Here is a 57,062-nt window from a genome sequence, read left to right as displayed (position 1 = left end):
GGCGCGATCCACCTGCTGGTGGTGCCGGGGACGCCGGTGACCTACGAGTTCGATCCCAGCCGGCCGGAGAGTCGGGTGGCGCGGTTCGTCGTCGACGATGCGCTGCAGCGCGCGGCGGGCCGCGCGCCGGCGGTGCCGGTGGCCGACCGCCTGGTCACGGTGCCGGGATCGCGGTACATCGACTGGGTGGTGCCGGGCCTGCTCGGCATGAACATCATGGGCACCGGCATGTGGAGCGTCGGGTTCTCGGTCGTGCAGGCACGCGTGCGCAAGCTGCTCAAGCGACTGGTGGCGACCCCGATGCGTCGCCGCGACTACCTGCTGTCGCACATGGCCTCGCGGCTGATCTTCCTGGTGCTGGAGGTCGGCGCGCTGCTCGGGTTCGCCGTGCTCGTCTTCGGTGTGCCCGTGCACGGCTCGTGGCTGCTGCTGATGGCCTTGTGCCTGCTCGGCGCGCTGACCTTCTCGGGGCTCGGCCTGCTCGTCGCGAGCCGCTCGCAGACGGTGGAGGGCGTGTCGGGGCTGATGAACCTCGTGATGGTCCCGATGTGGGTGTTCTCCGGCGTCTTCTTCGCCTCGGAGAATTTCCCGGCGGTGATGCAGCCGGCCATCGCCCTGCTGCCGCTGACGGCGCTGAACCAGGCGCTGCGCGGCGTGATGATCGACGGCAGCGGCCTGGCGGCGCTGGTCCCGCAGGTCGCCGTGCTCGGGACCTGGATGGTGGCCAGCTTCGCCGCGGCGCTCCGCCTCTTCCGCTGGCGCTAGTCGAAGCGCCTTCCCTGCAATGCAGGCCCGCGGCCGGCAGTCGCCCCGGGCCACCAGAACCACAGGAGTGTGCATGACCCCAGAACAGGCCACGTTCCTTGCCACACAGTTTGCCGACCTGATGACCCGCGAGGCCCGCACGACGGCGAAGGTGCTGCGCGCGGTGCCCGACAGCGGCCGGGACTACCGCCCCGATCCGCGCTCGCGGTCGGCGTGGGAACTGGCCACGCACATCGCCCAGAGCGACGTGTGGTTCCTCGACTGCATCATCGCCGGCGCGTTCGCCTCGGACGGGGCCAAGGGCAAGGCGCTGCTCGACTCGTTTGCCACCATCGCGGACGTGGTCGCGTTCCACGAGCGGGAGGTGCCGGCGCGACTGGCCGCGGTCCGCGCGATGTCGGGCGAGGCGCTGGCCGCCTCGGTGAGCTTCTTCGGGATGATCGAGGCGCCCAACGCCACGTACCTGGGCCTGGCCAACAACCACGGCATCCACCACCGTGGGCAACTGGCGGCGTACCTGCGCGCCATGGGGTCGACGGTGCCGGCCCTCTACGGCGAGAGCGCCGACGAGAAGATGTGAGGGGCGGCGCCGGCCGGGGGCGCCGGCCCGCTGCTAGACTGGGAGACGTGCGCCTGTAGCTCAGTCGGTAGAGCAGCGGCCTTTTAAGCCGTTGGTCGTGGGTTCGAGTCCCACCGGGCGCACCACGCGCGCCGCGCGTGGTGCGCGCCGGCCGGCCTCAGGCGCTCGGCTCCGCCTTCGGCTCGCCTCGCGCTCGAGTCCCACCGGGCGCGGTGTGTAGAGCGACAGTGATATTGACCCCCTCGCGACACTAAATCTGACCCCCTCGGGAGGAGGACAGATGGAGCGAGCTGAGCGGGGTTTGGTACCTCTCGACCAGGAGGTCCTGGTGCTCGAGGGGGAGGTGGTGGCCTCGATCCGCGCGCTGGCGGCGCGCGGGGTCGGGAGCAAGCGGATTGCGGCGACGCTGGGCGTGGCACGCAATACGGTGAAGCGGTACCTGCGGACGGCCGTCCCAGCGGGCGTGCAGGTGCGGCCCCAGGCGCGGTGCTTGAGCGAGGCGGCCCGCGCCGAGGCGCGCCGGCTCTACGAGGGCGTCGCGGAGGGTAATGCGGTGGTGGCGCATCGGCTGCTCGCCGAGCAGGGCGTGGCCGTCAGCGTGCGGACGGTCGAGCGCGCGGTGCGCGATCTGCGGCGGGCCCGCCGCGTGGCGGAGGTCGCGACCGTGCGCGTCGAGACCGCGCCTGGCGAGCAGCTGCAGGTCGACTTCGGACAGAAACGCGTCGAGATCGCCGGCACCGCGGTACGCCTCCACCTGCTCGTCGCCGTGTTGAGTTACTCGCGGCGGATCTTTGTCAAAGCGTTCCTGCACGAGCGCCAGGATGAGTGGCGCGAGGGATTGGCCGCGGCGTTCCAGCACTTCGGCGGCGTCACCCGCACCGTGCTGGGCGATAACGCGCGGGCCCTGGTCAGCGGGCGCGACGTCGCGACCAGCACCGTGCACTTTCATCCGGCCGACCTGGCCTTCTGCCGCGACTGGGATGTGCAGCCACGGGCGTGTGCGCCCTATCGCGCACGCACGAAAGGCAAGACGGAGTCGGGCGTCAAATACGTCAAGCGAAACGCCCTCGCCGGTCTGACGTTCGCGTCGCTCGAGACGCATCTGGCGACGTGGATGGCGCTGGCCGATCAGCGGATCCACGGCACGACCCATGAGGCGCCGGCCGTACGGTTTTCGCGTGACGAGCAGCCGGCGCTGCGTCCGCTGCCCCTGCGCGCCCTGCCGCGGCGCGAGCAGCGGGTGCGGCGACGCGTTGCCGCCGATGCGTTGGTCGACATCGACACGGTGCGCTACAGCGTGCCGCATCCGTTGGTGCGCGAGCACGTCGAAGTCGCGATCGGCGACGACACCGTGCGCATCTATCACGGCGGCCAGCTGGTCGCCACGCATCGGCGGTCGTTCGGGCCGCACACCTGCGTCATCGACCCGGCCCACTGGGCTGGGCTCTGGCGGACCACCGTGTCCACGCGGCAGGAGGCGGTCGTCGCGGCGCCGCTGGCGTCGCTCGGGCGCTCCCTGCAGGATTACGCGGTCCTGATCGGGGGACCGGCATGAGCGTCGTGACGCAGGCGCGTGTCGTCGAGCATCTGCAGCGGTTGCGCCTCGGATACCTGGCCGAGCGGCTCGACGCCGCGTTGGCCGAGGCGGCCCGGAGCGAGCCCACGTACCTCGACTTCCTCGACCAGCTGTTGCAGCAGGAGACGGCGGCCAAGCAGCGCAAGCGCATCGCGATGGGTATTCAGATCGCGCACTTCCCGACGGTCAAGACGCTCGACGACTTCGACTTCAAGTTCCAGGCGTCGATCGATCAGCGGCTCGTGCGCGAGCTGGCGACCGGCCGGTTCATCAGCCAGGCGGAGAATGTGTTGATCTTCGGCCCGCCCGGCGTCGGCAAGACGCACCTCGCGATTGGTCTGGGCCGCGCAGCCGTCGAGAGCGGACATTCGGTACTGTTCACCAGTGCTACCGCCCTGATCGGCGCGCTGGCCAAGAGCGAGACCGAGGGGCAGTTGGCCGAGCGGCTCACGTTCTACAGCAAGCCCAAGCTGCTGATCATCGACGAGCTGGGCTACCTGCCCTTCGAGCGCCGCAGCGCACACCTGTTCTTCCAGCTCGTGGCCCGGCGCTACGAGCGCGGCGGCACGCTGATCACCACCAACCAGCTGGTGACGCAGTGGGGCACGGTCTTTGGCGACGAGGTGCTGGCCGCAGCGATCCTCGACCGCCTCCTGCATCACAGCTACACGCTGATGGTCCAGGGCGAGAGCTATCGGTTGCGGCAGAAGAAGAAGGCGGGGCTGCTCGGCCAGAGCAGTCGACGCGAGGCGTGACCGCGCCCGCCGTGGAGCCCGTCGTGCTCGGCGGGGCACAGACCGCCCCGCCTCCGCGCGCCGGGCCCCACGGCGGAGACCGGCACACACCCAAGCTGGATCAACAGAAGGAGGGGGTCACTTTTGTTGTCGGCAGGGGGTCAATTCCTCCTGTCGCTTGACACGGTGGTGAGCGTGCTGTCGTGCCTTGGGCCGTCGCCTTCGGCTCGGCCCGATCGGCTCGACGCGTTGGCGCGGCGCGCATTGTGACGTCACACTGACCGGGGTGCAGGAAGCGTGGCGGGATGCGTGGGGCCATTGGCGGGGTGCGTGTCGCCTGCGGCTCGGCCCGATCCGCTCGCGCGTCGGCGCGGCGCGCATTGTGACGTCACACTGACCGGGGTGCAGGGAGCGTGGCGTGGTGCGTGGGGCTGTCGCCTTCGGCTCGGCCCGATCGGCTCGACGCGTTGGCGCGGCGCGCATTGTGACGTCACACTACCGGGGTGCAGGGAGCGTGGCGGGGTGCGTGGGGCCGTCGCCTGCGGCTCGGCCCGATCCGCTCGCGCGTCGGCGCGGCGCGCATTGTGACGTCACACTACCGGGGTGCAGGGAGCGTGGCGTGGTGCCTGGGGCCGTCGCCTGCGGCTCGGCCCGTTCGGCTCGAACGCCGCGGGTGCGCCGCGGAGCGGCCTCGCGGCCTCGCAGCATTCATCAGCGCGCCGGCGCGCTCGACCACAGGCGATAGGCGGCAGTCATGGCCACCGCGGCGGTGACCAGCGGCAGGGCTCGACTGAGGTCGGAGAGGGCGGCGCCCGTGTACGCGCTGTGGCGCAGCGGCACCCGCGAGCGCGCGCCCGTGGCGACGTGAGGTCCGGCCGGGACGTCGAGGTTCCCGTCGCGCAGGTCGTCGGCCGGGGCGCCTTGCTGGGCGCGGAACATGAGACGGCGCATCCACGCGTCGGTGAGGCGTGGTGCCAGCGCCCCCGACAGCGTGATCGCGCGTCCCACGCCGCCCACCGTGATCTCCCGCACCGGGCGTTCGGCGCAGCGAAGGATGGCGCGGGCCACGACGTCGGCGCTGTAGAGCGGCGGCGGGGCCTCCACGTCGAAGGCCATGTAGTTGCGCGCATGGTCGAAGAACGGCGTGTCGATCGCCGATGGCTTCACCAGGCAGACGGCAATCGGCAGGCCGGCCTCGGTCACCTCGAGTCGCAGCGCGTCGGAGAACGCCCGCACCGCGTGTTTCGACGCGCTGTAGGCCCCCTGCAGTGGCAACGCCAGGTCCGAGGCGATGCTGCCGACGTTGACGATGACGCCGCCGCGGGCGCCGAAGTGCCTGACCGCCGCGCGACACCCGTGCACCACGCCCCACACGTTCACGTCGAACAGGCGCCGCTGATCCTCGAGCGGGACATCGGTCACCCGGCCGTACACCGAGACGCCCGCGTTGTTCACCCAGGTGTGCACCTGCCCGAACGCCGCCTCTGCCGCCTTCATCACCTGCATGACCTGGTCCGCGTCGGCGACGTCGGCGACGCAGCCGAGGGCGACGCGCCGACCTGTGGCGTATCGGTCGAGCTCACCGACGACGCGATCGAGCGCGTCGCGGTCGCGACCGACGAGCACGACACGCGCACCTCGCCGCGCCGCCAGACGCGCCGTGGCCAGCCCGATGCCGCTCGTGGCGCCGGTGATGACCAGCACCTGATCCTTCAAGGCAATCCGCTTCATGGCCCCCGACGTTTGCAAGCACGGCGCCAATCGTCGCGCGCCGCTCGAGCCCGACCGCCATGTTTCGCTCTTGGCCATCCCGTCGATCCCCGAGCCGCGATCCCCGATTCCCGATACACTGCACCCATCGTGGCGTCCCTCAAGCTGGCCAACCTGTGGCGCGTCATCAGCGACGTCGATCTCGAGCGGATCCGCGCCTCGGCCCGCACGCCCTTCGAATTGCTCGTCGTCGCCGAGGACGAGGCTCTGGGGCAGCGCGTTCGGGCCGGGCTCGCCGCCGTGCCGGGCGGGCACGTGCACACCTACGTGGTTGTCGTGCATCCCGACACGTTGCGTCATCGACCCACGACGCCGCTGGCCGTCGTGCTGGCCTCGGCCATGCCCGACCTGTCGCTGGCGATGAAGGGGGCCGACGAGCAGTGCATTCGGTCGCGCTGGCCGAGGATCACAGTGGTCGTCGGCACCGAGGAGCCCGCCGCTGCAGCCAGGAGGCTCGGCGAAGAGGCGCGGGTCGCCGTGACCGATCCCCTCAATCCCCCTCGAGGCCTGCTCACGGCCATCGTCGGGCTCGTCGAGGGTGATGCCCGCCTGGCGGTGGCGGCAGCGCTCCCGGCCTTCCGTCCCATCGTCGCCGAGCGCATCGTCGACGAGACCGCGAAGGCCAACGCGTCGTTCGCGGTCACCACCGGGCTGGCCGAGACCATCCCGGTCCTCACTGCGCCACTGAACCTCGGCGACATGGTGGTGCTGACCAAGAACCAGCTGATCATGGGCTACAAGATTGCGCTGGCCGCCGGCCGCAACGACGAGCCGCGGGCGATGATGGCCGAGATTCTGGGTGTGATCGGTGGAGGCTTCCTGTTCCGGCAGGTCGCCCGCCAGTTGGTCGGGCTGATCCCGGTGGCCGGGCTCGTCCCGAAGGTCGCCATCGCGTATGCCGGCACCTACGCGATGGGCCGCGCCCTGACGGCATGGGCGCTGGCAGGCGTCGAGGTGACGCCAGAGTCGCTGTCGCGGTACACCGCGGAGGGTCTGGAACGCGGCCGGGGACTCGCGCAACAACTGCTGGAGCAGGTGAAGTCGTCCATGCCAGCGGCGCCGCGGAGTTGGGGCAGGCTCCGTGGCTGGTTGCCCATGCGGCAGCGCCGTGGCACCCCGACGGACAGGCAGGCCTGATCCCATGCGCATGGCCGTGATCGTCAATCCGGCGGCGGGCACGGCCGACGACCGCGCTCCCGTGGAGGAACTGCGGGCCAGGCTGACGGGGGCCGGGCACTCCGCCGAGTGGCTGGAGACGACCGGGCCGGGCCAGGCGCGTCGCCTCGCCGCCTCGGCCTCGACCGGCTGCGACGCCGTGATCGCGGCGGGGGGTGATGGCACCCTCAACGAAGTGGTCAACGGCCTGGCCGATGCGGACGCCCTCGGCAGGGTCGCCGTGGCGGTGCTGCCCATCGGCACCGGCAACGACTTCGCGCGCAGCCTGGGCGTGGAGGCGCCGACTGCCGCGCTCGACGCCATCGTGTCGGGCGCCACGCGTGCCATCGACCTGGCGATGCTGGGCGATCGCGCCTTCCTGAACGCCTCTGCCGGCGGCTTCACGGCGGAGACCTCGGCACACGTGAACAGCGCGTTGAAGCAGGCGGTCGGGCGCGCTGCGTATCTGGTTGGCGGCGTGCGCGCGTTCCTCGAGCACGAGCCGGTCCCCGCCCGCGTCGAGGCCGACGGGCGCGTGATCGAGGACGACCTCCGCCTGTTCGCGGTGTGCAACGGTGCGTGGATCGGCGGCGGACACCAGCTCGCGCCGACGGCACGGCCCGACGACGGCGTGATGGAGGTCTGCCTGGTGCGCGCGCGGTCGGCGCTCGACTTCATCGCGCTGCTGCCGCGCCTGTCGGTGGGCACGCACGTGGACGACGAGGACGTCGCCTACTTCAGGGCCCGGGCCGTCACCTGCTCGTTCGGGCGCCCCATCAAGGTCAACACCGACGGCGAGGTCCTCGAGGCGTCGCAGTGTGCTTACACGTTGAGGCCGGGCGCGGTGCGCTTCCTCTGCCCGGCGCCCGGCGCCTAGTACTCCCAGGCGAACCCGCCGCGCACCTCGGTGCCGGGCCCGACCACCTGTCCGACCAGCCGCAGCGAGTGCCCGAGGCCCACCGCCACGCGTCCGCCACCCTTCCAGGCATTCTCCTCGCGGTAGCGGATGTGCTCGACCATCGGGCCCGCCTCCACGCGTCCGAACCGCCGGCTCACGTGGATGCCGTCGAGCGCGCCCGCGTACTTGACGACGGTTTCCATTTCCTCCGTCGCCGACGCGTCCTCGGACCCGGCCACCGGTTGCTGGTACTCGCCGAGTGACTGGACCCAGACGCCCTGGGAGATCCAGTGCTCATCCTCGTACACCCAGCGCGCCGTGATCATCGGCCCCGGCTCGTTCTCGCGGCCGAAGCCCCAGGCCACGCCGGGAATGACGCGGAGCCCGCCGACGCGGAGCTCCCAGCCGAGGCCGGCCACCCCGATGTCGTTGCCTTCGACCCCGAAGTACCGGATCTCGGCGCGGAGCGGCGACCCGAGTCTCAGGCTCGCGCCACCCGACTGGAAGATGCTCGACCCCGCGAGCTCCACCTCGATCCGCGGCGAGTGATGGTCCTCGTGGCCCTCGGCGTGCTCGGCCAGCGTCGCGGACTGATGGCCCTCGTGGACCGGTGGCTCCTGTGCAGCGGCGGGCAGGGTCCAGCCACTGATCACGAGCAGCGCGGCGAGTGTTGTCGGTAGCGATCGAATCGACACGCCAACCACTATTGCACCGGCCGACCGGTGGCGACTGCTCGACCTAGGGCCAGCCGGAATGGAAACGGATTTGCTGGCCACGGAGGTGCGGGCCGGGAGGGCCCTGAGTTGGCGATAAAATGGTCGGTCGTGAGTTCCACCCCGGACGGTGGCAAGCCCGCCGAGCCCTCCCGCGTCGGCCAGTACCGCATCGAGCAGCGCCTGGGCGCCGGTGGCATGGGGGCGGTGTATCGCGCGTTCGACGAGTCGCTGCAGCGGCCCGTCGCCATCAAGCGCCTGCTGCCGACGATGGCCGACCAGTCACGCAGCCTCCGGTTCCGCCGCGAGGCCCGCATGGCCGCGCGCCTCAATCATCCAGCCATCGTCCACATCTACGAGATCGTCGAGACGGCCGACGGCGACTGGATCGTCATGGAACTGGTCGAGGGCAAGACCCTCGACCGGTTGCTCCGTGAAGGGCGCATGGACATCGGCCGGGCCGTGCGGGTGGCGCGCGAGATCGCCGAGGGGTTGTCCGAGGCGCACGCGCAGGGCATCGTCCACCGCGACCTGAAAGCGACCAACGTGATGGTCACCGCGGCCGGTCGCGTGAAGATCCTCGATTTCGGCCTCGCCAAGGCGTGGCAGGGCGACGTCGACCAGGAGATTTCGACCCCGGGCACGGTGGTCGGCACGTGTCACGCGATGTCGCCGGAGCAGGCGCAGGGCCTGACGGTGGACCACCGGTCCGACCTGTTCTCTCTGGGCTCGCTGCTCTACGAGTTGCTGACCGGGATGTCGCCGTTCCACGCGGCCACGCCCACCGAGACGCTGGCGCGGATCTGCGCGTACGAGCCGGATCCGGTCGCCTCGCTCGAACCGGCGATTCCGCCGGCGCTCGCCGAGCTCACCCACCGTCTCCTGAGCAAGTCGGCGGCGCAGCGACCGCAGGGCAGCTGGGAGGTGGCCGCGGCGCTCGAGCGCATCGAACGGGCCGGCGGCCTCGACAAGGGCGCGCGTCGCGCCGTCGCGCCGGCGGCGACGGAGGTGTTCACGCAGGTCGAGGGCGCCACGCCGCCGCCGAGCGCGCGTCCCTCGCCACCGCCGCTGACGAGCACGGAACGCCGGCAGATGACGGTCCTCTGCTGCGAGCTGGCCGATGCGGCCAGCCCGGGCACCGAGCCCGGCGAGGCCTTCGATCCCGAGAGCCTGTACGAGCTGATGATGCAGCTGCGCCCCCTGGCGCTGCAGGCCGTGCAGCGGTACGACGGCACCCTCGGCACCGCCATGGGGCACCGGTTGCTGGTGTACTTCGGTTATCCGCAGGCGCACGAGGACGACGCGTGGCGGGCCGTGCGCACGGGGCTCGACCTGGTTGGGGAAGTGGAGGCACAGCTGGCCGCCGTCCCCGGCCTCGGGCGGGTGGTGCCGGCCCTGCGTGTCGGCATCCACACCGGCACGGCGGTCGTCACGACGAGCCCCGGGGCACCGGAACCCGTGGTCCTCGGAGCAACGCTGGACGTCGCGTTGCGCCTGCTCGCCTCGGCGGCGCCCGGCGCCGTGGTCGTGAGCGGCGCCACCCGATCGCTGGTGCACCGCGGCGTGGTGGCCGAACCGTTGCCGTCGCTGGCCCACGGATCGGGGTCAGGGGTCGGCATCGCCGCCTGGCGGATGCGCGACGGCCAGGACGGCGGCGACGACGCGGTGTTCGACCTGTCGCCGATCGTCGGCCGCGAGCGCGAGCTCGCGCTGCTCGAGGCACGCTGGCAGGACGCCCGGGCCGGTCACGGTCACGCTGTGCTGATCACCGGCGAGCCCGGCATCGGCAAGTCCAGGCTGCTGCGCGCCACGCGCGAACGACTCGATGCCGCGCAGGGCAACGCGCCCCTGCGCTGGATGGCCACGCACGGCACCCCCTACACGCAGAACACGCCGATGCACGCCGTGGTGCAGTGGCTGCAGCGCCTGCTCGCGACCGCGCCCGGCCCGACGCCGGCGGCGCGGCTGGTCGGGCTGCTGGACGACCACGGCCTGGGCGAGGCCGTGCCGCTCGTGGCGGGCCTCCTCGGGATCGCGGTACCACCCGACCGGCCGCTGCGTGCGATGCCGCCGGAGCGGCAGCGCGAGGAGACGCTCGACGCGCTCGTGGCGCTGGTGCTGGAGATGGCGCAGCGCGAGCCGCTGGTGCTGCTGATCGAGGATCTGCACTGGCTCGACGCGACGACGCTGGCGTGGCTGGACCGCCTGATCGATCAGGCGCAGTCGGCGCCGCTGCTGCTCGTGATGACGCTGCGGCCCAACACGCTCGAGGTGCCGTGGGCGGCGAGGGCGCAGGTGACGCAGGTCACGCTCGGCGCGCTCGCGCAGGAGGAGGTCGAGCGCCTGATCCGGGCGCTGGTCGGCGACGGCGCGCTGCTGCCGCAGGTGCAGGCGCAGATCGTGGCGCGCACCGACGGTGTCCCGCTGTTCGTGGAGGAACTCACGCGGTCGGTGATGGAAGGGGGCACCTCGTCGCACGACTCGGCGGAATGGCGCGAGTTGCCGGCGACATTGCGCGAGTCGCTCACGACGCGCCTGGCGCGGCTGGGGCCGGCCAAGGAAGTCGCGCAACTGGCCTCGGTCATCGGCCGGGCGTTCACGCTGCCGTTGTTGTCGGCGGTATCGGCGCATCCGCCGGACCAGCTCGAGCGCGAACTGCGGCAACTGGTGCAGTCGGGACTCGTGCACCGGCGCGGCTTCGGGGTGGCGGCCCGCTACGCCTTCAAGCACGCGCTCGTGCGCGACGCCGCCTACGACTCGCTGCTGCGCCGGGAGCGGCAGCAGATTCACCTCCGCATCGCCGCCGCGCTCGAGGAACTGCAGCGCACCAACGGCGAGGAGGCATCGCACGAGTTGCTCGCGCACCACTACATGTCGGCCGAGCGCTTCGCGCCGGCCTTCGAGCACTGGCTGGCGGCCGGGCAGTCGGCGATGGGTCGCTACGCCCACGCCGAGGCCATCGGCCACCTGCGGCAGGCCCTCACCGCGTTGGCGGCGCTACCGCCGACGGCGGAACGCGACCGCAAGGAGATCGGCGCGCGTGGCGCGCTGGTACTGTCGCTCGGCATGGTGCACGGCCTGGGCTCGCCCGAGGTCGAGGCCACGCAGGAGCGCCTGCTCGCGCTGGTCACGCAGGTCGGCGACGTGCCGCATGAACTGGCGTTCGGCCTGTGGAACTTCTACGCGAGCCGCGGCAAGCTCCGGCGCGCCCGCGAGCTGGCGCAGCAGCGCCTCGAGTACGGCGTGGCGCACGGCGACGGCGACGCGCGGCTCCTCGGCCTGTACACCAGCGCGGCGGCGGACCTCTTCCTGGGGCATTTCGCGCAGGCACGCGACAACTTCGAGACGCTGCTGTCGCTCTACCCGCCCGACGGCCTTGCCACCCGCGCGATTGCCTACGACATCGGCGCCGTCGCACGGTCGTTGCTGGCCGACGTCCGCTGGCTGCTCGGCGAGCCGGCACGGGCGATCCAGGCGGCGGAAGACGCCCTGCTGGAGGCGCGGCAGCGATCGCCGTTCACCGAGTCGGTCGCACTGGTCAACCGCATGGCGATGGCCCTGTCCATGGAGGACGCGGCCGGATCGGCGACCGCCACCGAGGCGCTCATCGCGCTCAGCACCGAGCACGGCTACCAGTACTGGACCGTGTTCTGGCAGATCAGCCGGGCGGTGCAGGCGCTCCGCGGTCCCGAGCCGCCGGCCGACGTCGATGCCGCCATCGAGCAGGGCGCCACCGCGATCGCCATCATGCGGAACGCCTACGCCAGCTCCCTGCAGTGCAGCCGCTACCTCGCCTGGATGGCCGACGCGAGCCTCCGGCAGGGGCGGGTCGAGCGGGCAAGGGCCTTCCTGTCCGAGGCGTTCGCGGTCACCGAGGACGAGGGCGAGCGCTACTGGGAGGCCGAACTGCACCGACTCGACGGACGCGTGCGCGCGGCCGAGGGCCGCGACACGGCGGCGTGTGTCGAGGCCTGCCAGCGGGCGATCGAGGTGGCGCGCGCGCAGCGGGCCCGGACGTTCGAACTGCGGGCCGCCATCGACCTGGCACGCCTGCTCGGCGCCGACGGGCGCTCGGCAGAGGCGGCCGCCCTGCTGCGGCCGCTCGTCGACGCGTGGGGAGAGGCTGGCGGCGCCGACGTCGTGGCCGCCCAGGCCCTGGTCTGAACCCTCAGTTCACGCCGGGACGGCGCTCACCGCCGCCGGTACGACCCCCGCCGCCAGTCGGCGTTCCTTCTGCTTGTACAGGTACAGGAACACGCCGTCGACGACGGCCGACGTGCAGCCGATCGTCAGCAGGAACCAGTCGTCGGGGAAGTGGATGAAGAAGAACACCACGACGAGCGCCGAGCCCGCGGCGCGCAGCCAGTTGGCGTTCCAGGAGAAGTTCTCGAGGGTCGGCTGCCGCAGCATCAGCGGCACGTAGAGGAACGAGATCGACAGCTGGATCAGGTAGGCCGACCGTCCGCCGACCGAGTTGTCGAGGCCCTGGTGGTGCAGGAAGTAGGTGGCCGCTCCCGCGGCCACGGCGATGGCCAGGCACATCGGGATGAACACGCTGCGCGGCGTCAGCTGCGGCACCGTCAGCTGCTTGGCGCCGAGGAAGAGCACGCCGTAACTGAAGATCAGGCCGGCATCGAGGAAGAACCACACGTAGTTGGCGCCCTGGAACAGCATGCCCAGGTCGTTCTGCGCCAGGAAGCTCCACACGAACTCCCACGCGACGTCGCAACAACCGGCGAAGACCGGCATCTCGACATACTTCAGGACGAAGATGTTGCGGATGTAGATCGCGTAGGCGATCACCCACAGCAGGCAGCCCATGCCGTAGAAGAACAGCTCGGTGCCGGTGTAGTCCTGCCAGTTGATCCAGACGATGGCGGTCATCGGGTCCCTTCCGTGGTGGTGAGGCCAGCGCTCCGCGGCTGGCGCTATCTGAACGCTGAGCCCTGCAGGTCGAACCGATCGAAGGGCACGGAGAACTCGACCTCGCCGCGGCGGTCGACCTCCACCATGCCCTGCAACACGAGTTGGGCGAGGTGTGCGGCGAAGGCGTCGTGGTGGCCGGTCCACTGTCCCGCGCGCAGGACCCACGTCAGGATCGCCTTCAGCAGCCGGTGGCCGTGCAGCGGCCCGAAGCCGACACGGGCGAGTTCCTCGGGCGACATCAGCTCGGTCATGCACAAGTGCGGAGCGAACCCGAGGCCGCACAGGCGAGCCACCGGCGGCAGCAGCCGCTCCATCATCGCGAGGTTGTCCTCGGCCAGCGTGACGCCGTAGGGGTTGGCCTCGGGCGCGGTGTTGTTGCGCGCCACGTAGGCGGCGTAGAACTCCGCCGCCTCGGTGAGCGTGGCCGGCACGAGGCTGTCGTCGTGCGGGTCGCCCGGCGGGTGGATCCCCATCAGCACGGCGAACACCCGCCACAGGTAGTACAGGTCCTCCGCCTCCTGGTCGGCCAGCGGCAGGCCGAGGCGTCGGATGCCGACCACCAGCAGGTACGAGAACGCCATGATCGTGGCGAGCATGTCCTCGTGGTTGACCGGCACGCCGTAGCTGGCGCGGAAGTGCGGGCGATACTGGTCGGCCAGGACCCGGATGCCCGCGTGCAGCAGCCGCAGCTTCTTGGCCGTCACGATGGCGCTGCCGCCGTCGAGGAACGCGCGGTGGTCGGAGACGTTGACCAGCAGTTGCACGACGCCCATCAGCCGCTCGTACGGGTGCCGTTCGAGGTTGCGCGAGATCGACAGGATGTGCGTCAGGCACGGCGCCGCGTAGCCGCGCGGCAGGCTCGACGCGAGGAGCACCACCACCGACGGGAGGGCGTTCTTCAGGAACGCGCTGGAGCCGTGCTGCAGCCGCGACGGCTGCACCCAGGGCGGCAGGCCGCCGGCATCGCGCATGAACGCGTGCAGCGCTTCGGGCGCGTCGGCGGGCAGGGGGGTGGCATTGCCCTGCAGGTGCCGGAAGGCGCGCCCTACCGCGCCCGCGCCGCCTTCGTCGCGCAGCCGGGCGACCGCGGCGTCGGCCAGCGGGTCGCCGGCCTGGCGCAGGCCGTCGAGGAACGTCCGGTCGGACCACTTGGACATGCGTCTGCCAATCCCTTCGGAGGTCAGGGCGGGATTGTATGTCAGGTCGGGGTGGCGCGCATGGTGATCGCGTAAGGCCTCGCCCACGCGACCGATCGGGTCAGGGGACCTGTGCGAGGGCGCGCAGCCGCGTCGCAAGCCTGTGCCTGGACGGAACTCCGCCCGGGTAGACCCGTCAGGTCGGCGGTTGACCGGCCGGGGGCGGAGGCATGTCGAACAGGTCGTGCCCATCCACCAGGATCGTCGGCGTGGGGTAGCCGCGACGCGGGTCCTGCGCGTCGAGCCTGGTGGTGTCGACCTCCTCGTAGCCGCCGACGAGGGCGGCATCGGCGAGGGCGGCGCCGAGTCGCGCCCGCAGCGGCACGGTGTCGGCGCACCCGGGGCGCGTCAGGAGGATCACGGTCGGCGGCATGCGTGACGGGTGACAGGGCGCCTACGGCATGTACTGGCCGCCGTTGACCTCGACGACCTGGCCGGTCACGTAGCCCGAGGCCTGATCGGACGCCAGGTACAGGAACGTGCCGGCGCATTCCTCGGCCGTGCCGAGGCGGCCGACCGGGATGCTGGCGCGCATCGCCTCGAGCTGCGCGGGCGTCGAGTAGCGCTCGTGGAACGGCGTGGTCACCACGCCGGGCGACACGGCGTTGACCCTGATGTTGTCGGGCGCGAGCTCGCGCGCCCACCCGTGCGTGACCGTCGAGATGAAGCCCTTGGCGCCGGCGTACAGCACGGCGCCGCCGGCCCCACCGGTGCGTGCGGCAATCGAGGTCACGTTGATGATGTTGCCGCGCCCCTGCGCACGCATGATCGGCACGACCTCGTGCACCAGCATCACGACCTGCGTGACGTTGAGGGCGAGGACCTGCTGCAGGTGCGCCGCGGTGTACTCGGCGATGCCGCGCCGCCCGAGCATCCCGCCGGCGTTGTTGACGAGCACGTCGATGCGGCCGTAGCGGGCCATCGTCTCGGCGACGATGCGCGGCACGGCGTCGGTGCCGCCGAGGTCGCCCTGCGTGAGCAGCACCGGCGCGCCGAGGGACTCTGCGTCCTGCGCGACCCTGCGGGCGGCGTCCTCGCTGGCGTTGTAGTGAAGGGCCAGCCGGCTGCCGGCGCGCGCGAAGGCGAGCGCGGCCGCGGCGCCGATGCCGGTCGATGCGCCGGTGATCAGGACGACGCGATCACGCAGGTCGGTCACGAAGGTCTCCATCGGCTCGCGATCCTAGCAGGCGGCGGGTCAGGCGTGCAGCGGCGGCACCCAGCCGGCCAGGCTCCGGCTGATGTACGCATCGTCTGAGGCCAGGATGGCGTCGATGCTGCCGTCGAAGGTGATCACGCCACCGTCGAGGACGAGGAAGGTCACCTCCTTGGCGCTGCGGTGCGGCGCGGCGACGATCGCCATGCCGCCGGGCGTCGCGACGGCTTCGTGGCCGGCGAGGTAGAAGGCATCCTCCAGCTGGTGGGTGACGAGGATCATCGTGACGTGCTCGACGTCGCGGAGCGCGAGGATGGCGGCATCGACGGTCTTGGCCGTAATCGGGTCGAGGCCCGAGGTGGGTTCGTCGAGGAGGAGCAGGCGCGGCTGGGCGGCCATGGCCCGCGCCACGGCGACGCGGCGGCGCTGGCCGCCCGAGAGCTCCGCCGGGCTACGGTCGATGAACTCCCGCAAGCCAGTGGCGGTCAGCATCGCGTCGACGCGCGCCTGGATCTCCGCCGCCGGCATCCGATGTTCGTCCTCGAGCTTGAAGCCGACGTTCTCGCCGACGGTGAGGGAGTCGAACAGGGCGCCTTCCTGGAACAGCATGCCGATGTCGTCGCGCACCGTCATGAGCCGGCGCTCGGGCATGTCGTCGATGCGCACGCCATGGATGCGAATCACGCCGGAATCGGGGCGGACGAGGCCGAGAATCAGCTTCAGGATGAGGGACTTGCCACCCCCGCTCGGCCCCATGAGGATGGCCATGTGGCCGTCGGGGATCGAGAAGCTCACGTCGCGGAGGACCTCGACGTCGTCGAACGCGAGTGCCACGTGCTCGAACGCGACGGCAGGCGTCTCGTTCGTCGGTGCGTCCATGGGGACACCCCCTCTGGAAGCACTATACGCCTGTGCTGGCCAGGCGCCACGCGACGGGTGCCTCGGGACGCGGTCGGTGATGGCCGACACCGCGAATCGACTCGTGCGGCACTTCAGGATGCCGGCGCGGATCTGGTTGCACCTGTAGCAACGGACGTCCAGTCGAGATTCGGGCATGCCAGGTTCGGGGTAGAGTGCGCGTCATGGCGAAGAAGACGACCAAGCGCGCATCCACCAAGCGCACGCTCATCGATACCGGCCGGGACAAGCGGCTGGTCAAGCGCAGCGCCGAGGGCACCTTCAAGGAGTCGGACGACCTGGGGCAGTCGTTGGCGGCGGACCGGCGGCGGGTGGCGAAGAAAGCCGTCAAGCCCGGATACGGCGATCAGGGCGATCAGCCGCGGGTCACCAAGCGGGCCGCGAAGAAGCGGTAAGCGCGCTACTTCGCGCGCAAGTCGCGGAACTCGTCGTCGGTGGTGAGCGTGAACCAGCCGACGGACGTCTGTAGAGAGCCCGGGGTGATCACGCTCCGGGGGACTCGCGAGCGCATCGCCAACCCCTGTGGGGCGGCCATGTCACGCCTGTCGTCGGAATGATCCGTCACTCGTGTGACAGGAGCGGCCCGAAGGGAGTTGGCGTCCCCAGCGGGATTCGAACCCGCGTTTCAGCCTTGAAAGGGCCGCGTCCTGGGCCTCTGGACGATGGGGACGGAGGGGGTGCTGCTGAGGGCACGGGCCCGGGAGGGCCGGCCGACCCCCAAGGGTACCACAGGCGAGGTACCCTGCCTCGGTGACGTCCCGGCCCACACACCTGCGCCTCGCCCTCGCGCAACTGCGCATCGTGCCCGGCGAGCGTGAAGCGACACTCGCCCGCGCACTCGCGCGCATCGACGAGGCCGCCGCGGCCGGCGCCGACCTCGTCCTGCTCCCTGAGGCATTGCCTCTCGGCTGGATGGCGCCCGATTCGGCCCGCCTCGCCGACGCCATCCCCGACGGCCCGACCTGCGCCGCCTTCCGCGCCGCCGCGCGCCGCGCCGGCGTCTGGGTCTGCTCTGGCATCGTCGAGCGGGCCGAGGCCGCTGTCTACAACGCGGCCGTGCTCATCGACGACACCGGCGTCGTTCGCCTGCACCATCGCAAGATCAACGAGCTCGACATCGCCGCCGGCACCTACGCCCGCGGCGACCGCCTCGGCGTGACCGAGTCACCGTGGGGACGCCTCGGCCTGCTGATCTGCGCCGACGCCTTCGCCGAGGGCGAGGTGATCAGCCGCACGCTGGCCCGCATGGGCGCGCGCCTCCTGCTGTCGCCGTGCGCGTGGGCCGTGCCGCCCGACCACGACAACGCCGCGACGCCGTACGGCGAGCTGTGGCGTCGGTGCTACGGCGCGGTCGCGCGCGACGAGCATGTGTGGGTCGCCGGGGCGAGCAACGTCGGGCCGATCACCGCAGGGGCGTGGGCGGGGCACGCGTGCATCGGCTGCTCCCTGGTCGTCGCGCCGAGCGGGACGTCGGTGCTGCAGGGACCCTACGGGGCCGACGCGGACGCCCTGCTGCTGGTCGACGTGGCGATCGACTGAGGCGGGGCCGGCGGCTGTCTGTCGGCCACGCTGTGCGCGGCGGGCGGCGCGGGCGTTCTAGGGGCATGTCCCTTCGCGAACGTGCGCGCGCCGTGCTGCTGGCCGACCAACCCATCGCACACGAACTCCTCGCCATGGCGGGGCGGAACGAGCGACCCGTGCCGGCTGCCCGCATCGGCGTGAGCATGGCGTCGGTGCGCACCTTCGTCGAGGGCGAGCCCGGCTGGCCGGCGGAAGCCCGCAACGCGGAGGAACTCGACGGCCAGATCCAGGTGGAGGCGGTCGTGGTGGCGCATGGCCGCCCTGCGATGCTCGTCCAGCGCAATCGCATCCAGCTGCCGGAATCGCCGGAGTTGCGTCGCCGGCTCGAGGCCACGCGGGCGCGGTTCGAGTCACGGCTGGCCAGCGTCGGGCGCATCGAGCTGACCGGCCATCCGCGCCTGCACCAGGCGGGCACGGCATGGATCGTCGCCGAGCACCTGGTGGTGACCAACGCGCACGTCGCCGAGGAGTTCACGGCGCGCGAGCAGACCCACCTCGTGTTCCGGCGGGCCTTCGGGCAGGACACCATGGCGGCCCGCGTCGACCTGCGGGAGGAGTACGTGGCCGACGGGGCGACCGAGGAGTTCGAGGTCGGCGTCGATCAGGTGCTCTACCTGGCCGACCTGGCCGATGCGCAGGCGCCGGACCTCGCGCTGCTCAGGCTCTCGCCCGGTTCCGGCGCGCTGCCCCCGCCCATCCCGTTCGCCGACGTGCCCCTCGACTGGGGCCGCGACGTCGCCGTGGTCGGCTATCCGGCGGAAGACCCGCTCGGCACGCCCAGCGCCGACGTCGCCCGGCGGCTGTTCGGCGGCATCTACGGCGTCAAGCGTTTCTCACCCGGGCGCATCTCGGCGATGCCGACGGGCGCGTGGGCCTTCTCCCACGACGCGACGACCCTCGGAGGCAGTTCGGGATCGGCCGTGCTCGATCTCGAGACCGGCGGCGCGCTCGGCGTCCACTTCTCCGGCACCCTCGAGCGCGCCAACTACGCGGTGCGCGGCGGCTACGTGCTCGATGCCATCACGGCGATCCGGCCGATGGTGACGGTGCCGGCCACGCCGCCGCCGTCCCCCGAGGTGCCAGCCGAGCCGCCCGTCGTCCATCCCGCGATCGCCGGCTACGAGACGCGCGACGGCTACCGCGACGACTTCCTGGGCGCGGCCGTGCCCACCGCGCCGCTGCCGACCATCGTGCAGGACGCCGACGTCCTCGAAGTGGAGTGGCAGGGCCGACCATGGCGGGAGATTCCGTACCGGCACTTCTCGGTGGTGATGAGCCGCGCCCGCCGGCTCTGTTACGTCAGCGCCGTCAACATCGACGGCGCCCGCAGCGTGCCCCATCTCCGTCGGCGGGACTGGCGCCTCGATCCGCGCATCCCGGAGGCCCGGCAGCTCGAGGGACCGGTGTACGGCAACGCGCCGCGTTTCAGCCGCGGCCACATGACGCGCCGCGAGGACCCGGCCTGGGGCGAGACGCGCGCCGAGGCCGAGGAGGGCAATGCCGACTCCATGCACCTGGCCAACGCCGTGCCGCAGATGCAACCCTTCAACGCCGGCATCTGGCTCGGGCTCGAGGATTACGCGCTCCAGAACGCCCGCGAGGACGACCAGAAGATCTCGGTCTTCACCGGCCCCGTGCTGCGCGACGACGACCCGGTGTTCGAGGGCGTGGCGGTGCCGGTCGAGTGCTGGAAGGTGATCGTCTTCGTGCACGACGAGACGCAGCGCCTCAGCGTGTCGGGGTACCTCCTGTCGCAGCGCGGGTTCCTGCCGCACCGCGAGGCGGTGTTCGGCGCCTACGAGACCTTCCAGGTGCCGCTGACGACGATCGAGCAGCGCGCTGGCCTGCGGTTCGGCCCGCTCACGGCCCTCGACGTCCACGCGCACGCCCCCGAGGCCACGGTGCGTCCGCTCCTGTCGCCCGACGACATCCGCTGGCGGTGACCGGCCCCGGCGCTCAGCGCGAGGCGCGCTCCGCGATGAACTGCGCCACGATGGCGTCGGCGTCGGCATCGTCGACCAGGCCGAGACGCAGCGCCCGGGTGACGTCGAAGGCGCCCGGCCACGATCGCATCATCCGGGCTACCGCCTCATCGTGCGTCAGGGCCACCCGTGCCCGCACCGCCGGGCCAGCCGCCCGTTCGAGCGCGTCGAGCAGGTCGGCGGGCGTCACCGTGAGGCCCGGCAGGTTCAGCGTCCGAACCGCGCCGATGGCATCGCCGGCGACCGCGCCCATCGCCGCGAGGTTGGCCGTCGTCGTCGCCGGCGAGGCCACCCACATCCGCGTGTCGAGCGGGACCGGACACGCCGAGTCGACGCCGGCGAGTGGCTCGCGGACGATGCCGCTCACGAAACTCGACATGGCGGAGTTGGGCGCGCCCGGGCGCACGGCGACGGTCGGCACCCGCACGGCCACGCCGTCGACGATCCCGCGGCGCGTCGCCTCGAGCAGCAGCAGTTCCGCGATCGCCTTGGTGACGCCGTAGGTCGTCGCCGGACGCAACACGAAGTCGTCCGGGACCACGTCGGGCAGCGGGCCGCCGAACACGGCAATCGTGCTCGCGAAGACGAACCGCGGCGGGCGCGGCAGGGCACGGCACATGTCGAGCAGGGCCCGCATGCCGCCGACGTTGACCTCCTCGGCCAGCGCCGGCTCCGCCTCCGACTGTCCGCTCAGCACCGCCGCCATGTGCCAGATCGTCGTCAGGGCGGGATCGGCCAGCGTGGCCAGGAAGCCGGGGTCGGTCACGCTGCCCACGCACGACGTGACGCGCGGGTCGGCGAGCGGGCTGGCGACGCGATCGACGCACAGGACGCGGTCCGGGACCGGGTGAGCCGTGCCGCCGCCGAGCAGGGCCGTGATCAGTCGCGAACCGAGGAACCCGGCGCCGCCGGTGACGAGGACGGTCATGGACGTAGGCTCTCCGCGCGCCGCTCCGGACGCGCCGGCTCATGCTACCGTTCGCGGCGTGATGGCACCAGCACGCATCGCCCTGGTGACGGGCGCGGGTAGTGGGATCGGGCAGGCCGTCTCGGTCGGCCTGCTCCGCGATGGATGGCACGTGGCACTGGTCGGTCGACGCGCCACCGCGCTCGAGGAGACGGCCGCGCTGGCCGAGGGGGCCGCCGGGCGTGCCCGGGTCCTGCCGGCCGACGTCACCGATCCGGCCGCGGTGCGTCGCGTGTTCGGTGCGGTGCGTGAGGCCTGGGGGCGACTCGACCTGCTGTTCAACAACGCGGGGGTGTCGGCGCCGGCCGTGCCGCTCGAAGACCTCACGGTGGAGCAGTGGCGGGCCGTGGTCGAGGTCAACCTCACCGGCGTGTTCCTGTGCACGCAGGAAGCGGTGCGGCTGATGAAGGCGCAATCGCCGCGCGGCGGCCGCATCATCAACAACGGGTCCATCTCGGCGCACGTCCCGCGCCCCCACTCCGCTCCGTACGCCGCCACCAAGCACGCGGTCACCGGGCTGACCCGGGCGACGGCGCTCGAGGGTCGCGCGTTCGACATCGCCTGCGGGCAAATCGACATCGGCAATGCCGCGACCGACATGGCGCGCGGCTATGCCAAGGGCGTGTTGCAGCCCAATGGCAGCCTGGCCGTCGAGCCCCTGCTCGACGTGCAGCACGTGGTCGACGCCGTGCGCTACATGGCCGGGCTGCCGGTGACCGCCAATGTGCCGTTTCTCACGGTAATGGCCACCGGGATGCCCTACATGGGGCGGGGCTGAGCGCCCGCCGGCGGCCGTCCGGCAGAACTTACGCGCCGGTCGCGTAAGGTCTGCAGACACGGGCCCGCGCGCCGCGTCGAGTCACATTGTCGTCATTGCCGTACGGGCGCGGCACAGGTCTTGCCACTCTGCAAGGACGATCGGCGCCTTCGTCCCGGGCGCCGCTCGGACTCCCTCCATGCCATTCTTCTCGAGCCTCTTCCAGGCGTGTGCGCGGTCGTGTGTCAACGACACGGTCGCCCGTTGCGCCAGCGTTCTCCTCCTCCTGTGGTGCGTCGGAAGCGCGCCCGGCTTCGCGCAGGGCGTCAAGCTCAGCTGGGATCCACCGACGACCGGGTCAGACGTCTCCTACGTGCTGCAGTACGGAACCGTGCCGGGCATCTACCCGAACTCGGTGCCCGTGAGCTTCGGTGTCACCTCGCACCAGGTCGCCGACCTCGCCCCGGGCACCTACTACTTCGTCGTGCGAGCGATCGACAGGCGCGGGGTGTCGAGCACCTTCTCGAACGCCATTCGCGTCGACCTCGGCGACCCCTCGCCGCCGCCCCCGCCACCACCCCCGCCGCCGCCCACCGAGGAACCCGTCGACCCGCCGCCCGATCCCGGCTCGGAACCGCCGCCATCGACGCGGACGACCCTCACCGTCTCGACGGCGCAGGAACTCCAGGACGCGCTGCGCACCGCGCCGTCGTCGAGCACGGTCCTGCTCGAGCCCGGGACGTACGCGCTGGCCGAGCCCCTCGCCGTGGCCGGCGTCGACGACCTCGAGATTCGTGGCCGCACCGGCCGGCGCGAGGACGTGACCCTGCTGGCGCCAGACGGGTGGGATCAACCGTTGCTGTCGGTGACCCGGTCGGACAGCTTCAGGGTGGCCGACCTGACCATCGACGCAGGCACCGGCCTGGCGTTCCGCTTCGGCGACGAGGTCCACCGGCCGCGCCTCCAGCGGCTCCGGGTGCTCGGTGGCGGCGCCTTCGTGCTCTCGACGCGGCATGCCTCCGGCGACGGCGCGCACGAGGGCTGGATCACCCGCTGCCGCTTCGAGGTGCCGGAAGTCGTGGGTACGCTGCCGGTCGGCATCGACGTGCGCGGCGGCTACGGGTGGGTGGTGAGCGACAGCGTGTTCACCTATCCCGCCAGCGGCAGGATGCCAGGATCGGCCATCCTGATGTGGCAGGGGGCCGAGGACTCGCTCGTCGAGCGCAACGTGTTCGTGAGGGGCGCACGCGAAATCGTCTACGGACTCGACCCGCGTCGCCCGAACCAGCATGCCGGTGGGCTGGTACGCAACAACATGATCACGAGGGCCGGCACGTCGGGGGCCCGCGGGCCGGCGATCTCGATCCTCGATGCCCCCCGGGCCGTGGTCGCGCACAACAGCATCCTGCTGAGCGGCACCAGCAGCGTCGGCATCGAGTTCGCCCACCCCGACACGCGCTACGTCCTCATCTGGAACAACCTGCTCGATGGCGCGGTGAGGGCACGCGACGGCGCCTCGGCATCGCGCCGGACCAACCTCACGACGGCCACGCCTGCGATGTTCGTGGCCCCGGCGTTCGGTGACCTGCACCTGCGAAGAGACAACGCCGGCGCGGCGCTCGCCAAAGGCACGCCGAGCACCTACGGACCCCTCGACATCGATGGCCATGCCCGGCCGTCCGGCATCGCGCCTGATCTGGGGGCCGACCAGGTCGTCAGGTAAGCGCTTCGCACCGCGTCCGCCCGGCGACCTGGCGGTTGGCCGTTCCGCAGCAGGCTCGGTGCGGGACGGTCGCCACCGCGTCGGTACGGTTCGTGCTTACGCATCAGGTGCCCCCAGTGTCCGCACAGGCCGAGATGACAGTTGTGTCACCCGGCCTGCAGGCTTGTCTGTCGCCGCGTCGGCGACGGAGGGCGGCGCGGTGACGGGACGGGCCGGCCGTGGCCGGTGGGAGCATCGATGCGAGGCAGGCACCGGCGATGGGGCGTGGCGGTGGTGGGGGTTGCGACGGCCCTCGGGCTGACGGTCGTGGCGCAGGGACCGCCGCCATCCACCCCGTACCCGATCCTCTTCGTGACGCAGGTGCCGGTGCCGCAGGACTTCACGACCGTCGGCGCCGTGTTCGGGAACCACCGCGCGTCGCTCGACGCGGTCGCCCGCGGCGGCGACCTCTGGATCCGCTACCCTGATGGCGCGCTGAAGAACCTCACGGCAGCCGCCGGCTTCGGCGCGACGGGCCTGCAGGGCGCGACGGCGATCGCGGTGCGCGAGCCGAGCGTGCACTGGAGCGGCACGCGGGCCGTCTTCAGCATGGTGGTGGGCGGCTCGGAGCAGCGCTACGCCTACAGCCCCGACTGGCGGTGGCAGCTGTACGAGATCACCGGCCTCGGGCCCGCCGACACACCGGTGATCACCAAGGTGCCGCGGCAGCCGACCGCGTACAACAACGTCAGCCCGATCTACGGCACCGACGACCGCATCCTGTTCACGTCGGACCGACCACGCGGCGGCGAGTCCCACCTGTACCCGCAGCTCGACGAGTACGAGGAGGCGCCGGTGGTCAGTGGCATCTGGAGCCTCGACCCGGCCAGCGGCGACCTGTTCCTCGTGCAGCACTCGCCGTCGGGGTCGTTCTCGCCGCAGATCGACAGCTTCGGACGTCTGGTGTACATCCGCTGGGACCACCTGCAGCGCGACCAGCAGGCCGATGCCGACTCCCGTGCCTCGACCGCGTACGGCACCTACGGCACGTTCAACTACGCCGACGAATCGGCCGGCGCCGCCCGCCTGTCATCGCGGGCGGAGGTCTTCCCGGAGCCGCGCGGCTCGCGCACGGACCTCCTCGCTGGCACCAACATCGTCGGGCACTCGTTCAACGACTTCTTCCCGTGGATGGTGGAGGAGGACGGCAGCGGCGAAGAGACGCTCAACCACGTCGGCCGTCACGAGTTCCTCGGCTACTTCGACGCGAGCTTCGACGACGATCCCAACCTGGTCTACCACCACTCGCAGTCGCCCCGCCTGAACGCCAACACGATCAACGGCTTCATCCAGATCAAGGAGTCGCCGGCGGCGCCCGGCACCTACTACGGCATCGACGCGCCGGAGTTCTCGACCCACGCCAGCGGGCAGATCATCAGCACCTACGGACCACCCGAGCACAATCCGGATGCGATGACGATTACGTACGTCACCCACCGCGACACGAGCTCGTACACGGACACGCCGTCGCCGAACCATTCCGGCCTGTATCGCAACCCGCTGCCGCTGTCGGACGGACGGCTCGTGGCGGTGCACACGCCGGAGACGCGCCGCGACCAGAACACCGGCACGACCGCCGCGCCCGGGTCGCGCTACGACTTCCGGCTCACCCTGCTGAAGCAGGCCGGTGGCGTCTTCGTGCCGGACGTGCGCCTCACGCCCGGCATCACCAAGACCCTCTCCTACTGGAGTCCCGACGTGCTCGTCACCTACTCGGGGCCGTTGTGGGAACTCGATCCCGTCGAGGTGAGGCCGCGCACGCGGCCAGCCAGCCACAGGGCGCCGCTGCCTGCCGAGGAGCAGCAGGTCCTGGCGGAGCAGGGCATCACCCCGGCCCGGCTGGAAGCGTGGCTGAAGGCCAACGACCTCGCGCTGATCGTCAGCCACGACGTCACGACGCGCGATCACAGCGACAGGCAGCAGCCGTTCAACCTGCGCGTGCATGGCGGCGGCGCGCAGACGATCGGCGCGGCGGGCAAGGTCTACGACGTCGCCTTCCTGCAGCTCGTGCAGGCCGATCAGCTGCGCGGCATCGGCGGGACGGCGTCGCCGCGACCCGGGCGGCGGGTGCTGGGGCAGTTCCTGCACGATCCCCGCGTGCGCAACCCCATCACGCCCGGCGCGCCCCCGGGGAGCGTGGCGATCGCGGCCGATGGCTCGGTGGCGGCCTTCGTGCCGGCCCGTCGTGCGCTCTCCTGGCAGTTGACCGACGCTGCCGGCGTGCCGGTGGTGCGCGAGCGCCTCTGGATCACGATGCGGCCGGGCGAGGTGCGCGTGTGCAAGTCGTGCCACGGCGTCAACACCACGGACCAGGCCGGTCACGGCCCGCCCACCCACGCGCCGCAGGCCCTGCGCCAGTTGCTGACCTACTGGGTCGAGCAGCTCGAGGGCGGCGGCGCGGCAGGTCCGGTGCCGCTCACCGTCGTGAAGGCCGGCGCAGGCAGCGGCGTGGTGGCGAGCTCGCCCGGTGGGATGGCCTGTGGCACGACGTGCACCGCCTCGCTGACCGCAGGCACCGTGGTCACGCTCTCGGCATCGCCTGCCGCAGGCAGTCGCTTCGAGGGCTGGTCCGGTGGGCCCTGCACCGGCACGTCGACGTGCAGCCTCACCCTCGCGGCGGCGACGACCGTCACCGCGACCTTCGTGCCCGACGCCGCGACGCCCGCGACGTTCACCCGGTACCTCGCCGAAGGCGTCGCCAGCGACTTCTTCGACACGCGCCTAGTGCTCGCCAACGTCGGCGCCCGCGCCGCCGCGACGACGCTCGAGTTCCTCCGCGACGACGGCCTCACCGTCACGCAGCAGGTCACCGTGCCGGCGCTCGCCTCGCGCGCCGTGGACGCCGGAGCCATCGAAGGCCTCGCCGGGCATGCCTTCGGCACCGTGGTCTCCTCGGACGCGCCGCTCGCGGTGGATCGCACCGTGTCGTGGCACGACCCGGCGGGCGTCACCTACGGCGCGCATGCCGAGACCAGCCTGCCCGGGCCGTCGGCCCGCTGGTACCTGGCCGAGGGCGCGACGCACAGCGGGTTCGACCTCTTCTACCTGCTGCAGAATCCCTCGGCCGCGCCGGTGGACGTCCGCGTGCGCTACCTGCGTCCGGCGGGGCCGCCACTGGAGAAGGCCTACACCATTCCGGCGCGCACGCGCATGAACATCTGGGTGGACCAGGAGGTGTTCGGCGACGGTCAGGCGCGCTGGCTCGCCGACACCGACGTGTCGGCGGTCATCGAGGCGACGGCCGGCGTGATCGTCGAGCGCGCGATGTACTACACGCGAGGTGCGCAGGTGTTCCGCGCCGGCCACGAGAGCGCGGGCGTCACCGCGGCTGCCCTGGCGTGGTACCTGGCCGAGGGCGCGACCGGGCCCTTCTTCGATCTGTTCCTCCTGGTCGCCAACCCGTCGGAGCAGCCTGCGGAGATCGCCGTCACGTACCTCCTGCCGGATGGCAGCACGGTGCGTCACACCCATCGCGTCGGCGCCCTGCAGCGCTACACGATCTGGGTGGATCAGGCTGCTGCGGCACTGGCCGACACGGCCGTGTCGATGGTCGTCGAGTCCACCAACGGCGTGCCGATCGTCGTCGAACGGTCGATGTGGTGGCCCGGCGACAACCGCGCCTGGACCGAGGCCCACAACGCGCCAGGCACGACGGCGACCGGCATCGCGTGGGCGGTCGCCGACGGCGAGGTGTCCGACGACGCGGCTCGGCGCGTCACGTACTACCTCGTGGCCAATCCCGGGGCGGACGCCGCGCAGGTGAAGGTGACGCTGCTGTTCGACGACGGGTCGCCCGTGGCGACACGCACGTATCCGGTCGCGGCGCGCAGCCGGTTCGGGATCAGCGTGCGCGACGAGTTCCCCGGCGCCATCGGCAAGCGGTTCGGCGCGCTCATCGAAAGCCTCGGCGCTCGGCCGGCGCCGATCGTGGTGGAGCGGGCGATGTACGCCGACGGCGGCGGCGAGCACTGGGCCTCGGGGACCAACCTCGTCGCGACGCGCCTTCGCTGAGCCGGTACCGCGTCGCCGGTCGCGGGTGAGACACTAGCGCGGTGATCGGCCGGGCGCACAGGTGGTTCGCGGCGCAGCCGCGTGTGGTGCAGGTCGTGGTGGTGATGGCGCTGCTGACCGGCGTCGTGGCGACCGCGTGGATCTGGAAGCAGACCTGGGCCGTGCATCGCCTGACCCGGGGTGTCGGGGATACGTGGTTCCACACGGCCGACGGCAAGCGCTGGTTCCGCCTCGACGAGCAGCGCCGCGACGTGCCGCTGGCCAGCATCGCCCCGGCGTTGCAGCACGCCTTCGTCGCCGTCGAGGACCACCGCTTCTACCGCCACATCGGCCTCGACCCGATCGGGCTCGGACGTGCCGTGTACCGCAACACGCTGACCGGCCGCAGCGAGGGGGCGAGCACGATCACGCAGCAGCTAGCGCGAACGCTGTTCCTGTCCAATCGCAAGAGCTACACCCGCAAGATCCGGGAGGCGGTCATCTCGCTGCAGATGGAACTGCAGCTGACCAAGGCCCAGATCCTCGAGCTCTACCTCAATCGCATCTACCTCAGCGCCGGCGTGTACGGCGTCGAGCCGATGGCGCAGCGTGTCTTCGGCAAGAGCGCGAAGGATCTGTCGCTGGCCGAGAGCGCCTTCATCGCCGGTCTGGCGCGGGCCCCGGCGGCACTGTCGCCCTGGTCCAACCTGGACGGCGCGGTGGCGCGCAGCCATGTCGTCCTCGGGCGGATGCGCGAGGCGGGGTTCATCACCGACGCGGAAGAGCGCGCGGCGCGCCGGCAACGCATCCGGGTGCGGCCGTACCAGCCGACGAGCACCGCCAGCGACGCCTATGCCCGAGCCTACGTGCGGCAACTGTTCCGCGATTCGCTCGGTGGCGATCACCCGCCCGACTGGCGCGTCGACACCACGATCGTGCCGTCGCTGCAGGAAGCGGCCGACCGCGTCGTCCGCGAGGGCCTCGGCCGCTTCGGCAAGCGGGATCTCCAGGCCGCGCTCGTCGCCATGGACCCCGCCACCGGCGACGTCCTCGCGCTGGTGGGCGGCCGCGACCCGGCGGCCTCGCCGTTCAATCGCGCGACGCGCAGTCGTCGGCAGCCGGGGTCGGCCTTCAAGCCCTTCGTGTTCGCCGCTGCGCTCGAGCAGGGGTACTCGCCGCTCAGCGTGCTCGACGGGCTCGATCGAATCACGCCGCAGGGCCCCGACGAATGGGCGCCGGAGAATGCCTCGGGCGAGGTGCGTCCGGAGCTCACCCTGCGCGCCGCCCTCGTCGTGTCCGACAACCGGGCCGCCAGCTTGCTGCAGCAACGGGTCGGCACGCGACGGGTGATGCGCGTTGCCGGTGACGCCGGCTTGCGCGACCTGCCCAACGTGCCCTCCCTTGCGCTCGGCACCGGTTTGGTCACCCCCCTCGAACTGACCACCGCCTTCGCGATGTTTCCCAATGGCGGGCACTCGGTGCGGCCGCGGGCCATCCTGCGCATCCTCGACGACGACCGCAGCGTGGCGTTCGCGACGCCGGTGGTGCGCGAGAACGTGATCGCGCCCGAGGTGGCGTTCCAGATGGTCTCGCTGCTGCAGGACGTGGTGGACCGCGGCACGGCCGCCTCGGCACGGCGCATGGGCGTGCGCTTCCCGGCCGGTGGCAAGACGGGCACGACCGACGACTTCAAGGACGCCTGGTTCGTGGGCTTCTCGTCGTCGATCGTCGTGGGGGTCTGGGTCGGCTTCGATCAGCCGGCGACGATCGGGCGCGAGGCCTACGGGTCACGGTACGCGCTGCCCATCTGGGCCGATTTCATGCGGCGCGCCGCGCGCGTACGGCGACCCGAGGCGTTCGAGCGGCCAGCGGGACTGCGCGAGGAGACCTTCTGCCGCGTCTCGTACAAGCGTCCCGTCCAGGGATGCCCCGTGTACACCGAGTATCTCAAGCGCGGCGACGAGGCACCTGACCAACGATGCCCGATTCATCGGGGCACACTGCGGCAGCGAATTGCGCGCACCATCGAAGGCTGGACGGCCGAACTGGCTCGCCGACTGCGCGGTCTCTTCAGGTAGTCACGAGACCACTGCCTGTCCTTCGATCAGGCATCGCTGCACATGGGCTCGCGCCGCCGCAGGCCGAGCCTGTGACGGGTGGCACAGTTCTTCCTTCTGTCATGGGCATGCAGTCACGTTCCGGCGCGATCGGGCGTGCGGGACGTATGCGAACGACAGGAGACGCAGCGAATGGCAACACACAGGGCGATTCCGGGAGCCAACCTGCCGGAGACCGGCACGAGCAGCCGCAAGGGCCGCGGCGCCGAGGTCGGGACCGGCGCGTCATCATTCTCCGACAGCCAGTCGACGGGCATGCTGGCCGGTGAAACCGGCCTCGGCGCCGGGTTCGGGACCGGCAGCACCAATCAGGACAGTGACTCGAACGCGTCACGCGCGTATCCCCGCGCCGTCGGCGTGATGGATCAGGTCAAGCAGACGGCCTCGAGCCGTGTGAACGAGCAGAAGGTGCGCGCGGCCGACGGGCTGGGCTCGGTGGCCAACGCCATCCGGCAGGCGAGCGAGCACATGCGCGCCGAGAACCAGACGCTTGCATCGTACGCGGACACGGCGGTGGACCAGATTCAACTGTTCGCCGACCGCATGCGCGACAAGGATCCCGCCGAGATGGTGCGCGACGTCGAGCGCTTCGCACGGCGCAATCCGGGCGCGTTCGTCGGCGGTGCCTTCCTGCTGGGTCTCGGCCTGGCCAGGTTCCTGAAGAGCTCGAGCGCCTATGAGCTCGGCGACGGGGACGTGCCCCATCACGACTCGGGTTTCGGTGAGGGCGCGAGTCGCCTGACGACGCCCCTGCCGGGGCAGACGGGGTTCACCGCGCCAATCGGCGGCCCGTCGCGTTCCGGTGATTCCGGTATCGGCGGCAGCCTCGGCCTCGACCCGGCGCCGGGGATCACCAGCTGACCTCGCTACCCAGCAAGGAGAACGCGATGGACGCACCACGCACGGAGCGAACGATCGGTGAGCTGTTCGCCGACCTGTCGCAGAAGACGTCGCTCCTGATCCGCCAGGAAGTGCAGTTGGCGAGGACGGAACTGTCGCAGAAGACCGCGCAGGTCGGACGCGCGGGCGCGATGCTCGGCGCGGGCGGGCTGGTCGCCAACGCCGCGTTGCTCACATTGGTCACCACGGTGGTGTTGCTGCTCGTGCAGCTCGGGCTCGATGCGTGGGCGGCCGCAGGCCTCACGGCCGTGCTGCTGGCCGGCGTCGGCTACGTGCTGGTGCGGGCCGGGCTTCGTCAGCTCAGGCAGCCGCTGACACCCGTCGAGACCGTGGATTCGCTGAAGGAGACCGCACAGTGGCTGAAGAACGAAACCCGGTGATGCCGCCGCCCATGCCGATGGCGCCGGACCTGCCCGCGCCCGTCCCGCTGGCGGCGAGCGAGATCGACGACGTCGACGTGCCTCCGGCGGGCGCCCGTCCGGGGCTGCGCGCCGATCAACTCGACGCGACGATGGCGGGCGGCGCCATCGCGTCGGGCGCGACACCGCCGATTGGCGCGGGCTCGGACGATCCCGACGTCATCCGCGAACAGATCGAGCGCACGCGCGAGGACATGAGCCAGACGATCAACGAACTGCAGGAACGCCTCAGCCCGCAGCACCTCGCACAACAGGCCAGGGCCAGCGTGCGAGAGGCGACGGTGGGGCGCGTGCAGCACCTGGTCGGCACGGCAGGCGACAGCGCGTCGCAGGCCGCACGTCGAGCGCAGGAAGCGGCGGCGCCGCTCGTGGAGCAGGCCCGCCAGCACCCGATGTCCGTGGGCCTGGCCAGTGCCGGCGTGGGCCTGGTGTGGTGGATGATGCGCCGCTCTTCCGGCGCCAAGACCTGGAGCAGGGACGACATGTACGACTGGGACGATGACGACATGATGGTACGCGGCGAATACGGGACGACGGCGCGACGCGACCAGGACGGTGACGCGTGGCGTGATCGTCGCGGGGCGTGGGGCGGGATGCTGCGCGAGAACCCCGTGCCGGCGGCGATTGCGGCGGCGAGCATCGGCTACATGCTCTGGACGCGCCGGAGTGGCATGGTCAGTGACGACATGTCCACGTGGTCTGCCGATGGCGATTCGTACGCTGGCGGCACCACGGCGGCGGTGGCCGACAAGGCGCGCGAGATGCGGCGTCAGGCACGCGAGACGGCATCGTCGGTCGGCGAGCAGGTGAGCGAGACCGTACGTGACGCGCAGGCCAAGGCTGGCGAGGTGTCGCGCGCCGTCTCCAGGCGCTGGGACACGGCCCGCGTCCAGACCTCGACGCAGTTCGAGCGCTGGATGCAGGAGAACCCGATGGCGGTCGGCGTCGCGGCGCTGGCTGCCGGCGCGGTGCTCGGACTGAGCGTGCCGCGCTCACGCGTCGAGGACCGCACGCTCGGCGCGACGCGCGACGCGTTGGTCGACAAGGCCAGCGAGTCGGCCCAGCAACTCACGTCGCAGGTGCGTGAGAAGGTCCAGGAGATGGCCGACAAGGCGACGAGCGAGGACGCCGGTGCGACGCCGGCCCCCGGTGCCTCGTCGAGCAGCATCGGCGCCATGGGGGCGGGCATGTGAACCACGTGACCGACCCCGGTCGTGAGCTGCCGGCTCCGACCGAGGGGGCTGCGCCCGAGTGGGCGTGGCCCCCGAGCCCAGACGACCTCGCGTCGATCGCCTCGATCGACGTCGAGGCATTCGCACGTGGCGACGGGACAGGCCAGGACCTGCACCGGTCGGTCGAGGTGCGTCCCTGGTTGTCGTCGACCACCTCGATTCGTCCCCGCCGCCTGAGTGCCATCGTCCCGCTCGCCGCCGCTGCGGTGGTCGCCATGGGCCTGCTGGCGCCGCGTGAGCCGGTCATCCTGCCGATCGCCACCAGTCCCGCCGCGCCGCTCGCCGACGTGCTGTCCGGGCCACAACAGGCCTCGATGGCCCGGGCGGAGGCCGACACGAGCAGCATTGCGCGGCCCGTGACATCCAGGGCGATCGCCGCACCCTCGCGCGTCCGTTCGGGCGCCGCGGTGGCGATTGCCGAGCCAGCCAGCGGCACGAGGAACGGGACCGCTGCGCCGGGTGTTCGTCCCGTTCAGGCCCGTGCGGTCCTCGACACGCGCGCCCTCGAGGCGTCTCCCGCGCCGCCCCTCACGCCAGCCCCCACCGCAGCGACGATGGCGACCGATGCGGCGCCGCCCGTGTCCGACTCGACCCGCGCCGCGTATGCCGCCACGGTGCTCGCTGGTGGCGCCGTCGATGACGCGGCGCCCGCGTCGATCGTGCCGACGCCGATCCCTGAGGCTCGGACCACAATCCCGACCGACGACGAGCCGTCGATTCGCGACGTCCTTCACCGGTACGGCCGGGCCTATTCGCGCCTCGATGCGTCGGCGGCACGCGCCGTCTGGCCGGGCGTCGATGCGCGCGCGCTCGAACGGGCGTTCGCGGGCCTCCGGTCGCAGCAGGTGGAACTCGGCGACTGCCGCGTCATGCTCGATCGCGCGGCCCGGGCCGCCAGCGCCACCTGCAGCGGATCGCAAGCCTGGGTCCCGCGGGTCGGCGACGCCTCGCCGCGTGTGGAGCCTCGCCAGTGGCGGTTCCGGCTCTCCCGCGCCGACCGCGACGGCTGGCGGATCGACTCGGTGCAGAGCAGGTAAGCCTGTACTGACCTGTCCCAGGGGCGGCGTCGGCGGTGTGACGCGACGGCATCACCGACCGATCGAGTATTCGATGCCCACGGTCAGCGTCGGCGCGATGCGCAAGCCGTTGCCGGCGACCGGCACGAACGCGTGCGCGCCAATCAGCCACGTCCCGGTCAGGTTCCACTTGGCGCCGAGCGCCGCCTGCAAGGTGTGCGACGTCTCGCCCTCGGGCACGAGGCGCAGCGTGTCCACGCCCGCGATCGACGGATGCGGCGCGGCGGCCAGCACGATGCGGCCCGGCGCGTCGAGGCGGCGCCCGAGCAGTTCGCCCACGATGGTCAGCGTTCGCGTCGCCGCGATCGTCGTGGCCACCTGGTACTGCCAGCCGTCGACCGCGCCCCCGCGCGCCACGCCTGCGCTGCCGTGGACGGCCACCCGCGCCGCCTCGGCCGAGGCGACGATGCTGGCGAGGAGGGCAGTGCGGCCCGCGCCGAGAAGGTCGGCTTCCCGGCCGGTGGGAAGGCGGACGTCGACGACGCCGGCCAGGCCGCTGCCTCGCGTGCCGACGAGACGTACCTTGCTCCGCAACGCGACGTCACCTAACCCGCTGGCCGTCGCGTCGGCGCTGGCCTGCTCCACCGACGTGCCGCGATAGGTGTTCACGCGACGGCCCTGCACGTCGAGCGACACCACGGGCACCACCACGCCGACGTCGACCCGCTCATGCACGCCGGCGAGTGCCGTCAGCGTGAGCGTTCGGCTCTCGATGGCCAGCGACAGCGTCTCGACGTCGAACGGCGCCGGTTCGTCGCGGAACTGGTTGCCGCTGGTGACCAGCGTCGCGTCGCGCAGCGGGCGCCCGCCGAGTCGGGTGACGACGCGGCGCGTCCACGTCGCGCCGAACGTCAGTCGCCCGGCGCCGGTGGTCAGGCTGCGCTCGGTGAAGAACGGCCCGAAGTGCTCGCTCGCGCGCTCCGGCGTACCGAGTCCCGGATTGAGCCGGTAGACGAAGCCTGGCGAGGCCGGGCTCACCGGCTGGAGCGCGAGTTCCCCCTGCAACTGGCGGCCGACGGTCTCGCGCGCGGCCAGCGCGGCGGCCGCGTCGCGCGCGAAGTCACCGGTAGGCACCGCCTGGTTGGTGAACAGGAACGTCAGGACGTCGGCCAGCGGGGCCTGCGCACGCGCCGCGGCCGACGCGAGGACCATCCAGCCGGAAAGCCCGACGATCGCCACGCGGAGGAACCGGTCCGTGCCTGATCCCGACGGCCACCGTCGGCTCACGGCACCGCCCCATCGTCCTGCCCATTGCCATTGGCGACCTGGACCCTGGTGGCGTCGATGGCGCCGTCGGGGCGCCGCGTGCCGCGTACGTCGACACTCGCGCCGTTGACCACCCGTTCGCATCGATCCGCGATGAAGTGGGTGGCCGTCGACGTCCTGACGAGGCGACCGTCGACCTGGAACGTCAGCGTCGGGCAGGTACCCGCGCGGTTCGAGACCCGCCCTTCCAGGCGAACCTCCTCGACGACGGGCGCCGTCGGGGGAGGGCCGGGGTCAGGGGACGGGGTGGGCGGCGTCGGCGTGGGCTCCGGAGGCGTGGGCTCCGGTGCTGGGGGCGCAGGCGTTGGCGGAGCTGGCGGCGACGGCGGTCCCGGTGTCGGCGGCGGTGCTGGTGGCGCGGGGGCAGGCGGCGCGGGCGTGGGCGGCGCTGGCGTGGGCGGTGCTGGATCGCCAGGAGGCGCAGGCGAAGGTGTCGGGCCGGGCGCCGGCGCGGGCGCAGGAGTCGGCGGCGCGGGTGACGGTGTCGGTGACGGGCCAGGCGGGGCAGGGTCGCCCACGACCGGCGGCGCCGGCGGACCCGGAGCCGGTGCTGGTGATGGCGCCGGCGTGGTCGGCGGGACGCCGGGGCCGGGCATCGTCGGCACGGGCGCGTCCTGCGCGGCGATCCACTCCACGCTGCCGACCCTGACGGTCGCGGTGCGCGGCGAGCCCTCGTTGGCGGCCACGGTCACCACCAGTGAGCCTCGTCCGGTGCCGCGGGCGCTGCCGTCGAGGGCCAGCCAGGTGACGTCGGTGACCGCCGCCCACGCGCAGCCATCGGGCACCTGCACGTCCACCCGCGCGCTGCCGCCGTCGGCCGCGAACCGCCGTCCAGGCGAATCGAGGAGCAGGCGACACGCCGCGGCGGCCTGCTGCACCTCGAGGCGGCTGTCGTTCACGTTGACCACCGCCACGCGTGGCAGGCCGGCCGGGTTGGGCGCTGCGGTCACTGCGAGCGTGGCATTGCCCTGCCCACTGGACGGCGACGTCACGGCGAGCCAGTCGGCGGTACTGCGCGCCTCCCAGGTGCATTCGCGGTTGACCGTGACCGACACGCTCGCCGTGCCGCCCTCGGCGGCCAGCACCGGCGCGGAGGCGCCGGTGGCGAGGCCCACGGCACAGCGCGTGATCGCCGTGGGAGCGGTGGTCTGTGTGGAGGAGGAACCGCCGCACCCGACGGTGAGCAGGGCCAGCACGAGCGACGGCGCGACACGCCAGCGGACCGCCGGCCGTCCTGTTGGTCGTGAATACAGTGTGTCGCGGACTGTACAGCAGGTGCTGCGCGTCATGGTGTGGCGCGCGCCGCACGACGGGCGTGGGACGCGTCGGGCTTGCTTCAGTGCAAGCCGCAGACCACGTCGCGTTGAACGCTATGCGTCAGTCGCCGTCGAGCAATGACCAGCGTTCCTGCCGGTAGACCCAGACCCGCGCGCGTCCCACCGCGAAGGTGCGACCGATGAGCCGGGCCTCTGCCATGGACGACAGCGTCTCGCACACCTGACGGCCCGTGGCGTCTTCCACACGCCAGCCCTGCCCGGTCTGCCGCAGGACGAGATCACGAGACGAGAGCTTCGGGGGGAGTTGCTGCTGCACGACCACGTCGCCTCCTTTGACGATCCGATCGCGTCATCGGTGCCCGCCCATCACGCGTCGGGACCTGTGCGCAACGGCGAGAGTCACACAGGGAAACGGGCGGCAGGCGTGCGGGCCGTGCGAGGGCCCGGCCGCCCCCTTTCAGAGGAGGAGACAGTCCATGAAGCGAGTCCTGCACATCCTTACGGCTGGCCTGTGTGTCCTCGGCGCGGCTGCGCCGGCGTTGGCGCAATCGCAGCCGGCGCGCGTGGTCGTGGTCCATGGCATTCCCGGCGGCGCCGTCGGCGCAGCGGCCGACCTGCCCGTCGACGTGTCGGTCAACGGCGCGTGTGCGTTGCCGGGCTTCCGGTACCGGCAGATCGTCGGGCCACTGGCGTTGCCCGCCGGCACGATCAGCGTCGCCGTCCACCCGGCCAATCCCTCGCGGCCGTGCGGCCTGCCGGCGATCATCGGACCGGCCAACATCACGCTGAACCCCAACGAGGATGCCGCGATCATCGCGCACCTGACGGCGGCCGGCGCGCCGACCGCGAGCAAGTACACCGTGGACCTCACGCCGACCGTGAACAACAAGTCGCGCGTCCACGTGTTCCACACGGCCGCGGCGCCGGCCGTCGACGTCTACCTCGGCGCCGACTACGGTTCGTTCAGCCAGACCGCGTTCCTGGTGCGGCAGTTGACCAACAGGGAAGGCGCCGTCTCGACCGTGCCGACGGGCAACTGGCAACTGGTGGCGGCGGTCTCCGGGACGGTCGCGCCCGTCATCGGACCCGCACACGTCAACATCGGGCCCGACGCCGCGTTCCTGTTCTTCATCGTCGGCGCCCCGGGCAGCAACACCCTCGACGTGGTGGTGAAGGACTACACCAACCTCGGGCGTCCCTGATCCGGGCGGGTCAGGTGCGATGCGCGGCGATGGCCTGTTCGGCCTGCCACAGGTGGCGCCGGGCGTGGACCGGCAGGATGGCGAACGCCGCGTACAGGTTGTAGGAGGCGCGCGCGTCGAAGGGCGACAAGATCGACAGGCGGTCGAGCGCCAGCCCCGACGCGCGCGCCAGGCTCTCGCGTACGCGATCGTGCGCGGCACGAAGGGCTGCCACGTCGGCGTCGGGCGTGCGCGTGGCGGCGGGGACGAACGCCGGTCCGGTCCTGCTGCGCAGCCGGCGATACGGCGGCTCGAGCACCCAGATCAGCAGGCGGCCCAGCAGTCCTGGCGAGAACGGTCCGTCGCCGGTGATGCCGCGCGCATGTCCGTCGGCGATGGCGGCATCGATCCGCGCCAGCATCGCATCGACAGACAGCACCAGGTGCTGCACGCACTCCGAGGGCGACCATCCGCCCTCGGGCGTGCGGCGCGCCCACGCCTCGGGCGTGCAGCGGGCTGCCAGCGCCGCGGCGCGCGCATCTGCCTGCTCGAGGCCCTCGCGAATCCGGGCGTACTGCTCGGCGGCGTTCATGTGTCCTCCGGTGCGGGGGCGAACACGAGCGGCCGGAAGAACGAGGGCGCGTGGAACGTCGGACCGTCGGGCACCGACCAGGCCGCGTACACCGCGCCGTCCTCCGGTCGTTCGGGACCGCCGGGCCGCTTGATGCGAAACGCGTTGAAATGCCAGCTGTCGCCGGCGGTGACCGGCAGGCAGGCGGCGACGCGCGCCGACAGCGAGGCGAAGTCGGCAAACGGCATCCAGGCGATCGCCGTCCAGTCGTCCGACCCGGGCGCGCGGTGGACGCGCGTCTGCAGCCCCTCGAAGTCCCACTCCAGGTGCACGCGTCGCTCCGGGGCGAGGCGCTCGATGTGCAGGTCGCAGACGACGTTGGCCGGCGTGACCTCGAGTTCGGCGTAGTCCTCGCCCGACCGGGTCGGGTCGAGGAACACCTCGACCACTTCGGTGTCCCACAGGCAGTCGTCGCGTCGCGTGCGTGTCGCCCACGGCGCCCGATCCTGCACGTCCCAGCGCACGGCGATGCCCTCGTCGTGCCACACCGCCCGGAACGTGGTCGCCAGTCCCTCGGGTCCCCACGTGATGGCCATCGCGTGATCCCACCCGGCGCCGCCGAGGAGCTCGGCGACGCCGACCCCGGCTCGCGCGACCCGATAGGTGGCGGGCTGCCGCGTCGACTCGGGGCCGCGGTACATCTCGACCATCAGAGCACCGACGAGGAGAGGAGCGAGTACACGTCGAGCAGGCGGCGCTGCGCGTTGACCGGGTCGCCGCCGGCCGGCACCGAGACGGGCACGTACGAGCCGTCGGTGCGCAGCACGCGGGCACGGTCGGTGTCGGAGAGCAGCGTCTCGAGCACCACGTCGCGCAAGTGCGCCTTCAGGTCGGGTTGATGCACGGGGCAGAGCACCTCGACGCGACGATCGAGGTTGCGTTCCATCAGGTCGGCGCTGCCGATGTACACCTCGGGGTCACCGCCGTTCTCGAAGTAGTAGATGCGCGAGTGCTCGAGGAAGCGTCCGACGATCGATCGCACGGTGATCGTGTCGGAGATCCCGGGGATGCCCGGGCGCAGGCAGCACACGCCCCGCACGATGAGGTCGGCGCGCACGCCGCACTGGCTGGCGCGATAGAGGTTGCGCACCATGCCCGGGTCGGCCACGGCGTTGAGCTTGAAGATCAGCCGCGCCGGGCGACCGTTGCGCTGGTGCTCGCATTCGCGGTCGATCAGCGCCTTCAGCTGCGTGCGCAGCCCGACCGGCGCGACCAGCAGCTGGTCGTACGCCCGCCGGTTCGAATAGCCCGTGAGGTAGTTGAACACCTCGGAGATGTCGTCGACGATGGCGTAGTCGGAGGTGAACAGGCCGATGTCGGTGTAGACGGCCGCCGTCGCCCGGTTGTAGTTGCCCGTCCCGACGTGCGCGTAGCGGCGGATGCCTTCCTGCTCCTTGCGCACGATGAGGCACAGCTTCGCGTGCGTCTTGAGGCTCACCACGCCGTACACCACGTGGATGCCGGCCGCTTCCATGCGGTTGGCCCACGCGATGTTGTTCTTCTCGTCGAACCGAGCCTTGAGCTCGACCAGCACGGCCACCTGCTTGCCCTGCTCGGCCGCCTCCACGAGCATGTCGACCAGCGGCGAGTTGGATCCGATCCGGTACAGCGTCATCTTGATTGCGATGACCTGCGGATCCTCCACGGCGGCGCGCAGGAACGCCTCCACCGACGAGAAGCTGTCGAACGGATGGTGCACCAGGACGTCCTCCTCGCGGAGGTCGTCGAAGATCTCGGTGTAGCCCGACCAGATGCTGCGCGGTGAGAACGGCGCGTCCTTCAGGTGAGGCAGGTGCAACTTCGTCAACTGGTGCCAGTCGTCCCAGTCCATCCGCTCGCGCGTGCGCGACACGATGTCCTCGTCGATCTCGAAGTTCTCGACGAGGATGTTGAGCACCCGCCGCGGCATCGTGTCCTCGACCTCGAGCAGGCACAGCGCGCCGTACCGTAGCTGCTTCAGGCTCCGGTCGACGGTCTCGAGCAGGTCGTCGGCCTCGTCCTCCTGGATCACCATGTCGGTGTCGCGGATGATCCGGAACAGGTGCGCCGACTGCAGCTCCGTGCCCGGGAACAGCAGCTGCAGGTTGGCGCGCACCACGTCCTCCAGGAACACGAACGTGGCGCCGCCGTTGCCCGCGGGATCGGCCGGCACCGGGATGAAGCGATCCAGCGTGGCCGGGATCTTCACGCGCGCGAACTTGGTCCGCCCGCCGTGCTTGACCACGACCGCGAAATTCCGGCTCAGGTTCGAGATGTACGGGAACGGGTGACCCGGATCGAAGGCGAGCGGGGTCAGGACGGGGAGGATCTCGGCGCGGAAGTAGTCGGCCAGATGCGCCCGCAGCTGGTCGGTGTACTCGTCGGGCTCGAGGATGCGGACCTGTTCGGCGGCCAGGGCGGGCCGCAGCTGTTCACGCCAGCACCGCGTCAGCGACGCCATCATCTCGGCGGCGCGCGCCCGGGTCGCCGCGAGCTGCTGCTCGGTGTTCAGGCCGTCGGGGCTGACGTCCTCGATGCCGGCCCGGTACTTCTTCAGCAGGGTCGCCACCCGCACCATGAAGAACTCGTCGAGGTTGGTGGCGACGATGGCGAGGAACTTGACGCGCTCGAGCAGCGGGTGCGAAGGGTCGAGCGCCTGATTCAGCACGCGCTGGTTGAACTCCAGCCAGCTCAGCTCCCGGTTGATGTAGAGCGAAGGGTGCTCGAGGTTGCCGGGGTCGCACTGCGACCAGTCCGTGCGCTGCGCCGGCAAACGGACGCGCCGCTTGCCTGCGCGGCCGCGTGAGGGACGAACCTTGGTCGGGGGTGTGGCGTTCATGGACTCGCGCCCGGGCGATTTCGAGCCGATGATAACAAAGCGGCGTCCCGCAGCCCGTCGGTGACGCGCGTGCCTGCCGCCGAACGGCGTCCATGCAGATCACTCTCCTGCCGCCCTTGTTGCCCTCGGAGGTCGTGACCCCGGTGCAGGTGCCCGGGGCCTTCGCGCCGGGCGTCCGCATCATGGCGACGGTGCTCGGCACCAACGCCGACGGCGCCACCCTGCTGTCGCTCCTGGGCTCCCAGGTCGCCACCGGCGCGCCGATGCACTACCCCCAGGGCACGCGGCTGCGGCTCGAGGTGGTGCAGGGGGGCGACCAGCCGTTGCTGCGTTTGATCGGTGCCGAAGCGGCAGCGCCGGACGGGCCGTCCAGCGCCCCACCGGTCGATGTACCGGCCGGTGCACCGGTCTCCCAGGCGACATACGGCTTCGCGGCGGCCGTCCTCGCGGCCCGGGATGCCCCCGACGTGCGGGCCGCGGCGCTCGGCGTGGCCCGGTGGCTCCCGGCACTGGTCTCGTCAGGCGTGATCAGCGACGCGCAGGCGCATGCGCTGGTGCGATCCCTGGCGCCGGTGCCGATCCCGACGCCCCCCGCAGGAACGCCCGAGGCCGCGCAGGCCGCAGAGGCCGTGGCACGGGCGCTCGCCGAACGGGTGGCCGACGGCGGCGTCCTGCTCGAGCGTCGCCTCGCCGACGTGGTGCGACACGCGCGATCGAACGCCGAGACACTGGCGTCGCACGACGTCCGCTCGCGCCTGGCGCTGGTGTCCGCGCTGCTGGCGGAGGGGCCTGCGGGGCTCGACGGCGCGCGGGAGGCGGTCCGCACGCTGCAGGACGCCCTGCTGGCCGAGCAGGCGCGGACGGCGGCGCACCTTGCCCGCGACGGCGTGGTCGACCTCCGCATCCCGCTGCAGGTGGACGGACAGGACGCGGAGATGCGACTGCGGATGCGTGTCGCACGCGAAGCGCCCGAGCAGGGAGGCGCGGACGACCCGGCGCCCTGGCGTCAGGTGCGCCTCGACCTCACGCTCGAGGGGCTTGGTCGGGTGCAGGTGAGGCTCGGCGTGGTGGGTTCCGAGGTGCGCACCGAGTTCATCGTCGAAGGGCTCGACGCTGCCGATCGCCTCGAGGCGGGCCTGGCCGATCTGGGTGTGGCCCTGGAGAGTGCTGGCTTCGCGCATGCCCTGTCGCGGGTCGTGGTGGATCCGGTGCGGGCGTGTTCGCCCGACGAACTGCCGGACCTGCCGACGCAGCGCACCATCCTGGATGCCCGCGCATGACCGACTCCCCGATGGCGCCGCGCCGGCGCGCGGCCGCGCTGCGCTACGTGCCTGGGGAGACGGCGGCGCCGGAGGTCGTGGCGACAGGGGAGGGCGCGCTCGCCGAACGGATCATCGCGCTGGCCCGGGAGCACGGCATCCCGATTCACGAGAGCCCCGACCTCGTGACTCTGCTCACCCGGCTGCCGCCGGAGACGGCCATCCCGCCGGAACTCTATCGCGCCGTCGCGGAAGTCATCGCGTTCCTGTTACGGACCGCGGCCCGGCGCTGATCGCGGCCGAATGCGGCCGGGTGGGTCACCCGGCCCTGCCGCCGTGCGGCATCGACGGTAGAGCGCGGTGTCCCTTTCGACCCGGTCGGGGGATCACCGCGCCGCTGTGCCAGGCGCCTACTTCGCGCTGATGGCGACGGCCTGCTTCATCGTGCCCCAGTGGATCTCGAGGTTGCTGCCCACCACGGCGATGGTCAACTGCTCGGCCGGGCTCGACAGCGTACCGGCCGTCATCGGCGTGCGGCCAAGGTCCTGGCCCTGCGTGTACTCGGTGCCCCACTGACCGGTCTGCTTGTTGACGATCAGCTGCCAGGGCGAGCCGGGCAGCGTGTAGAGCGTGTAGGTGCCTGCCGGCACGGCGAGGGTGCCGATCTGCAGCGCCTTGTCGGTCTTCAGGGTCGTCGCCTCGTCGGCTCCGGTGCGGTAGACCTTGCCTGCGGGCGCCAGCGCGTCGAGGCTGCGGCCCTTCAGGTACGGGCGACCGTAGACGATGGTCACGGTGGCGGCACCCACCTTGTACTCGACGGTCTCGTGGGGGCTGCCGCCCTTTCCGGGCGTTGACGACACCACCTTCTGAGCGAAGGCGGTGGAGGGCAGGGCCAGCGGGGCAACGACAACGGCAGCAGCCGCGGTCAGGGTCAGGATCGCACGACGCATTCGATTCCTCCAGAAAGGCCTGCCCAACGGCAGGCGAACACTGCACTATAGCGCGGCTAGAGGATCTTCTGGCCGAGCGCCGAGGCGGCCAGTTCCGCGGCGAGCACGGCCGTCGTGTTCTGTACGTCGAGCACCGGGTTGACCTCGACGAGATCGAGGGCCATGACGCGCCGGGCATCGGCCAGCATCTCCATCACCATGTGCGCCTCGCGGTAGTCCAGGCCGCCGCGCACCGGCGTGCCGACACCGGGGGCGACCGCAGGGTCACACACGTCGAGGTCGAACGAGACGTGGATGCCCGCCGTGCCCGCCGAGGCGATCGCGATGGCCTGCTCCATGACCGCGGCGACGCCCTGCCTGTCGATGTCCTTCATGGTGAAGACGTGCACGCCCGCCGCGCGCACCTCTTCCTTCTCGCGCTCGTCGAGGTTCCTGATGCCAACCAGCACCGTGTGCTGCGGGAGGACCTTCGGTTCGTACCCACCCACGAGCGCCAGTTCGCGCGGATCCTCGCCGAGCAGGGCCGCCAGTGGCATCCCGTGCACGTTGCCCGACACCGTCGTCGCCGGCGTGTTCATGTCGGCGTGCGCGTCGACCCACAGCAGACCGATTGGCTGGCCCTGCCGGCGCGCGAACGCCGCCGTCGCCGCGACCGACCCGGCGCCCAGGCTGTGATCGCCGCCGATCACGATCGGGAACGCGTGCTCCAGGTGCGAGGCCAGCGCCCGCTCGTAGAGCGCGTCGCATACCGACTGGATGTCGTGCACGTACTTCTTCTTCGGGTCGCCTTCTTCGCGCGTCTCCGGTGTGGGCGTCACGATGTCGCCCCGATCCAGGACGTGGTGGCCGAGGGCGGTGAGCCGATCGGCGATGCCCGCGATGCGCACCGCCGACGGCCCCATGTCCACCCCGCGCCGCCCGCCGCCGAGGTCCAGCGGCACTCCGATCAGGTGGATGTCGGCCATCGCCGTCTCCTCGTCAGCGCTTCAGGCTGATCGACACGCCCTCGCTGCCGGGCGCGACGATCGAGGTGAGCAGGTCGGCCCGGCCGTTCACCGTGCCCAGGAAGTCCTGCATGTCCGCACCCTTGTTGATCACGTTGTGGGCCAGGATGAGGCCGCCGCGTCGGACGCGCGGGAACGTCATGTCGAAGTACTTCTGGTAATCGGGCTTCCACGCGTCGATGAACACGAAGTCGAACGTGCCCGGCTCGGCCGGCACGGCCTTGAAGGCGTCGCCGGCCACCACCTTCACCACGTCGCCGAGGCCGGCCGCCGCGATGTTGGCCTGCAGTTCCTTCGAGCGGACCGGGTCGTACTCGATGGTGGTGAGCGTCCCTCCGGTCTCGCGCAGGCCAAGCCCCATCCAGATGGCGCTGTAGCCGCTCGCGCCGCCGATCTCGATTGCCTTCTTCGTCCGGTTGGCCACGATCATCAACCGCAGGAACCGCCCATCTTCCTCGGAGATCGCGAGCTGCCCCTTGTCGGCCTCGCGGATGCGGGTCAGCAACTGCTGCAGTTCGGGTGTCAGCGCCGGCAGGGCCGCGACCTCCTGCGGCGTGCGCAGCGCGGTGGTCGCGTCCGCCTCCGCCGGGCTCGCGGAGGCCGTCGGGGTCGACGCGGCAGGCGTCGAGGCCTGCTGGCAGCCGAGGGAGAAGAACGCGCTGCACGCCAGGGCAGCAGGAAGTCGGAGCGATCGGGTCGCGAACATGCGGCGAGAATTCTACCCTTCGCCGCGCGCGCGCCAGCGGTCGAGCAGGGTCCGGATGGCCGCACGGGCGTCGGTGGCGACGTCTGGGATGCCGACGGCACGGAAGCCGCTGCCGCAGACGGCAATCGAGGGCAGCGCGCCGAGCACCTCGTCGATGCGGCGGACTCGGGCGCCGTGGCCGACCTCGTGCTGCGGGCTGGTTCGTGTCCAGCGGACCACGCGCGTGAGCAGGGGGGGCGCCTCGACGCCGAACCGCCGCTGCCACGTCTGGTGCGCGATGCCGACCAGTGTCTCGTCGGACTGCGCGAGCGCCGCCTCGTCGAACGCACCTCCGAAGAAGCCCCTGAGCACCACCCGGTCGGCAGGGGCACGCCCCGCCCACTTGTTGCTCAACCAACTGGTGGCCAGCAGCGGTTCACGACCGGGACCCGGCGTGGAGACGTAGCCACTGCCGTGCATCGGGCGCGCAATTGCCGTGCGCGCGTACACCGCAAGCACGCCGGCGCTCGAGACGTACGGGATGCCCGACGCCAGGCCGGCCGCCTCCGGCGCGACCGGGCCCAGCCAGCCGGCGACCACGCCCGCCGGCGCGGCCAGCAGCAGGAGGTCGGCCTCGAGCCGGTCGCCGGTCGTGGTTCCTACCTGCCAGCCGTGTCCGGCCCGGGCGATGGCGGTGGCGCCGACACCCAGGCGCACCGTGCCAGCCGGGAGCGCGTCCACGAGGGCCTCGACGAGGAAGGCCATGCCGTTGGGGAAACTGCGGAAGGCGCCGCCCTCGGTGGCGCGCTGGCCCTGGCGTCGGAGGGCCAGGAGGACGCTCCGGCCGTCGCGCTCGACGTGCGCCAGTTGCGGCAGCACGGCCTCCACCGAGAGCCTGTCGAGATCGCCGGCGTGGATGCCGCCGAGCAGGGGCTGGGCGATCCGCTCGGCCGCCTCCGCGCCGAATCGGCGCCGGAAGAACGCCCCGGCGCTCTCGTCCCCACCGGTCCGCCGCCGTGGCACGAGCGGCTCGAGCGCGACGCGCAACTTGCCGGCGGGGGAGAGCAGCGTCGAGCGCAGGAACGGGCCAGGCCGCGTCGCGATGCCGAAGGCGCCGCCCTCCGGCAGGGCGTGCAACTGGCCGTCGCGCAGGACGAACGCCCCGCGTGGCGGCGACATCGCAATCAGGCGTCCCTCGATGCCGAGTTCACGGCAGAGGGTCATTGCCCCCGGCTTGCTCACCAGGAACGCGTCCGGACCGGTATCGAGGACCACGTCCTCGACGACGTCGGTGCGAATGACCCCGCCTGCCCGCGTCTGGGCCTCGAGGACGACGGCGCCGACGCCCTGCCGATGGCACTCCCACGCGGCGCTGAGCCCGGCGATCCCGCCGCCGAGCACCAGCACCCGTGGAGCCCCGCCCGTCATCGCGCGGTCGAGGTGAGCGAGTGCACCAGCCGGGCGACCCGCTGGATGACCTCGGGCGACGTCATGGGCAGGACGCCATGGCCGAGGTTGAAGATGTGGCCCGGCCGTCCGCCGGCGCGGCTCACGATGTCCTCGACCGCGGCGCGGACCCGCGACCACGGGCCGAGCAGCAGGGTGGGGTCGAGGTTGCCCTGGATCCCCTTGTCGGTGCCGATGAGCTGCCAGGCGCGGTCGAGCGGCGTGCGCCAGTCGGCGCCGACGACGTCGCTGCCGGCGGTGGCCATGTCCTCGAGCAGCATCGCCGTGCCGACGCCGAAATGAATCGACGGTACGTCGAGGTCGGCGATGGCGTCGAAGACCCGCCGGGTGTGGGGCAGGGCGAACTCGCGGTAATCGGCAGGGCCGAGTTGGCCGACCCACGAATCGAAGACCTGGACGGCATCGACACCGGCCGCAATCTGGGCGCGGAGGTAGGTCCCGGCCATGTCGGCGAGGCGTCCGCAGAGCGTGTGCCACGCCTCGGGCTCGGCGTACATCATCGCCTTGGTGCGGGCGAAGTCCTTCGAGGGGCCGCCCTCGATGGCGTAGGACGCCAGGGTGAAGGGGGCGCCGACAAAGCCGATGAGCGGCACGTCGAGCTGGGGTTTGAGCTGCCGGATGGTCTGCAGGACGTGCCCGAGTGACGTTTCGGGGTCGATGGGGCGCAGCCGCTCGACGTCGGCCGCCGATCGGATGGGGTCGTCGAAGGCGGGGCCCTCGCCCTTCACGAAATCGAAGGTCAGCCCCATCGGCTCGAGCGGCAAGAGCAGGTCCGAGAACAGGATGGCGGCATCGACCTCGATGGCCTCGACCGGCTGGAGGGTGACCTGGGCGGCGAGATCGGGGGTGCGGCAGAGCTCCAGGAGGCTGTACTGCTGGCGAAGTGCCCGATATTCCGGCATGTATCGTCCGGCCTGGCGCATGAACCAGACGGGGGTGGCGTCGACGGGCTGGCGCCGGCAGGCGCGGAGGAATCGGTCGTTCACGGTCGAGACAATGGGGCTAAGTAGCCTGAAAACAGGGCGTTAGGGATTCCGGATGGCCTGTGGCAGAATAGGGACCGCCGAGCGCAACTCGCTGGCGATTGGTTACATATCCATGCTAGCATTCCCCGTTTGCCGCCGCGTGGCAGGCGCGGGGCACGCCGGCACCCATTGTGGGGCCGCGGAGGCTGTGTGGCGATTCTGATCCGTCCGGTACGCGAACAGTTCGAGCACGACCGAGTCATCCGGGCGTTGGAACTCTCGTTCGGCGAGAAATTCGTCGTCGAGGTGAACGTCGGGGACGAACGTCGCGTGTCCATCAAGACGGGCACGGGCCAGGCCTACCCGGACCTCATCCTCACGCCCCGGGACGCCGCCGGCAAGCCGCATGCGGTGATCGAGGTCGAGACCGGCGAGTCGGTCAACAACCTCGAGGCCATGTACCAGTGGGTCCTGTTTGCCAAGGCCCGCGCGCAGTTCCGGCTCTACGTGCCGGTTGCCTGCATCGACGCCACCCGCCGCCTCTGCGCCCAGCACTCGATCGCTCCCGCCGAAATCTGGTCGTACGGATCCCTGGGAGGCGACCAGATCCGACTCGAGCGCGTGTTCCGCGACCCGGCACTGCCTGCCGAGCCCGGTGTGCCGACCGACACGCCGCTGGTCGACATCGTCTCGATCAAGACCCGCCGGGCCAGCGACATCGAGGCTGCCGTCGAGTCGGCCATCCAGAACCCGCGCCGCGACGAAACGCCCATCGACAGCCGCCGCGCCATCGCCGAGGCGGCTGCGGCTGCCGCCGCGGAACCCCTGCGTCTCCCGCCGCTGAAGGCCAAGCCGTCCAAGGCCAAGATGGCCAAGCCGGCCAAGGCGGCGACGCCGGCGCCCGCACCTGCAGGGGCACCGGCACCGGCCGTCGATGCGTCAGGCAAGAAGGCGCCCGCGCCGCCGGTCGTCCTGTCGGAGGCTGCCGCACGGGCGAAGGCGGCCATCAAGGAAGCGGCCGAGAAGCGTGCGCCCGCACGGATGGCGGCCGCGGCAGAGGCGGCGGCCAGGTCCGCGCCGGCCCCCGTACCCGTTCCTGCGCCAGTCGTCGATCCGGTGGCGTCGCCCGCGCCCGTACCCGTATCGAAGGCGACGCCGAAGGTGCCCGCGGTCAAGCCGGAGCCCGCCAAGGCGGCGCCAGCCAAGCCCGCGACCCCCAAGCCCGCCGCTGGCAAGCCGGCTGTGGCCCGCCAGGTCCCCGAGAAGGCCGCCGTCGCCAGGCCGAGCGGCACCGGCAAGGCCGCCGCTGGCAAGCCCGCGCCAACCAGGGGCGCGGTCGGCAAGCCGGTTGCCGCCAAGCCGGCCCCGGCCAAGCCGGCCCCGGCCAAGTCGATCCCGGCCAGGTCGGCCACGCCCAAGTCGGCCAAGCCCGCCAAGGTGGCCAAGCCATCGGCCGGCAGGGCGGTGGCCCCGGCCGCACGCAAAGCGGCGGCCGCTCGCCCCGCGGCCAAGCCGGCCAAGCCGGTCAAGCCCGCGCGCGCCGTGACGGCCAAGCCCGGCAAGGCCAAGGCGGCGGCCCGTCCTCAGGCGTCGGGCGCGACCAAGGCGTCGGCCAAGAAGTCGGCGCCCGCGCGTTCGTCGCGAGCGGTCGTCACGCCGAAGGGGAGCCGCGCCGCGGTCGCCCGCCCGGCAACCAAGGCGCGTCCGTCGGCCCGTCCCACGGCCAAGGCGGCGCGACCGGCCGCACGTCCCGCCTCCCCGGCAGCCAAGACCGTCAAGGGCGGCCGGCCGTCGCCTCGTCGTCCCGCGGTGAAGGCGCCGGCGCGCAGCGCTGCGGCCAAGCCGAAGCGGAAGTAAGGACGAGACACGCGTGCCGCTGATCCGACTGGCCCGGGACAAGCGCGGCCTCGATACCCTGTACCTGTTGCACCAGCGTCCTGATGGTCGCGGGGAGACGCGCTTGCGTGTCCTCTACTTCTGCGCCATGCCGCAGGGGCAGTCGTTCGGGCGAGGCCCCCTCGATCCAGGGACCCAGCGTGCCCTCGAGCAGCGCTATCCGGACGTGTCGTTCGACTGGCCGGCGCTGCTCAAGGAGATCGAGCAGCGGCGCCTGCCGCCGCCGATCGAGCCGCAGGCACGTCGGGGCCGTCCGCCCGGCAAGGCCGAACGGCGCCCGCCCGCGTCTGAACCTCCGGCCGACAAGGCCGCCGCCGGCAAGCGGAAGCGCCGGCGCGGCGGGCAGGGCGGCGCGCAGGAGCGTGCCGCAGGCGACCGGCCCGACACGCCCGGCGCCACAGCGGCCCCTATAATCGAATGATGCCTGTACGACTGAGCCGACTCGGCACGCTGTTGGCGGCGGCCCTGCTCGGCGTGGCGACCCTTTCCGCGCAGCAAGCCCCGCCGGCCGCACCGCCCCAGGCCCCCCCGCAGGCGCCGGCACCGGCGGCGCCGCCGGAACAGCCGCGCGCCGACTTCAGCACCGTCACCAGCCTCGTCAGCACCGACGTCATCCCGCGTGACGGCGCCGGGCAGTTCCTCGCCGACCTGAAGAAGGAAGACTTCGTGGTGGTCGAGGACGGCGTCCAGCAGACGGTGGCCTCCCTCACGCTGGTGCACGGCGGCCGCTACTTCAACCTCGCTGCGCCACCGCCGGCGCCCGTCGAGGAAGGCATGGTGCTGCCGCCACCGCGTCCCGTGAACGACGCGGCCGGGCGCATCTTCATGCTGTTTGTCGACGACCTGCACCTCGACTTCCGGCAGACGCCGCGCATCCGCGACCTGTTCAAGAAGATCTCGACGCAGTTGATTCACGACGGCGACATGTTCGGCATCGTGTCCACCGGCCCGTCCTCGATCTCGGTGGACCTGACCTATGACCGCAAGCGCCTCGACGAGTCGATCAAGAAGATCAGCGGCAGCGGCCTGAAGCCGAAGGACATCCTCGAGCAGCCCAACGGCCAGCAGGGCAACCAGGAACTCCGCTACCGCGCGCACGTGGCCTTCAGCACGGCCTTCGACCTGATGCGGGAACTCGAGAAGGTGCAGAACCGCCGGAAGGCGCTCATCTTCGTGAGCAACGGGTTCGACTTCGACCCCTTCCCGCAGGGACGGCTGCAGCGCGACGCGCTCTACGGCTACAACCAGACCGGGATGGACCCGCGTGACCCTGCGGCCGTGACCAACCGGCAGGGGCAGCAGTTCGCCGATGCCGACCTCGCGCGCGAGCTGGCCGACCTCACGCGCGCGGCCAATCGCGCCAACGCCACCATCTACACGATCGACCCGCGCGGCCTGGTCGGCGGCGCCGAGATGGACGACGAGGTCGACATGGTGGAATGGGGCAACCACGTTCGCAAGACGCAGGACAGCCTGCGCGTGCTCGCCGAGGAGACCGGCGGCACCGCCGTGGTCAACCAGAACGACTTCGAGCGCGCGCTCAAGAAGATCGACGCCGAGACGAGCGACTACTACGTGCTCGGCTACTACTCGAGCAATCCCGACCCGACCCGCAAGCGGCGGGCCATCGAAGTGAAGGTCACCCGCCCGGGTGTCAACGTGTGGGCGCGCAAGGGCTACGCGCTCAAGACGCCGAAGGACGACGACAAGAGCAAGTGACGTTCGACGTGTAACGTGTGACGTCAAGCGCCAAGCGCAGACCGTCAAACGTCAAACGTCAAACGTCAAACGTCAAAGGGCCGCCGTGCGCAGTGCGCAGGCGGCCCTTTTCTCGTCCGGGCGTGTCAGCGCGCGCTGCGGCGCTTGCTCGCCGTCGTGGCCGGCTTGGCGGCGACCTTCCGCGCCGGGCGGCTGGTCGACGGCCGACGCGTCGGCGTCGTGGCCCGCGGGGCCGCCGGCCGGGCGGTGCCGAAGAACTCCCCGTGCACCGCGCGCACCGCGTTGTCGAGGTCGCTGCGGGTGATCACGCAGCTCACCTTCATCTCCGAGGTGCTGATGCAGTCGATGTTGACGCCCACCTTCGCGAGGGCCGTGAACATCCGCGCCGCGAGGCCGGGCGTCGACGCGATGCGCGAGCCGACGATGGCGATCTTGGCCACGTCGAGATCGACCTGGACTTCGCCGACGATCTTCTTCTTCCGCCAGGTCCGCGCGAGTTCCTCGATGCGGTCGACCTGGTCGTTGTCGGTCACGAACGTGATGCGGTTCCGGTCGTGGCTCGGCGCGGCCTGGATGATCAGGCGGACGTTGACGTCCTCCCGCGCGAGGTCGCGGAAGATCGCCGCCGCCAGCCCGGGTTCGTCGCGCACCTCCAGGAGGGTGACCTTGGCGATCTTCTTGTCCGACGTGATCCCGACGACTGCGGCGTTCTCCATCACTCCTCCACGAATCCACGTGCCCTGGCGTCGATGGAACGTCGACCGCACATGGATGGGCACGTCGTACTGCATGCAGATCTCGGCCGCCCGGGGGTGCAGCACCTTGGCGCCGCTGGCCGCCAGCTCGATGGCCTCTTCGTAACTCAGCTCGGGCACCATTCTGGCGCCCTCGACGGCGTTCGGGTCGGCCGTGTACACCCCGTCCACGTCGGTGCAGATCTCGCAGACGGGCGCCTGCAACGCCGCCGCCAGGGCGGCGCCGGTGATGTCGCCGCCGCCACGCCCGAGCGTGGTGACCTCGTGGTCGCTCGTCACGCCCTGGAAGCCGGCGACGATCACCACGCGGCCGCTCTCGAGCTCGTGCACCAGGCGGCCAGTCTCCACGTTGGCGATGCGCGCCTTGTTGAACGAGCCGTCGGTGCGGATGCCGCACTGCGCCGCGGTCAGCGACACGGCTGGCACGCCGCGATCCTGCAGCGCGAGGCTGAGCAGCGACACGGCAATCGTCTCGCCACAGGCCAGCAACTGGTCCATCTCGCGTCCGGCCGGGTGGCGGGACACCTGGTTGGCCATGCCGATCAGCTGATCGGTGGTCTTGCCCATCGCGGAGACCGCCACCACCATGTGCCTGGCCTCGGCCTGGCAGGCGATGATGCGGTCGGCGACGTTGCGGATGTGCTCGGGCGTGGCGACCGAACTGCCGCCGTACTTCTGGACCAGGAGCTTCGAGCGTACGAAGCGACTCATGCGCCTTCCTCGCCCACGCCCGCGAGCGTTCCCGCGAGGTAGGCATCGACGTCGTCGAGTGAGCGGCTGATGCGGACGGCCCTGGCCACGCGCTCGGTCATGATGTCGGCCGTCTTGTAGCCGTTGCCGGTGATGCAGACCACGATGGATTCATCGGCGGGGATGCGCCCCTGGGCAATCAGCTTGCGCGTCACGGCGACGGTCGTGCCGCCGGCCGGCTCGGTGAAGATGCCTTCCGTGTCGGCCAGCAGGTTGATGCCGTCGAGGATCTCCTCGTCGGTCACCATCTCACCCCAGCCGCCCGACTCGCGCAAGACCTCGAGCACCTGGAACCCGTCGGCGGGGTTGCCGATCGCGATCGACTTGGCAATCGTCGACGGCTTGACGGGGTCGGGGTAGTCCAGGCCCTGATGCAGCGCCCGGACCACCGGGGCCGATCCGGCCGCCTGCGCGCCGTACATCTTCGGCAGCTCGCCGTCGGCCAGGCCGAGTTGCTGCAGCTCGCGGAAGCCGCGGAAGATGCGCGGCAGCAGCGTGCCCCCGGCGACCGGCGACACGACGTGCTGCGGAAAGCGCCACCCGAGCTGCTCGACGATCTCGAACCCCATCGTCTTGGCGCCCTCGGCGTAGTAACTCCGCAGGTTGATGTTGGCAAAGCCCCATCCGTGCTTGTCGGCCACCTGCGAGCAGAGCCGGTTCACGTCGTCGTAGTTGCCGCGCACGGCGAGCAGCGTCGGGTGGTACACCGCCGAGCCGAGCACCTTGTAGGGCTCGAGGTCGTCGGGGATGAAGACGAAGCACTTCAGGCCGAGGCGCGCCGCGTGCGCCGCCACGCTGTTGCCGAGGTTGCCGGTGGACGCGCACCCGAACGTGTCGAAGCCGAGTTCGACGGCGCGCGTCGCCGCCACCGACACCACGCGGTCCTTGTACGAGAGCGTCGGATGGTTGACGCCATCGTCCTTGACGTAGAGCTCACGGACACCGAGGCGCGCGGCCAGGCGCGGCGCCGGGACGAGCGGCGTGAACCCCGAGCCGAAGCCGGTGAGGGGCTCGCCGGTGATCGGCAGCAGCTCGCGGTAGCGCCAGATGTTGCGGGGGCGGGCGGCGATGGCCTCGCGCGTCAGCGTGGCGCGGGCCTTCTCGTAGTCGTACACCGGCTCGAGCGGGCCGAAGCACTGGTCGCAGACGTAGGTGGCCTCCGCGGGGAACGCGGCGTGGCACACGTGGCATTGCAAACCGATCAGCGTGGACACGATGGGAGTTCCTTACCCGTGGGACACGGCCAGCGGCGTGGCGTGCGCCGGCTGGTGGATGTCGAGCACGCGAATGGTGACGGCAGGGTCGATCGTGGCGTAGGCGCCGCGCAGCGCCTCGACGACCGGGGCAGGATCGCCGCCGACGCACACCGCGACGGACGGCCCCGCGCCGGAGAGGAAGGCGCCGAGCTTGCCCGGCACCTCGAGGGCAAGCACGGCCTCGAGGCCGGGCACGAGCGCCGCGCGGTACGGCTGGTGGAGGCGGTCCTCGAAGGCGTCGCGCAGCACGTCGGTGCGCCCGGTGGCGACCGCCTGCATCAGCAGGGCGACGCGCTGCACGTTGAAGATCGCGTCGCCTCGCGACACCTGCGCCGGCAGCACGGCCCGCGCGGTCTTGGTGAGCAGCGCGCTGGAAGGCGTGGCGACGACCAGGCGCACCGCCTCGGGCCAGCGTGAGGCAACCGCGACGACGTGCCCGTCCGGTCGCACGCAGCCGGCCACCAGGCCGCCGAGAATCGCCGCGGTGACGTTGTCGGGGTGTCCCTCGATCGCCGTGATGACGTCGATGAGCAGCGAGTCGGTCACGCCGGGCATCACCAGCGCGGCCAGTCGTCCGCCAGCCACCAGGGCAGCGGCGCTGCTGCCCAGGCCGGCGCACGGCGGGATGTCGCAGGTGACCGTCACGTCCACCGAGGGCACGGTCGCCAGGCCGAGCGCCGCGCGGACGGCCTCGAAGCCGGTGGCGATGAAGTTGTCGCCCGGTGGGACCGCGCCGGTGAAGGTGCACCGGACCTGGCCGCGACCGTCGTCGGTGATCGCGGTGACGTCGGCGCGCAGGTACAACTCCAGCGCGAGGCCCAGGGCGTCGAACCCCGGGCCGAGGTTCGACGTCGATGCCGGCACGACGACCGTGGAGAGCGGGCGGGCAGCGGTCATGCGAGGACGGGCAGGCAGAGGGGCGGGGTCACGTGGAACGGCAACGTCTCGATCTCACGCAAGGCCCGCGCCATGGCGCTGGTCGGACAGGCTTCGAGCGTGATCACGAACGGCAGGCGTTCCTTCGTGTTGCCCGGCTCCTGCAGGACGGCGTCGATGTTGATCCCGTGCGCCGAGAAGATCGACGCGAGGCTGGCGATGATGCCGGGCTGGTCGCGCACGACCAGGCGCAGGTAGTACGGCGCGACCGTCAGGTTGCTGACCGAGGCGGGCGCCGCGGTCGCGGGCCACGAGGCCGGCGCGCCGCCGGCCCGCCGCGCGATGGCCAGCAGGTCAGACACCACGGCGACCGCCGTCGGGAAGCCGCCGGCGCCATAGCCCGAGAAGGTCGTCTCCTTGCCATACACGCCGCCGGCGACGATGAGGTTCTGGCTGCCGATGACGCGCGCCAGCGGCGAGGTGAGCGGCACGAGTGCCGGGCCGACCCGCGCCTCCACCGAGCCATCGACCACCGACACGCGCGAGACCTGCCGGATCGTCGCCTGCAGTCGGCGCGCGTACACGAAGTCGTCGTCGCTGATGGTCCGGATGGACTCGGCCGGTACGCTGGCCGGGGCGAGGTCCAGTCCGAGACCGACGCGGGCGAGGATGCAGAGCTTGGCGCGCGCGTCGTAACCCTCGAGGTCGTCTGTCGGGTCGGCCTCCGCGAAGCCGAGTTGCTGGGCCTCGGCGAGCGCGGCGTCGAACGGCAGGCCCGCCGACTCCATGCGCGTCAGGATGTAGTTGCAGGTCCCGTTGAGGATGCCCGACACCGTCGTCAGGCGGTCGCCGGCGATGCCCTCGCGCAGGCCCCGCACGACGGGAATGCCGCCGCCGACGGCGGCCTCGAACAACAGGTCGACGCCGCGTCGGGCCGCCTGGGCGAGCAGCGCCTGGCCGTGCGTGGCAATCAGCTGCTTGTTGGCCGTGACGACCGGGATGCCTGCCTCGATCGCCCGTTCATGCCAGCTCCGCGCCGGTTCGAGGCCACCGGTCACCTCGACGATGACGTCCGGGCCCGCGTCGAGGACGTCCTCGATGCGCTCGGTCCAGGTGACCGAGGAGGGCACCCAGTCGACCTGCTTGCGGGCGACGTTGCGATTGAAGACGTGCGTGAGCGTCAACAGGCCGTCGGTCCGTTCCACGAGCAACCGCGCCACCGACTGGCCGACGGTACCGAATCCGAGCAACCCCACGGACAGAGCCATCCGGTGAATTCTACAGGTAATGCGGATATGCGCATGGCTGGATGCAGCGAGGTATGACGGACAAACGCCGACGGCGGACGCCGGACGCCGAAGGCCGGGCGTTCCAGCCCGAGCGCGCGGCTTCCGACGTCCGGCCCCGGCCCTTGAAGCGAAAAAGGGGCCGGACGGGTGCGAGTCGTCCGGCCCAAGGAGGGACGTGCGTACTGGCTTGTGTGGTGCGGCACGCGTGTCCGCGTGCTGGGCGCACACTACTGCTTATGCGCACATCAAGGGAAATAGAATGATGTTATCGGTCGAATGCGGGGGCGTTATGCGCGACTGGGCTGGTCCGCGTTTCGCTCAGGCGTGCACGTCAGGGCCGATGCGGTCCCGGCCCGGGGGCGGGATCACCCGCAGCCTCGGCTTCACGCGCTCGAAGGATGCCAGTACTTCCTGCACGGCCCGCGGCACGCGATTGGCGCGGACGTAGACCCAGCCGGTCTCGCGGATGAGGGTCTGGCCGACGATGCGGGCACAGAAGAACTGTCCGGAGGCGACCTCGCGTGCGACGCTCTGGTACGAGATGATCGACAGGCCGAGCCCGGCGCGTACCAGCGCCTTGATGATCTCGACGTTCTCCGTCTCGGTCACGATCTGCGGCGCGATCTGGTTGCGCAGGAAGAATTCGTCGACGACACGGCGGGTGTTGGAGCCGGTCTCGAACAGCACGAAGGGCTGATCGCGGAGGTCGGCGGGCGTCACGCGGGCCTTGCTCGCCAGCGGGTGGTTCGGCGAGGAGACGACCAGCAGTTCCTCCTGCAGGGCCGGCACGGTCACCAGATCCGGGTCGTTGATGGGCAGCGTGAGCAGGGCCACGTCGGCCAGCCCCGAGCGCAGACCCGTCAGGCACTTGTCGGTGGCCCCGGCGGTGATCTTGATCTCGGCGTCCGGGTGGTGCTTCCGGAAGTCGCGAAGGAGGGCGGGAAAGACGTACAGGCTGACCGTCATGCCACCGGCCAGCCGCACCGGTCCGATCAGCGAGGCTTGCGTATCGGTGATCCGCGCGACGGTTTCCTTGAGGTCCAGGAACACCCGATGGCTCAGCTGCAGCAGGGCTTCGCCGGCCGGGGTGATGCGGATGCGCCGCCCGATCCGCAGGAACACCGCTTCGTTCAGTTCCTCCTCGAGCAGCAGCACCTGCCGGCTGATGGCCGACTGCGACACGTTGAGCTTCACGCCGGCGGCAGTGAACGAACCGGTTTCCGCGATGGCGCGGATGATCTCGAGTTGGCGCAGGTCCATGAGCGGCGGGAGGGTGGCCGCAGCGTACCAGAAGGGGGAGCAATCAGGAATCCACGCCCCGCGGCGGCGCGGCCGCGGCGACGCGGCGCGTCGGACCACGGCGCGGGCCGACGCGCCCCGAGACCGGGCCGGTGGTCAGGCCGGCCGGTGCCGGAGCGTCAACGAGCCGGGGCGCGGTAGGCCGGCGCCGGCACGACGGTGGTGGTCGAGGCGGTGGCGACCGCCCGTCGGCGACGCGCCATCACGGCGTGGTTGCGGCGATGGCTCTGGTCGCCACAGCTGGTGCTCTTCTCTTCGACGTACGTCACCACGCTGATGGTGCCGGCATCCCGATAGTGCCCGACCAGGCATCCACAGGACAGCGTCTCGAATCCCAACAGCTTCACGATGCTCATGACCGCCCCCCGCCCTTGACCCGCTCCGGCGCACCCCCGCGCCAGATGTCGATCATCCATGCACGTGTCGTGCCGCCATTGGCCAGCTTGCCACGAGGCCGACAACGGCCTGCATTCCTTGTCACTTCTCGGGATTGTGCCAGCCGGATGTCACCATCGTGTGACGCCGGAACGCGTTTCGTGGTCTCTCGAAGGG

General features: G+C 71.5%; 50 protein-coding genes and 2 tRNA genes (1 of these 52 only partly in view). 25 read left to right on the top strand and 27 right to left on the bottom strand.

The window, feature by feature from the left end; translation table 11 throughout:
- From TBR22_RS14850 to istB, 5 genes are all read left to right on the top strand, one after another.
- Window positions 1–765: the 3' portion of an ABC transporter permease gene (locus TBR22_RS14850; RefSeq protein WP_239488624.1), read on the top strand. 273 nt of this gene lie to the left of the window's left edge; only the last 765 of its 1,038 coding nucleotides appear in the window; the start codon falls outside the window, past its left edge; the stop codon is at window positions 763–765.
- A gap of 73 nt (window positions 766–838) precedes the next feature.
- Window positions 839–1,345, top strand: coding sequence for a DinB family protein (locus TBR22_RS14845; RefSeq protein ID WP_239488623.1), 507 nt, complete (start codon window positions 839–841; stop codon window positions 1,343–1,345).
- A 49-nt stretch (window positions 1,346–1,394) separates the two neighbouring features.
- Window positions 1,395–1,470: transfer RNA gene (locus TBR22_RS14840), tRNA-Lys, on the top strand.
- A 203-nt stretch (window positions 1,471–1,673) separates the two neighbouring features.
- Window positions 1,674–2,900 carry an IS21 family transposase gene (istA, locus tag TBR22_RS14835; protein ID WP_239493496.1) on the top strand — a complete coding sequence of 409 codons (1,227 nt, stop codon included), beginning with the start codon at window positions 1,674–1,676 and terminating at the stop codon, window positions 2,898–2,900.
- The gene (gene istB / locus TBR22_RS14830) at window positions 2,897–3,676 is read left to right on the top strand and encodes an IS21-like element helper ATPase IstB (protein WP_239488622.1); all 780 of its coding nucleotides are present in this window, start codon (window positions 2,897–2,899) and stop codon (window positions 3,674–3,676) included. Before istA ends, istB begins: the two co-directional genes overlap by 4 nt.
- Window positions 3,677–4,366: 690 nt before the next feature.
- Here istB and TBR22_RS14825 read toward each other — a convergent pair.
- A complete protein-coding gene (locus TBR22_RS14825; protein WP_239488621.1) occupies window positions 4,367–5,386 on the bottom strand; it encodes an SDR family oxidoreductase in 1,020 nt (339 codons plus the stop codon).
- 129 nt (window positions 5,387–5,515) lie between these two features.
- Here TBR22_RS14825 and TBR22_RS14820 point away from each other — a divergent pair, with 129 nt between their 5' ends.
- Together TBR22_RS14820 and TBR22_RS14815 are read left to right on the top strand one after the other, a co-directional pair.
- Window positions 5,516–6,562 (top strand): hypothetical protein, encoded by a 1,047-nt coding sequence (locus TBR22_RS14820; RefSeq protein ID WP_239488620.1) that lies wholly within the window; start codon window positions 5,516–5,518, stop codon window positions 6,560–6,562.
- Window positions 6,563–6,566: 4 nt separating this feature from the next.
- On the top strand, window positions 6,567–7,457 hold the full coding sequence (locus TBR22_RS14815) for a diacylglycerol kinase family protein (RefSeq protein WP_239488619.1): 891 nt from the start codon (window positions 6,567–6,569) through the stop codon (window positions 7,455–7,457).
- Here TBR22_RS14815 and TBR22_RS14810 read toward each other — a convergent pair.
- Complete coding sequence (locus TBR22_RS14810) at window positions 7,454–8,173, bottom strand: hypothetical protein (protein ID WP_239488618.1); 720 nt, start codon at window positions 8,171–8,173, stop codon at window positions 7,454–7,456. The genes TBR22_RS14815 and TBR22_RS14810 overlap by 4 nt on opposite strands.
- A 129-nt stretch (window positions 8,174–8,302) precedes the next feature.
- On the opposite strand from TBR22_RS14810, the gene TBR22_RS14805 reads away from it, so the two are divergent.
- Window positions 8,303–12,355, top strand: coding sequence for a serine/threonine-protein kinase PknK (locus TBR22_RS14805; RefSeq protein WP_239488617.1), 4,053 nt, complete (start codon window positions 8,303–8,305; stop codon window positions 12,353–12,355).
- 9 nt (window positions 12,356–12,364) lie between these two features.
- On the opposite strand, the gene TBR22_RS14800 is transcribed toward TBR22_RS14805, so the two are convergent.
- From TBR22_RS14800 to TBR22_RS14780, 5 genes are all read right to left on the bottom strand, one after another.
- Window positions 12,365–13,075: a hypothetical protein gene (locus tag TBR22_RS14800; RefSeq protein ID WP_239488616.1), complete on the bottom strand. Its 711-nt coding sequence runs from the start codon at window positions 13,073–13,075 to the stop codon at window positions 12,365–12,367.
- A gap of 44 nt (window positions 13,076–13,119) precedes the next feature.
- Window positions 13,120–14,274: an oxygenase MpaB family protein gene (locus TBR22_RS14795; RefSeq protein ID WP_239488615.1), complete on the bottom strand. Its 1,155-nt coding sequence runs from the start codon at window positions 14,272–14,274 to the stop codon at window positions 13,120–13,122.
- Window positions 14,275–14,449: 175 nt separating this feature from the next.
- Complete coding sequence (locus TBR22_RS14790; RefSeq protein WP_239488614.1) at window positions 14,450–14,686, bottom strand: hypothetical protein; 237 nt, start codon at window positions 14,684–14,686, stop codon at window positions 14,450–14,452.
- A 21-nt stretch (window positions 14,687–14,707) separates the two neighbouring features.
- Complete coding sequence (locus TBR22_RS14785) at window positions 14,708–15,481, bottom strand: SDR family NAD(P)-dependent oxidoreductase (RefSeq protein ID WP_239488613.1); 774 nt, start codon at window positions 15,479–15,481, stop codon at window positions 14,708–14,710.
- Between the two features lie 27 nt (window positions 15,482–15,508).
- Window positions 15,509–16,345 carry an ABC transporter ATP-binding protein gene (locus TBR22_RS14780; RefSeq protein WP_239488612.1) on the bottom strand — a complete coding sequence of 279 codons (837 nt, stop codon included), beginning with the start codon at window positions 16,343–16,345 and terminating at the stop codon, window positions 15,509–15,511.
- A 203-nt stretch (window positions 16,346–16,548) separates the two neighbouring features.
- Here TBR22_RS14780 and TBR22_RS14775 point away from each other — a divergent pair, with 203 nt between their 5' ends.
- Complete coding sequence (locus TBR22_RS14775; protein WP_239488611.1) at window positions 16,549–16,779, top strand: hypothetical protein; 231 nt, start codon at window positions 16,549–16,551, stop codon at window positions 16,777–16,779.
- 5 nt (window positions 16,780–16,784) lie between these two features.
- Here the strand turns inward: TBR22_RS14775 and TBR22_RS26720 are convergent, their stop codons facing one another.
- Both TBR22_RS26720 and TBR22_RS14770 read right to left on the bottom strand, forming a co-directional pair.
- Entirely contained in the window at window positions 16,785–16,919 is a 135-nt protein-coding gene (locus TBR22_RS26720) for a hypothetical protein (RefSeq protein ID WP_255664967.1), read from the bottom strand.
- 59 nt (window positions 16,920–16,978) lie between these two features.
- Window positions 16,979–17,054: transfer RNA gene (locus TBR22_RS14770), tRNA-Glu, on the bottom strand.
- Window positions 17,055–17,134: 80 nt separating this feature from the next.
- On the opposite strand from TBR22_RS14770, the gene TBR22_RS14765 reads away from it, so the two are divergent.
- Both TBR22_RS14765 and TBR22_RS14760 read left to right on the top strand, forming a co-directional pair.
- Window positions 17,135–17,923, top strand: a complete 789-nt coding sequence (locus tag TBR22_RS14765) for a carbon-nitrogen hydrolase family protein (RefSeq protein ID WP_239488610.1) — start codon at window positions 17,135–17,137, stop codon at window positions 17,921–17,923.
- Window positions 17,924–17,988: 65 nt separating this feature from the next.
- A complete protein-coding gene (locus TBR22_RS14760; RefSeq protein ID WP_239488609.1) occupies window positions 17,989–19,908 on the top strand; it encodes a DNA/RNA non-specific endonuclease in 1,920 nt (639 codons plus the stop codon).
- A 13-nt stretch (window positions 19,909–19,921) separates the two neighbouring features.
- Here the strand turns inward: TBR22_RS14760 and denD are convergent, their stop codons facing one another.
- Complete coding sequence (gene denD / locus TBR22_RS14755; RefSeq protein WP_239488608.1) at window positions 19,922–20,875, bottom strand: D-erythronate dehydrogenase; 954 nt, start codon at window positions 20,873–20,875, stop codon at window positions 19,922–19,924.
- A 58-nt stretch (window positions 20,876–20,933) separates the two neighbouring features.
- Between denD and TBR22_RS14750 the strand changes: the two genes are divergently transcribed.
- The 8 genes from TBR22_RS14750 (at window position 20,934) to TBR22_RS14715 (ending at window position 33,128) form a co-directional block, all read left to right on the top strand.
- A complete protein-coding gene (locus tag TBR22_RS14750; RefSeq protein ID WP_370651345.1) occupies window positions 20,934–21,692 on the top strand; it encodes an SDR family oxidoreductase in 759 nt (252 codons plus the stop codon).
- A gap of 178 nt (window positions 21,693–21,870) precedes the next feature.
- Window positions 21,871–23,394 (top strand): fibronectin type III domain-containing protein, encoded by a 1,524-nt coding sequence (locus tag TBR22_RS14745; RefSeq protein ID WP_239488606.1) that lies wholly within the window; start codon window positions 21,871–21,873, stop codon window positions 23,392–23,394.
- Between the two features lie 237 nt (window positions 23,395–23,631).
- Window positions 23,632–27,444 carry a hypothetical protein gene (locus TBR22_RS14740; protein WP_239488605.1) on the top strand — a complete coding sequence of 1,271 codons (3,813 nt, stop codon included), beginning with the start codon at window positions 23,632–23,634 and terminating at the stop codon, window positions 27,442–27,444.
- 41 nt (window positions 27,445–27,485) lie between these two features.
- On the top strand, window positions 27,486–29,501 hold the full coding sequence (locus TBR22_RS14735; RefSeq protein WP_239488604.1) for a transglycosylase domain-containing protein: 2,016 nt from the start codon (window positions 27,486–27,488) through the stop codon (window positions 29,499–29,501).
- Between the two features lie 171 nt (window positions 29,502–29,672).
- A complete protein-coding gene (locus TBR22_RS14730; protein ID WP_239488603.1) occupies window positions 29,673–30,401 on the top strand; it encodes a hypothetical protein in 729 nt (242 codons plus the stop codon).
- Between the two features lie 26 nt (window positions 30,402–30,427).
- The gene (locus tag TBR22_RS14725) at window positions 30,428–30,820 is read left to right on the top strand and encodes a phage holin family protein (RefSeq protein ID WP_239488602.1); all 393 of its coding nucleotides are present in this window, start codon (window positions 30,428–30,430) and stop codon (window positions 30,818–30,820) included.
- Window positions 30,796–32,052 (top strand): DUF3618 domain-containing protein, encoded by a 1,257-nt coding sequence (locus TBR22_RS14720; protein WP_239488601.1) that lies wholly within the window; start codon window positions 30,796–30,798, stop codon window positions 32,050–32,052. Before TBR22_RS14725 ends, TBR22_RS14720 begins: the two co-directional genes overlap by 25 nt.
- Window positions 32,053–32,057: 5 nt before the next feature.
- Window positions 32,058–33,128: a hypothetical protein gene (locus tag TBR22_RS14715; protein WP_239488600.1), complete on the top strand. Its 1,071-nt coding sequence runs from the start codon at window positions 32,058–32,060 to the stop codon at window positions 33,126–33,128.
- A gap of 51 nt (window positions 33,129–33,179) precedes the next feature.
- Here TBR22_RS14715 and TBR22_RS14710 read toward each other — a convergent pair whose 3' ends face one another.
- From TBR22_RS14710 to TBR22_RS14700, 3 genes are all read right to left on the bottom strand, one after another.
- Window positions 33,180–34,394 carry a hypothetical protein gene (locus TBR22_RS14710; RefSeq protein WP_239488599.1) on the bottom strand — a complete coding sequence of 405 codons (1,215 nt, stop codon included), beginning with the start codon at window positions 34,392–34,394 and terminating at the stop codon, window positions 33,180–33,182.
- Window positions 34,391–35,629, bottom strand: a complete 1,239-nt coding sequence (locus TBR22_RS14705) for a BACON domain-containing protein (protein WP_239488598.1) — start codon at window positions 35,627–35,629, stop codon at window positions 34,391–34,393. The genes TBR22_RS14710 and TBR22_RS14705 overlap by 4 nt, the downstream gene beginning before the upstream one ends.
- Before the next feature lie 181 nt (window positions 35,630–35,810).
- Entirely contained in the window at window positions 35,811–36,026 is a 216-nt protein-coding gene (locus TBR22_RS14700) for a hypothetical protein (protein ID WP_239488597.1), read from the bottom strand.
- A 160-nt stretch (window positions 36,027–36,186) separates the two neighbouring features.
- Between TBR22_RS14700 and TBR22_RS14695 the strand changes: the two genes are divergently transcribed.
- On the top strand, window positions 36,187–36,912 hold the full coding sequence (locus TBR22_RS14695; RefSeq protein ID WP_239488596.1) for a DUF4397 domain-containing protein: 726 nt from the start codon (window positions 36,187–36,189) through the stop codon (window positions 36,910–36,912).
- A 10-nt stretch (window positions 36,913–36,922) separates the two neighbouring features.
- Here the strand turns inward: TBR22_RS14695 and TBR22_RS14690 are convergent, their stop codons facing one another.
- Genes TBR22_RS14690 through ppk1 form a run of 3 tightly spaced genes read right to left on the bottom strand, consistent with a single transcriptional unit; the run spans window position 36,923 to window position 40,340 of the window.
- On the bottom strand, window positions 36,923–37,483 hold the full coding sequence (locus TBR22_RS14690) for a DinB family protein (protein ID WP_239488595.1): 561 nt from the start codon (window positions 37,481–37,483) through the stop codon (window positions 36,923–36,925).
- Entirely contained in the window at window positions 37,480–38,172 is a 693-nt protein-coding gene (locus tag TBR22_RS14685) for a carbohydrate-binding family 9-like protein (protein WP_239488594.1), read from the bottom strand. Before TBR22_RS14685 ends, TBR22_RS14690 begins: the two co-directional genes overlap by 4 nt.
- Entirely contained in the window at window positions 38,172–40,340 is a 2,169-nt protein-coding gene (ppk1, locus tag TBR22_RS14680; RefSeq protein ID WP_239488593.1) for a polyphosphate kinase 1, read from the bottom strand. The genes TBR22_RS14685 and ppk1 overlap by 1 nt, the downstream gene beginning before the upstream one ends.
- Window positions 40,341–40,432: 92 nt before the next feature.
- Between ppk1 and TBR22_RS14675 the strand changes: the two genes are divergently transcribed.
- Complete coding sequence (locus TBR22_RS14675) at window positions 40,433–41,620, top strand: flagellar hook-length control protein FliK (RefSeq protein WP_239488592.1); 1,188 nt, start codon at window positions 40,433–40,435, stop codon at window positions 41,618–41,620.
- A complete protein-coding gene (locus tag TBR22_RS14670) occupies window positions 41,617–41,892 on the top strand; it encodes an EscU/YscU/HrcU family type III secretion system export apparatus switch protein (protein ID WP_239488591.1) in 276 nt (91 codons plus the stop codon). Before TBR22_RS14675 ends, TBR22_RS14670 begins: the two co-directional genes overlap by 4 nt.
- A 117-nt stretch (window positions 41,893–42,009) precedes the next feature.
- Here the strand turns inward: TBR22_RS14670 and TBR22_RS14665 are convergent, their stop codons facing one another.
- Genes TBR22_RS14665 through hemE form a run of 5 tightly spaced genes read right to left on the bottom strand, consistent with a single transcriptional unit; the run spans window position 42,010 to window position 46,691 of the window.
- Complete coding sequence (locus TBR22_RS14665; protein WP_239488590.1) at window positions 42,010–42,549, bottom strand: DUF2911 domain-containing protein; 540 nt, start codon at window positions 42,547–42,549, stop codon at window positions 42,010–42,012.
- 56 nt (window positions 42,550–42,605) lie between these two features.
- A complete protein-coding gene (rocF, locus tag TBR22_RS14660) occupies window positions 42,606–43,514 on the bottom strand; it encodes an arginase (protein WP_239488589.1) in 909 nt (302 codons plus the stop codon).
- A 13-nt stretch (window positions 43,515–43,527) separates the two neighbouring features.
- Window positions 43,528–44,259, bottom strand: coding sequence for an O-methyltransferase (locus TBR22_RS14655; protein WP_239488588.1), 732 nt, complete (start codon window positions 44,257–44,259; stop codon window positions 43,528–43,530).
- 12 nt (window positions 44,260–44,271) lie between these two features.
- Window positions 44,272–45,666 (bottom strand): protoporphyrinogen oxidase, encoded by a 1,395-nt coding sequence (gene hemG / locus TBR22_RS14650; RefSeq protein WP_239488587.1) that lies wholly within the window; start codon window positions 45,664–45,666, stop codon window positions 44,272–44,274.
- Entirely contained in the window at window positions 45,663–46,691 is a 1,029-nt protein-coding gene (gene hemE / locus TBR22_RS14645) for a uroporphyrinogen decarboxylase (RefSeq protein WP_239488586.1), read from the bottom strand. The genes hemG and hemE overlap by 4 nt, the downstream gene beginning before the upstream one ends.
- Before the next feature lie 189 nt (window positions 46,692–46,880).
- Between hemE and TBR22_RS14640 the strand changes: the two genes are divergently transcribed.
- From TBR22_RS14640 to TBR22_RS14630, 3 genes are read left to right on the top strand one after another with little or no spacing between them, the layout of a single operon-like run.
- Window positions 46,881–48,527 carry a hypothetical protein gene (locus TBR22_RS14640; RefSeq protein WP_239488585.1) on the top strand — a complete coding sequence of 549 codons (1,647 nt, stop codon included), beginning with the start codon at window positions 46,881–46,883 and terminating at the stop codon, window positions 48,525–48,527.
- A gap of 13 nt (window positions 48,528–48,540) precedes the next feature.
- The gene (locus TBR22_RS14635) at window positions 48,541–48,987 is read left to right on the top strand and encodes a hypothetical protein (RefSeq protein ID WP_239488584.1); all 447 of its coding nucleotides are present in this window, start codon (window positions 48,541–48,543) and stop codon (window positions 48,985–48,987) included.
- Window positions 48,987–50,285, top strand: a complete 1,299-nt coding sequence (locus TBR22_RS14630) for a VWA domain-containing protein (protein ID WP_239488583.1) — start codon at window positions 48,987–48,989, stop codon at window positions 50,283–50,285. The genes TBR22_RS14635 and TBR22_RS14630 overlap by 1 nt, the downstream gene beginning before the upstream one ends.
- Before the next feature lie 125 nt (window positions 50,286–50,410).
- On the opposite strand, the gene TBR22_RS14625 is transcribed toward TBR22_RS14630, so the two are convergent.
- The 6 genes from TBR22_RS14625 to TBR22_RS14600 all read right to left on the bottom strand — a co-directional run bounded on the left by TBR22_RS14625 (window position 50,411) and on the right by TBR22_RS14600 (window position 56,866).
- Complete coding sequence (locus TBR22_RS14625) at window positions 50,411–51,751, bottom strand: aspartate kinase (RefSeq protein WP_239488582.1); 1,341 nt, start codon at window positions 51,749–51,751, stop codon at window positions 50,411–50,413.
- A complete protein-coding gene (locus TBR22_RS14620) occupies window positions 51,748–53,004 on the bottom strand; it encodes a threonine synthase (protein ID WP_239488581.1) in 1,257 nt (418 codons plus the stop codon). Before TBR22_RS14620 ends, TBR22_RS14625 begins: the two co-directional genes overlap by 4 nt.
- Window positions 53,005–53,016: 12 nt before the next feature.
- Window positions 53,017–53,943, bottom strand: a complete 927-nt coding sequence (gene thrB, locus TBR22_RS14615) for a homoserine kinase (RefSeq protein WP_239488580.1) — start codon at window positions 53,941–53,943, stop codon at window positions 53,017–53,019.
- Window positions 53,940–55,190 carry a homoserine dehydrogenase gene (locus TBR22_RS14610; RefSeq protein ID WP_239488579.1) on the bottom strand — a complete coding sequence of 417 codons (1,251 nt, stop codon included), beginning with the start codon at window positions 55,188–55,190 and terminating at the stop codon, window positions 53,940–53,942. Before TBR22_RS14610 ends, thrB begins: the two co-directional genes overlap by 4 nt.
- A 339-nt stretch (window positions 55,191–55,529) precedes the next feature.
- Window positions 55,530–56,471: a LysR family transcriptional regulator gene (locus TBR22_RS14605; RefSeq protein ID WP_239488578.1), complete on the bottom strand. Its 942-nt coding sequence runs from the start codon at window positions 56,469–56,471 to the stop codon at window positions 55,530–55,532.
- 158 nt (window positions 56,472–56,629) lie between these two features.
- Window positions 56,630–56,866, bottom strand: coding sequence for a hypothetical protein (locus tag TBR22_RS14600; RefSeq protein ID WP_239488577.1), 237 nt, complete (start codon window positions 56,864–56,866; stop codon window positions 56,630–56,632).
- Window positions 56,867–57,062: the final 196 nt, after the last annotated feature.

This window comes from Luteitalea sp. TBR-22 (assembly GCF_016865485.1).
In the GTDB taxonomy this organism is placed as follows: Bacteria; Acidobacteriota; Vicinamibacteria; order Vicinamibacterales; family Vicinamibacteraceae; genus Luteitalea.
This window is presented reverse-complemented; position numbering and strand designations above follow the sequence as displayed.

Coding starts and splice junctions, on each gene's coding strand:
- TBR22_RS14845 (WP_239488623.1), top strand. CDS start 839: ATGACCCCAGAACAGGCCACGTTCCTTGCCACACAGTTTGCCGACCTG.
- istB (WP_239488622.1), top strand. CDS start 2,897: ATGAGCGTCGTGACGCAGGCGCGTGTCGTCGAGCATCTGCAGCGGTTG.
- TBR22_RS14825 (WP_239488621.1), bottom strand. CDS start 5,386: ATGAAGCGGATTGCCTTGAAGGATCAGGTGCTGGTCATCACCGGCGCC.
- TBR22_RS14815 (WP_239488619.1), top strand. CDS start 6,567: ATGCGCATGGCCGTGATCGTCAATCCGGCGGCGGGCACGGCCGACGAC.
- TBR22_RS14800 (WP_239488616.1), bottom strand. CDS start 13,075: ATGACCGCCATCGTCTGGATCAACTGGCAGGACTACACCGGCACCGAG.
- TBR22_RS14795 (WP_239488615.1), bottom strand. CDS start 14,274: ATGTCCAAGTGGTCCGACCGGACGTTCCTCGACGGCCTGCGCCAGGCC.
- TBR22_RS14790 (WP_239488614.1), bottom strand. CDS start 14,686: ATGCCGCCGACCGTGATCCTCCTGACGCGCCCCGGGTGCGCCGACACC.
- TBR22_RS14785 (WP_239488613.1), bottom strand. CDS start 15,481: ATGGAGACCTTCGTGACCGACCTGCGTGATCGCGTCGTCCTGATCACC.
- TBR22_RS14780 (WP_239488612.1), bottom strand. CDS start 16,345: ATGGACGCACCGACGAACGAGACGCCTGCCGTCGCGTTCGAGCACGTG.
- TBR22_RS14775 (WP_239488611.1), top strand. CDS start 16,549: ATGGCGAAGAAGACGACCAAGCGCGCATCCACCAAGCGCACGCTCATC.
- TBR22_RS26720 (WP_255664967.1), bottom strand. CDS start 16,919: ATGGCCGCCCCACAGGGGTTGGCGATGCGCTCGCGAGTCCCCCGGAGC.
- TBR22_RS14760 (WP_239488609.1), top strand. CDS start 17,989: ATGTCCCTTCGCGAACGTGCGCGCGCCGTGCTGCTGGCCGACCAACCC.
- denD (WP_239488608.1), bottom strand. CDS start 20,875: ATGACCGTCCTCGTCACCGGCGGCGCCGGGTTCCTCGGTTCGCGACTG.
- TBR22_RS14745 (WP_239488606.1), top strand. CDS start 21,871: ATGCCATTCTTCTCGAGCCTCTTCCAGGCGTGTGCGCGGTCGTGTGTC.
- TBR22_RS14740 (WP_239488605.1), top strand. CDS start 23,632: ATGCGAGGCAGGCACCGGCGATGGGGCGTGGCGGTGGTGGGGGTTGCG.
- TBR22_RS14730 (WP_239488603.1), top strand. CDS start 29,673: ATGGCAACACACAGGGCGATTCCGGGAGCCAACCTGCCGGAGACCGGC.
- TBR22_RS14725 (WP_239488602.1), top strand. CDS start 30,428: ATGGACGCACCACGCACGGAGCGAACGATCGGTGAGCTGTTCGCCGAC.
- TBR22_RS14695 (WP_239488596.1), top strand. CDS start 36,187: ATGAAGCGAGTCCTGCACATCCTTACGGCTGGCCTGTGTGTCCTCGGC.
- TBR22_RS14690 (WP_239488595.1), bottom strand. CDS start 37,483: ATGAACGCCGCCGAGCAGTACGCCCGGATTCGCGAGGGCCTCGAGCAG.
- TBR22_RS14685 (WP_239488594.1), bottom strand. CDS start 38,172: ATGGTCGAGATGTACCGCGGCCCCGAGTCGACGCGGCAGCCCGCCACC.
- ppk1 (WP_239488593.1), bottom strand. CDS start 40,340: ATGAACGCCACACCCCCGACCAAGGTTCGTCCCTCACGCGGCCGCGCA.
- TBR22_RS14675 (WP_239488592.1), top strand. CDS start 40,433: ATGCAGATCACTCTCCTGCCGCCCTTGTTGCCCTCGGAGGTCGTGACC.
- TBR22_RS14670 (WP_239488591.1), top strand. CDS start 41,617: ATGACCGACTCCCCGATGGCGCCGCGCCGGCGCGCGGCCGCGCTGCGC.
- TBR22_RS14665 (WP_239488590.1), bottom strand. CDS start 42,549: ATGCGTCGTGCGATCCTGACCCTGACCGCGGCTGCTGCCGTTGTCGTT.
- rocF (WP_239488589.1), bottom strand. CDS start 43,514: ATGGCCGACATCCACCTGATCGGAGTGCCGCTGGACCTCGGCGGCGGG.
- TBR22_RS14655 (WP_239488588.1), bottom strand. CDS start 44,259: ATGTTCGCGACCCGATCGCTCCGACTTCCTGCTGCCCTGGCGTGCAGC.
- hemG (WP_239488587.1), bottom strand. CDS start 45,666: ATGACGGGCGGGGCTCCACGGGTGCTGGTGCTCGGCGGCGGGATCGCC.
- TBR22_RS14630 (WP_239488583.1), top strand. CDS start 48,987: ATGCCTGTACGACTGAGCCGACTCGGCACGCTGTTGGCGGCGGCCCTG.
- TBR22_RS14625 (WP_239488582.1), bottom strand. CDS start 51,751: ATGAGTCGCTTCGTACGCTCGAAGCTCCTGGTCCAGAAGTACGGCGGC.
- thrB (WP_239488580.1), bottom strand. CDS start 53,943: ATGACCGCTGCCCGCCCGCTCTCCACGGTCGTCGTGCCGGCATCGACG.
- TBR22_RS14610 (WP_239488579.1), bottom strand. CDS start 55,190: ATGGCTCTGTCCGTGGGGTTGCTCGGATTCGGTACCGTCGGCCAGTCG.
- TBR22_RS14605 (WP_239488578.1), bottom strand. CDS start 56,471: ATGGACCTGCGCCAACTCGAGATCATCCGCGCCATCGCGGAAACCGGT.
- TBR22_RS14600 (WP_239488577.1), bottom strand. CDS start 56,866: ATGAGCATCGTGAAGCTGTTGGGATTCGAGACGCTGTCCTGTGGATGC.